Origin of the sequence: Microbacterium sp. Bi121, from assembly GCF_918698005.1 — a bacterium.
Taxonomy (GTDB): domain Bacteria; phylum Actinomycetota; class Actinomycetes; order Actinomycetales; family Microbacteriaceae; genus Microbacterium.
Genome location: NZ_CAKKLJ010000002.1, coordinates 172,000 through 227,396 on the forward strand (window position 1 = coordinate 172,000; position 55,397 = coordinate 227,396).

The following is a 55,397-nucleotide window of genomic DNA, read 5'->3' on the forward strand; positions in this document are numbered from 1 at the left end:
CTCCGACATGGGCGGATGGCGTGCGTCACAGCATCCCCACAGCGCCGCAACTAGACTTGGCCCATGACGGACGAGCAGCGCCCCCGCAAGCGCGATCTTCTGTGGGGTCGCATGCCGACGGACCGCACGGTGTCCACCGAGGCGGACAACACCGTTCCGCTCTCGCTGCGTGTCGGGGCGGCCTACGCCTGGCGGCTGCTCCTGATCGCCGCCGCTGCCGGCGTCATCATCTGGATCGTCATCCAGCTCAAGCTCCTGGTCATCCCGCTGCTCATCGGCATCCTCATCACCGCGCTGCTCTGGCCCGCGTTCGAGTGGATGCTCCGGCACCGGTTCCCGCGCTGGCTCGCCATCGTCATCGCTCTGCTCGGTACGGTCGCGATCGTCACCGGGCTCATGTGGCTGGTCGGCTGGCAGGTCGCCCGCGAATGGTCCGAGGTCCAATCGCGCACGGTCGCCGCGGTCGAGGAGTTCCGGAAGTACCTCATCGACGGCCCGCTCCACCTCACCGAGACGCAGATCCAGGACTACCTCGATCAGGGCTGGGCCCTCATCCAGCAGCAGGCCGAGCTCCTCTGGTCGGGTGCCCTGGCGATCGGCAGTACCGCAGGGCACGTCGTGGTCGGCGCTCTGCTGACCCTGTTCGTCCTCATCTGCCTGCTCGCCGACGGCGGCGGCATCTGGAGATGGACCACCAAGCTCTTCCCGCGTGACGCGCGCCCCGCGGTCGACGCGTCGGCCCGCAGCGGCTGGCGAACAGTCGTCAACTACGCCAAGACGCAGCTGCTCGTGGCGACGATCGATTCGATCGGCATCGGCCTCGGAGCGTTCCTGCTCGGGGTTCCGCTCGCCATCCCCGTCGCGGTGCTCGTCTTCCTCGGTGCGTTCATCCCGATCGTCGGAGCCGTCGCCACCGGTACGGTCGCCGTCTTCCTCGCGCTGGTCTACAACGACCCGTGGAACGCGTTCTGGATGCTGGTCGTCGTCATCGGCGTTCAGCAAATCGAGGGCCACATCCTGCAGCCGATCCTGATGGGGTCGGCCGTGAAGGTGCATCCGCTGGCCGTCGTCCTCGTCGTCGCCGGCGGGTCGATGATCGCAGGCATCCCCGGTGCGCTGTTCGCCGTCCCGCTGGCCGCATTCGTGAACGTCGTCGCGGTGACGCTGAGCACCGGCTCGTGGCGCACCGGCAGACAACCAGCCGGTGATCTCATCTGGAGTACAGTGCCGCGCGAGCGGCGACGGAGGAATACATGAGCGCAGTCCCCACCCTGGCAGAGTTCGAAGAGGCCGCACGGGGGCTGGAGCGCGTGATCTCCCACACGCCCACGCTGCCGTCCAGGGCGCTGTCCGACATCCTCGGGTCTCCCGTCGTCCTCAAGATGGAGAACCTCCAGCGCACCGGATCGTTCAAGATCCGCGGCGCGGGGCACCGCCTCGCGCAGCTCACCGAGGAGGAGCGCTCGCACGGCGTGGTCGCGGCATCCGCCGGCAACCACGCGCAGGGCGTCGCGCTCGCGGCTCAAGCCCTCGGCATCCCCGCGACGATCTTCATGCCGCTTGGCGTCCCGGTTCCGAAGCTTCTCGCGACGCGCGGCTATGGCGCGGAAGTCGTCCTCGAGGGCGAGACCGTCGCGACGTCCCTGCGCCTCGCCGCGGAGTTCGCCGAGCGCACCGGCGCGATCATGATCCATCCGTTCGACCACCGGGACATCGTGATCGGGCAGGGAACGCTCGGGATCGAACTGATCGAGGACGCTCCTGATGTCGACACGATCCTCGTCGGCATCGGCGGGGGCGGTCTCATCGCCGGAGTCGCCACCGCAGCCAAGGCCGCAGCGGCCCGGCTCGGTCGCACGATCCGCGTGATCGGTGTGCAGGCCGAGAACGCCGCCGCCGTCGCCCCGTCGCTGGAGGCCGGGCATCCGGTCGAGATCGTCACGCACCCGACGATCGCCGACGGCATCCTCGTCGCGAAGCCCGGCGACGTGCCGTTCGAGATCATCCAGGACCTCGTCGACGAGGTCGTGACGGTCAGCGACGACGACATCGCGCGTGCCATCCTCGTGCTCCTCGAGCAGGCGAAGGTCGTGGTCGAGCCCGCTGGGGCTGTCGGCGTCGCAGCGATCCTCGCGGGCAAGGTGAAGGACACCGGCAACACCCTCGCGGTTCTCACCGGCGGCAACATCGACCCGCTGCTGCTGCAGCGCGTGGTCTCGCACGGTCTTGCGGCATCCGGTCGCTATCTGACCGTCCGCATCCCGCTGCCTGATCGTCCTGGCCAGCTCGCTCGCGTGTCAGAACTCGTCGCCCAGGCTGGCGCGAACGTCATGGAGGTCATGCACACCCGCCACGGTCAGGGGCTGCAGATCAGCGAGGTCAGCCTGCAGCTGAGCATCGAGACGCGCGGCGCTGAGCACACGGAGCTCACGCTCGACACGCTCCGCCAAGCCGGCTACGACCCCATCGTCGTCCCCGACTGACCCGCGCCGTACGCGAATGGCCCCTCCGCACGGAGGGGCCATTCGGAGTTTCGGAGCCCGTCAGCCGGAGTACGTCTCGACGCCGGTGACCTCGACCGAGATCGACTTGCCGCTGGGCGCCTCGTACGACGTCTTCTCGCCGATCTTGAGCCCGAGAATGGCCTGGCCGAGCGGACTCGCCTCGCTGTAGACGTCGAGGTCGGTGCCGCCGGCGATCTCGCGGCTGCCGAGCAGGAACTGCTCCTCGCCGCCTGCGACGAGCGCGGTGACGACGGTTCCCGGTTCGACGATGCCGCGACTGGCCGGAGCCTCTCCGACCTTGGCGGTCTTCAGGAGCTGCTCGAGCGTGCGGATGCGCGCCTCCTGCTTGCCCTGCTCGTCCTTCGCGGCGTGATAGCCGCCGTTCTCCTTGAGGTCGCCTTCTTCACGGGCCGCTTCGATGCGCTTGGCGATCTCATCGCGACCGACGGTGGAGAGGTGCTCGAGCTCGGCGACGAGCCGATCGTAGGCTTCCTGCGTGAGGAACGGGACCTGAGCGTCTGTGGACACAGCGTGCTCCTTCATCGAACGCCCTTCAGGGCGAGTGTGCTGACCGCCGTCTCCGGCGGAGGGGATATGCCAAGACGCCCCGGCGAATGGGCCAGGGCGTCGTCTCAGAGGATTCTATGCGACCCAGCAGGCGTTCACCAAACCTGTGGTGGCCTCCGAGACGGTGGGGACCGTCGTGCTCAGTTGCTGCAGATGGCCCTCGGATGCCGGGATCTCGACGATCTTCCAGCCGACGATGCCGAACTCCTCATCGAGCGCCTCGACCGCGCATGCGACGTCCTTGCCCTGTCCGCCGGTGACCTGGAACCGCACTGTGACGCTGTGCTCATCGGTGACTTCGAATCCGAGGTCGTCGGTGTCCACGGAGTTCATCGACTGGGCGAGCGTCATCCATGCGAAGGCTCCGACGATGGCGATGACGACGATGATGCCGATCACCCAGGGGAGCCGCCCGCGGCGAGTGCGCCCGTATCGCTCGTCGAGCTCGAGTGCGGTCGTCACGGCGCGGGCCTTTCGGTCGTTAGGCTTGAGATTCCAGGTTACGCGACCTGAGATCGAGAGGCTGACAGATGATGGTGGACTTCGGAGCGGTGCTCGCTGGTGCCGTGTTCTCCCAGACAGGGACCCCGATGCCGACGCCGTCGATGACGGTCGACCCGAACTCGGTCACCCCTGGCCCCGCGGGCTTCGCGGTCATCGTGATCGTCGTGATCGCCGTCGCGCTGCTGATCTGGGACATGAACCGCCGAGTCCGCCGGGTCCGCTACCGCGCCGAGGTGCGCGAGGAGCTGGACGCTGAGGAGGCCGCGGCGAAGGAGGAGGACGAGCAGAACCCGCCGTCCTGATCGGGCCGCGGACTTCGGCGACTCAGGGCGTCAGACGCCGATGCGCTCGAACGGATCCGAGCTGATGCCCTGCTCGAGAATGCGCTTCGACCACTCGCGCGCGCTGTGCAGGCTGTGGTCGCGGTAGTTCCCGCATTCGACCGCGCTGACCGCGGGAACCTGGTCCCACGTGATCTCTTCCGCAATGGCGGTGAGACTGCCGGTGACGGCATCCACGATCTGAGGAACCTGCGGCTCGCCCCAGGTGATCAAGTGGAAGCCGGTGCGGCATCCGAACGGCGAGATGTCGATGATGCCGTCCATGCGGTCGCGCATGAGGCTCGCGAGCAGATGCTCGATCGTGTGCAGGCCCGCCGTGGGGATCTCGCCCTCGTTCGGCTGGACGAAGCGGACGTCGAAGTTGGAGATCGCGTCGCCCTTCGGCCCGTGTTCGACGCCGATCAGACGCACGTACGGGGCGAGGACAGCGGTGTGGTCGAGCGTGAAGCTCTCGACGTCGGCCATTTCTTCTCCTTGGGGCTTGGATGGTGCGAGTCCGGATGCTCAGCCGGGAAGGCCGAGCGAGGGGGAGTACGGGGCGAGGGAGATCAGCAGGCAGGCCGTCCAGTGGCACAGGAACGCCAGCACGGTGCACAGGTGGAAGATCTCGTGGAAGCCGAAGTGCCCGGGCCAGGGGTTGGGCTTCTTCAGCGCGTAGGCGACCGCGCCCACCGTGTAGAGGACGCCGCCGACGCACACCAGCACCATCATGGCGAGGTTGGCCTGTGCGAGGTCGACCATGTACATCACGGCCGCCCAGCCGAGCGCGAGGTAGAGCGCGACGTACAGCCAGCGCGGCGCGCCTATCCAGAACACCCGGAACAGGATGCCGAGCACGGCGCCGGCCCACACCACGCAGAGCAGCAGCACGCCCTTCTCGGGGATCAGTGCGTTGACCGCCAGCGGCGTGTAGGTGCCCGCGATCAGCAGCAGGATGTTCGCGTGATCTATCCGCTTGAGGATCAGTTTGGTCTTCGGCTTCCAGTCGATCCGGTGATAGAGCGCCGAGTTGCCGAACAGCAGCAGAGAACTCACCATGAACACGGCGGCCGCCCACTTCGCCGGGGCGCCTTGTGCGAGAACGATGAGCACGATGCCCGCCGCGATCGCGACCGGGAAGGTACCGGCGTGCAGCCAGCCGCGCCAGGTGGGCTTGATCTCGGCGTCGACCGCCGCCACTTTCAGCAGTGGAAGCTCGGGCACCGGAACGGCGTCAGTCTCGGGAGTACTCACGTGCTCACTCTAAATCGCCGCTCATGCCTCGAACCACACATATCGGCGATCCACAGCACCATCACACGGGCCGCAGGAGTCCTCGCGATAGCGTAGGCACGTGAATCCACGTACGAGCGAGGGCAGGGGCCCGCTGTACCGGCTCTACAGCAGCCGTCTGCGGCGTCAGCTCGACAGGGCGTCCGTACCGCACCACGTTGCGATGATGATCGACGGCAATCGGCGCTGGGCCAGGCAGCTGGGCTTCGACTCGGCAGCCGACGGGCATCGCGCCGGAGCGGCGAAGATGCGCGAATTCCTCGGCTGGTGCGATGAGATCGGCGTCCGCGTGGTCTCGCTCTACCTGCTCTCCAGCGACAATCTCCGAAAGCGCGACTCGAAGGAGATCGAGGACCTCATCGAGATTATCGCCGAGCTCGCCGAGTCCCTCTCGCAGCAGGCAGGCTGGCGCGTGAAGCACGTCGGTCGCTCGGACATCCTCCCCGATGAGCTCGCCAGAGTGCTGCACGACGCAGAGGAGCGCACCCGCGAGAACGCCGGGCTGCACGTGAACCTCGCCGTCGGATACGGCGGACGCAACGAGATCGTGGATGCCGTGCGCTCGATCATCGCCGAGCACGAGGCCTCAGGAGGCACCCTCGAGGACCTCGCAGCCCACCTCACGCCGGAGATGATCGGCGAGCACCTCTACACCGGCGGACAGCCCGATCCCGATCTCGTCATCCGCACGAGCGGCGAGCAGCGGCTGAGCGATTTCCTGCTCTGGCAGAGCGCGCACAGCGAGTTCTACTTCGTGGAGGCGCTCGGACCGGATCTGCGCGAGGTCGACTTCCTGCGCGCCATCCGGGACTTCGCCGACCGCGATCGCCGATTCGGGCGCTGACCCCGGGAAGGACCGGGCCCCACTACCCATACCTGCCGGAGAGCTCCCATGGGAGACTCATCGAGTGAGCACATTCGACGACTATCTCGCCACGTTCGACGGCGACCCCGGCTACCTCGACTGGGCAGCCTTCGGGCCGATCTCGCCGACCGTGCGCGCCGAGGTGTTCGCCGACGCCGATCTGCTCGGCAGCGGACGACCGTCATCGCGCTCACTGGTCGCCGAGCGTCTCGATGAGGCGCGTGTCCTCGCGGCCGAACTGCTCGGTGTCGATTCCGAGACGGTGACGCTGCAGCCGTCGTCGTCGCACGGCCTCATGCACGCCCTGTTCGGCCTCTCCGGAACCGTGATCGCCTCGACCGCGGAGTTTCCGAGCGTCACGATGACGCTCGAGCGTGCTGCGCAGCTGTCGGCCGGTGGCCTCGTGCCGCGCTGGATCATGCCGGAGGACGGATTCGTCACGGTGGATGCCGTCGCCGAAGCGCTCGATGACGACGTCACAGCCCTCGTGGTGAGCCACGTGGACTTCCGAACCGGCTACCGGACCGATCTCGCCGGGCTGCGTGACGTCCTCGGGCCCGATCGGCTCCTGATCGTCGACGCCGTGCAGTCGTTCGGCGTCGTGGACGACGACTACGCAGCTGCGGACGTCGTGGTCGGCCATGGCTACAAGTGGCTGCGCGCCGCGCGGGGAACCGGCTTCGCATCCTTCTCGGCTCAGGCGCGCGAGCGCATCGAACCCGTGCTGTCCGGGCTCGCCGGGGTGGATGGCGGGCTCCCCATCGACGAGCTGCCCGCGCCAGCGGCATCCGCTCGGGCGTTCATCGTCAACGGGCCGGACCAGCTCGCGGTCGCGCGCCTCGCGATCGGGCTCCGCGATGTGCGCGACGCCGGTGTGGCGGAGATCGAGGAGACCATCCGCGGGCGGATCGACACGATCTTCGAGATCGCCGACCGTCACGGCATCCCGGTTCTCACACCGCGGGACCGCGAGCGTCGCGCCGGCATCGTCACGCTCGCCCCGGAGGCTCCTGCCGCGGTCTCGGCGGCGCTGACGAACGAGGGGATCGTCGCGACGACGCGCGGCACGACGGTGCGCGTGGCCGCCCACGCCGGCACGAGCGACGACACTCTGCGCATGCTCGACGACGCGCTCCGGACCATCGTCGCGCCCGGCGTCTGACCCGCGCGCAGAGTTAATCTCGGCTTAACCGACGCTTCGGGCGTGTCGTATGTCGTGATCGGCGACCCGGTCGTACGTTCAAGGCATCGGACATGGTGTCCGGTCGAGTCGGCCTTCAGGTACGCGACTCGTGGCCCCAGGTCGACTCGTGGCATAGCCGGGAATCATCCCGGGTCGGGAGTGGGTCGTGACCACACGTACAGCACAGCAGTCCACCCGTCAGGCCTCGCGCCGGTCGTCCTCGGACAGGTCGTCTTCGGACGCCCAGGATCAGGACCTCCGCACATATGTGCTCGACACATCGGTGCTGCTGTCGGATCCCCAGGCGCTGTTCCGCTTCGCAGAGCATTCGATCGTCCTTCCGGTCGTGGTGATCACGGAGCTCGAGGGCAAGCGCCACGATCCGGAGATCGGCTATTTCGCCAGGCAGGCGCTGCGTCATCTCGACGAGCTGCGCATCGAGCACGGACGGCTCGACTTCCCTGTGCCGGTCGGCGAGGGGGGAACCCTCCGTGTCGAGTTGAACAACACGGACGCGAGTGCGCTGCCCAGCGGCATCCGCCTGGCCGACAACGACAGTCGCATCCTCGCCGTCGCCATGAATCTCGCGCAGGACGGGCAGGACGTCACGATCGTCTCGAAGGACCTGCCGATGCGTGTGAAGGCGGCGTCGCTGGGGCTCATCGCGGAGGAGTACCTCGCCGAGCAGGCCGTTGACTCCGGGTGGACCGGAATCGCCTCGCTCGACCTGTCGGGCGACGAGATCAGCGACCTGTACGAGAGCGAAATCGGAATCAGCGAAGACGCCAGAGGACTGCCGGTGAACACCGGTCTCATCATCCACTCCGAACGGGGTTCGGCGCTCGGCCGGATGACCGGCGAAGGCGAGTACCGACTGGTTCGCGGTGACCGCGAACTGTTCGGCATGCATGGCCGCTCGGCTGAGCAGCGCATCGCGATCGACCTGCTGCTGGATCCGGAGGTCGGAATCGTCTCACTCGGCGGCCGCGCCGGAACGGGCAAGTCGGCGCTCGCGCTGTGCGCCGGTCTCGAGGCGGTGCTGGAGCGGCAGCAGCAGAAGAAGATCATCGTCTTCCGCCCCCTGTTCGCCGTCGGCGGGCAGGAGCTCGGCTACCTGCCAGGAGACCAGAACGAGAAGATGGGTCCCTGGGGTCAGGCGGTGTTCGACACGCTCGGCTCTGTGGTCTCCGGCAACGTGATGGACGAGGTCGTCGAACGGGGGCTGCTCGAGGTGCTGCCGCTCACGCACATCCGCGGACGCTCGCTGCACGACGCCTTCGTGATCGTCGACGAGGCGCAGTCGCTGGAGCGCAACGTGCTGCTGACGGTGCTCAGCCGCATGGGGCAGAACTCGCGCGTCGTGCTCACCCACGACGTCGGACAGCGCGACAACCTGCGTGTCGGCCGCCACGACGGCATCGCCTCGGTGATCGAGACGCTGAAGGGGCACGAGCTGTTCGGGCACGTGACCCTGATGCGCTCCGAGCGCTCCGCGATCGCAGCGCTCGTCACGGACCTGCTGGAGGGCGGCGAGCTCAGCTGAGCCCGCCACCCCGACAGTTCGGGGGTCGAGAACACGGATGTCGGACTGATCGGGGGAGATCGTCCGACATCCGTCGTTTGCACCCCCGAAGTGTCAGTCACGCGTGCTCGCGGAGGCGCGCAAGCGCCCCGACCACGGCCTGTTGCACGCTCGGCCAGTCGTGGATGACCTGGGCATAGTCGAAGTGGAGAGTCTCGTAACCGAGTGCGGATGCCGCGGCATCGCGTGTCAGATCCTTGTGGCGCATCGATTGCCCCTCATGGTTCTCCCGCCCATCGACCTCGATGATCAGCCGGCCACCCACGACGAAGTCCACCCGGCCGACGCGATCGATGTGTACCTGACATGCGAGCACGATTCCCATCAGATGAAGCCGCAAGCGGAGGAGGGATTCGAGACCGCTGCCGGCATCTGGCCGTGCTAAATCGACCAGCCATCGAGCGGATGCCGGCAGAGCCGACCGTACGCGTGATCGAGCCGATCTCGAGAGACGACCGAGCTGCCAGGCTGATTCGAACGAAGCGAAGAACGACTCGGCTCCCTCGCAGCGATAAAGATGCACGAGAGCGTCTTCCACTGCGGCGAGGCCGAGGGGAGGGGTTCCTCGGAAGAAGTGACTCACACAGACGCACTGAGGATGAACGTGCACGCGGCCGCGCTGACCGACCCACACGTGTGGTGCTCCTGCTGCGGACAAGACCCACACTCCGTGATGGCGCAGCGCTGCGGAGCAGGTCAAGGCTCCGCCGTGCCATACGGCCGTCACGAGCGCAGGCCTCGCGTCCCAAGATGCGAAAGTTCCTGGGCGGACTCGCTGTATTTCGCCGTTGCCGACAGCGGCCGCAAGCTGATGTCGTGTCACGCCGAACTTCTGAAGTGTGACTCCACGGCTGATGCCGCCCAGGCGCGAGAGCAGTGTCGCTGGATCGAACATGCTGCCACCTTGACGGGTGCCGGCCCGGCCTGATGGCGTGGGATCCACTATCGGTGGACGACTCCTCTGCCCGGCATCCTGTGCAGGGCAAGTCGCGGGCGACAGAACGGGGCCGAAACGACGAATGTCGGACCGATTCCGAAGAATCGTCCGACATCCGTGCAAGTGGCCCCCAACGTGTCGCGGGGGGGGCGTTGGCCAGCCGGGTCAGCCCGGGTGCGTCATGCTGAGCAGGTCGAGCTTCTCGTCGAGGAGCTCAAGCGTGATCTCGCCGCGCTCGACGTAGCCGAGGTCGATGACGGCGTCGCGCACCGTGATGCCCTTGGCGACCGAGTGCTTCGCGATCTTCGCCGCTGCCTCGTAGCCGATGACCTTGTTCAGCGGGGTGACGATCGACGGGCTCATACCCGCGAACGCGGCGGCGCGCTCGGTGTTCGCCTCGAGTCCGTCGACGGTCTTGTCGGCCAGCACGCGCGAGGCGTTGGCCAGCAGGCGGATCGACTCGAGCAGCGCGGTGCCCATGACAGGGATCGCGACATTCAGCTCGAAGGAACCGGATGCTCCGGCCCATGCCACGGTCGCATCGTTGCCGATGACCCGTGCGCAGACCATGAGCACGGCCTCGGGCACGACGGGGTTCACCTTGCCGGGCATGATCGACGAACCGGGCTGCAGGTCGGGGATGTGCAGCTCACCGAGGCCGGTGTTCGGGCCGGAGCCCATCCAGCGAAGGTCGTTGTTGATCTTCGTCAGCGAGACGGCGATCGTGCGCAGCGCCCCAGAGGTCTCGACCAGGCCGTCGCGGTTGGCCTGCGCCTCGAAGTGATCCTTCGCCTCGGTGATCGGCAGCTCTGTCTCGGCGGCGAGCAGCTCGATGACCTTCTGCGGGAAGCCGAGCGGGGTGTTGATGCCGGTGCCGACGGCCGTGCCGCCGAGCGGAACCTCGGCCACGCGGGGGAGCGCGGACTGCACGCGCTCGATGCCCAGGCGCACCTGGCGGGCGTAGCCGCCGAACTCCTGGCCGAGAGTGACGGGCGTGGCATCCATCAGGTGGGTGCGACCGGACTTGACCGAGTCCTTCCACAGCTCGGCTTTCGCCTCGAGGGCGACGGCGAGGTGGTCGAGCGATGGGATCAGCGTGTCGATCAGCGCCTGCGTGACGGCGATGTGCACGGACGTCGGGAACACGTCGTTCGACGACTGCGATGCGTTCACGTGGTCGTTCGGATGCACGGCGGAGCCGAGGATGCCGGTGGCCAGAGTCGCCAGCACCTCGTTCATGTTCATGTTCGACGAGGTGCCGGAGCCGGTCTGATAGGTGTCGACGGGGAACTCGCCGTCGTGGCGACCGGCAGCGACCTCATCGGCGGCCTGAGCGATCGCGTCGGCGATGGCGCCGTCGAGCGTGCCGAGATCCTTGTTGGCGAGGGCAGCGGCCTTCTTGATGCGCGCGAGCGCGGCGATCTGAGCGGACTCCAGTCCCTTGCCCGAGATCGGGAAGTTCTCCACGGCGCGCTGCGTCTGCGCGCCGTACAGCGCGTTCACGGGCACTCGCACTTCGCCCATCGTGTCGTGTTCGATGCGGTACTCGTATTCGGTCACTTCGATCCCTCCTGGTTTTCGAGGTCGCCGGTTGACCCCGTGTCGATTCCAACAGTGATGACGGGCACGGCCGTGCCCTCGGCAAGACGGTAGTTCGCGCCCACGATGCCCAGGCGTCCTTCGGCGACGGCCTCGCTGATCAGTTCGGACGACTGCAGCAGGTTCGCGACGGTGTTGCGCAGATGCTCGCGCCCGACCTGCTCGGCGTCGATCTCGGCGGGGGTCGACCCGCCGTTCGCCGCCAGGACCTTGCGAGCGGCGGGGATGATCGGGGCGATCAGCTTCCAGATGTGCGGGGGGAGCGGAGCGGCGTCGATCGCGGTCCCGTCGATCGCGGCGCGTACGGCGCCGCAGGAGTCGTGCGCGAGGACCACGATGAGCGGCACCTGGAGGATCTCGACGGCGTACTCGAGACTGCCGACGATCGACTCGCCGATGACCTGTCCGGCGTTGCGCACGACGAAGAGGTCGCCGAGGCCCTTGTCGAAGATGATCTCGGCTGCGAGGCGCGAGTCCGAGCATCCGAACAGGGTCGCCACTGGGTGCTGCTCGTTCGCGAGGTCGTGACGTCGCTCGACGTTCTGATTCGGATGCCGCGGCTCACCGGCCACGAATCGGCGGTTGCCGTCCAGCATCTCCTGCCAGGCGGCGGTCGGGGTGAGCGTTGTCATTCTGCCTCCGAAACGGTGCGGATCTGCGGGACGAGGGATTCGGCGAACTCCGCGGTCGAGTCAGCCGAACGGGCCCCGTACAGCAGCACGTAGTCGTCGCCGGCCTGGGTGCCGACGGCGTAACTGACGTTGTTCTCGGTCTTGCCGGCGAGGGAGTAGACGTCCCACTCGAGCCCGCCGATCCGGGTCGTGTCGGTGGGAGCCGAACCGTTCAGGACCTGCGGCGCCCACGAGGCGTCGGCGTCGAACGCCTGAGCGACCGTGATGAAGCCGCGCTCGTTCTCCGCGGCCGGGGCCAGGGTGACCTTCCAGACGTTGATCGCCCCACCCTCGAGGCTGGCGGCGTTCACACGCCAGAAGTCACCCTGATCCGGGATGATGACCGGGCGCTGCATGGTCGACTCGACATCGGCCGCGATGCGGTCGACGTCGATCTCGTGCTCCGTCGCCGGCTGGCCGCGCGGCACGCCGAAGATGATGATGGCGACCACGGCGAGCGTGATGATGAGGGCCGCGATGAGATTGCGGAACGACTGGCTCGCCCGGTAGTTCCTGCTGAACTCCGCCTTGCGCGCAGCGGTTTCGGCCGGAGTCTCCGGACGTCCGAGCTCCGCGACGATCGGAGGCTGCTTGCTCACGACTCGTCCTCGGCTGATGCGGAGTCGGCGCCGGATGCCTCTGGCCGCGTCGCTTCGAGGCGGCGCTTCGCGCCCAGCAGCCACTCCTCGCAGCGCGCAGCGAGGGCCTCGCCGCGTTCCCACAGGGCGAGCGAGTGCTCGAGGGTCGGCGCGCCCTGTTCGAGCTCGGCGACGACACGGACGAGCTCATCACGGGCGGCCTCGAACGACAGGGTCTCCACGGGGGTGGCGTTCGGCGCAGTCACGCCTTCCATCCTACGACGGGGCCGCCGCCGCGCTTTCGCCACTGAGAATCGCCCTGCGCGCCGAGAATGCTGCTGGCAGCGGCCGTTTCGGCATGCAAAGCAATTCTCGGGCGGCCGGTCGGATGCCGCGTCAGTCGGCTTCGGCGATCTCGCCGTCCGACCGCGCGGCGAGCGAGCCTCGATCGACCGTGATCGTCAGCGCAGTGCCGGCCGGAGCGTCCGCCGCATCCCGCAGGATCACCCCGCCGTCGAGGTGGGCGATCGCGTAGCCGCGGGCGAGCGTCGCCGCCGGCGACAGCGCGCGCAGCGAGGCGCGCAGCTCGGATGTCTTGCGGGCGGCCGAGTCGAGCTGACGGGAGACGCTGTCGCGGCCGCGTGACAGCAGCAGCCACAGTTCCTGCGCCCGGTCTTCGATGATCGGGTCGGGCGAACGCAGCACGGGTCTCGACCGCAGCTGCTCGAGCTGCGCGATGTCGTGACCCACCCGCTGCGTGAGGCGCGAGGTGGCGCGAGCACGCAGCTGGCCGATCAGTGCGCGCTGCTCTCCGACGTCGGGGACGACGCGTTTGGCGGCATCCGTCGGCGTCGACGCGCGCAGGTCGGCGACATCGTCGAGGATCGGATGGTCGTTCTCGTGTCCGATGGCCGAGACGATCGGCGTGGATGCCGCGGCCACCGCTCGCACGAGGCGTTCATCGCTGAACCCCAGCAGCGTCTGCGGATCGCCGCCGCCTCGCGCGATGATGATGACGTCGACGTCGGGATCGGCGTCCAGCGCAGCCAGCGCTGCGAGGGTCTCCGGCACGCAGCGGTCGCCCTGCACCGCGGCGTACCGCGTGCGGAAGCGAACCTGCGGCCATCGGAGCTCGGCATTGCGGTGAACGTCCTTCTCGGCATCCGATCGCTCGCCGGTGATCAGGCCGATGACATGGGGCAGGAACGGCAGCTGCTTCTTGCGCGCCGCATCGAACAGCCCCTCCTGGCGCAGCTGGGCTCGAAGCTTCTCGAGCCGTTCGAGCTGATCGCCGAGGCCGACGTGCTTCAAGCTTGAGACGGTGAAGCTGAAGTCACCCGCCTTGACGAAGTAGTCCGCCTTCACCGCCGCGACGACGTGGTCGCCGACGCCGATGTCCGCCGGAATGCGACCGCGAACGCTCGACCATACGCGGATCGAGATCTGCGCGTCGGACTGGGTGTCCTTGAGCCGCCCGAACACGTTCCCGCCGCGGATGTTCCAGGAGGTGATCTCACCCTCGACCCAGACGGTGTTCCATCGCGCGATGAAGTCGCGGATGGTGCCGTTCAGACGTGCCACGGAGGTGGGGGCATCCGCCGTCGAATCACGCGGCGCGACGGCGTCGGCCGGCGGCGTCTGACCGTTCACGTGAGATGCCTCGAAGACCGTCATCAGGTCCTTTCCGTCTGCTCGCACCTGAATCGTCGTCCAGGCCCCTCCATGGCGTCCCTCGGTAGACTCGAGGTGTGAGCCAGGCCACCGTACATCTTCCCGTTCCCCGCATCCCTCGGTCGCGGGCGACGCGGCTTCAGAATAACCCGGTCGACGGACACAAGCGCGTCCTGCTCGCAGCCCCGCGAGGCTACTGCGCCGGTGTGGACCGTGCCGTAGTCGCCGTCGAGAAGGCTCTGGAGCGCTACGGCGCACCGGTGTACGTGCGCAAGCAGATCGTGCACAACATCCATGTCGTCACCGAGCTCGAGGCGCAGGGTGCGATCTTCGTCGAAGAGGTCGACGAGGTGCCGGAGGGCGCCCACGTCGTGTTCAGCGCGCACGGCGTCTCGCCCGCCGTCGTGAACGCGGCATCCGACCGAGGGCTGCACGCGATCGACGCGACCTGCCCTCTGGTCACGAAGGTGCACCGCGAGGCTGTGCGATTCGCCCGCGATGACTTCGAGATCCTGCTTATCGGCCACGACGGCCACGAAGAGGTCGAAGGAACCGCCGGCCACGCGCCCGAGCGGGTCACGATCGTGAACTCGCCGGAAGAGGCCGACACCGTGCAGGTGAAGGATCCGTCGAAGGTCGTCTGGCTTTCGCAGACCACCCTGTCGGTCGACGAGACCATGGAGACGGTCAACCGCCTGCGCACTCGCTTCCCCGAGCTGCACAATCCGCCGTCCGACGACATCTGCTACGCCACCCAGAACCGCCAGGTCGCGATCAAGAAGGTCGCGAGGGATGCCGACCTCGTCATCGTCGTCGGATCGGCGAACTCGTCGAACTCGGTCCGCCTGGTCGAGGTCGCGCTCGAGTACGGCGCCAAGGCCGCCTATCGCGTCGACTACGCCGAGGAGGTCAAGCAAGAGTGGCTCGACGGCGTCGAGACGGTCGGTGTGACCAGTGGCGCCTCTGTGCCGGAGGTGCTCGTCAAGGAAGTGCTCGAGACGCTCAGCACCGCCGGATACGCGGATGTCGAAGAGGTCCGCACGGCGGAGGAGGACCTGATGTTCTCCCTGCCCAAGGAGCTGCGCCAGGATCTCGCGGGTCAGCGGGACGCACGCGGGCCGGGCGGACGCACGAAGACCGCCACGTCATGACCGATCGCCCGCAGTACGGCGAGTACGCGACACCGGAGGAGCAGCGGCGGCTCGCCGGCCTGCCGCCGGTGGATGCTGCGCCGGAGGATGCTGCGCCGGAGGCGGCTGTGGCCACGGCGTCCGGACCCGCCGACGCCGTTCCCACAGGGGCCGCATCAGCGGCCAAGCCGGCGGCGCGTCCGTGGGATCGTGTCATCACGATCGCGCTCCTCGCCTACGGCATCGTGAACGTCTTCATGACGGGGATGTCGTACCTCGACCTCCCGACGGTCATGAACCAGAGCATGAACATCCTCGGGATCGATGGGGAGTTCACGAACTTCGACCAGGCCAAGATCTGGGGCACGACCGCGGCGATCGTGCTCGTCATCGGCTGGGTCATCACGGCGTGGCTGTCGATGCGGCGTCTTCGGCGGGGCAGGCTCACCTGGTGGATTCCGCTGGTCGGCGCGGCCGTGACCATGATCGTGGCGTCGATCTGCATCAGCGTTCCGATGATGAGCGACCCGGCCTTCATCGCCTACCTGGACGGGTCGACGCGCTAGTTGAGCGCGCCATCCGGCTTCGAAACGACAAAACCACGCCGGGACCACGTCGAATCGACGTGGTCCCGGCGTGGTTTTGCGGGTTCGCGGTGCGTGCGTCAGCTCTGGGACTGGCCGTGCGAGCCGAGCTGGCGCGTCGACTCCGCGACGCGGGCCGCCATCGCCGACTCGGCGACCTTGCCCCAGGCGCGCGGGTCGTACTGCTTCTTGTTGCCGACCTCGCCGTCGACCTTCAGGACGCCGTCGTAGTTCTTGAACATGTAGTCGGCGATCGCACGCGTGTAGGCGTACTGGGTGTCGGTGTCGATGTTCATCTTGATGACGCCGTTGGCGACCGCGGTCGCGATCTCCTCGTCGGTCGAGCCCGAGCCGCCGTGGAAGACGAGGTCGAGGGGCTTGGGACCGGTGCCGTACTTCGCGGCGACCTGCTCCTGGATGTCGCCGAGCAGCTCGGGGCGCAGCTTCACGCCACCCGGCTTGTACACGCCGTGCACGTTGCCGAAGGTGAGGGCTGCGATGTAGCGGCCCTGCTCACCAAGACCCAGCGCCTGAACGGCCTGGTCGACGTCGGCGAAGGTCGTGTAGAGCGCGTCGTTCGAACCCTCGTGCTGGACGCCGTCCTCTTCGCCACCGACGACGCCGATCTCGACCTCGAGGATGGCGTTGATCGCCTTGATGCGGGGGAGCAGGTCCTTCGCGATCTCGATGTTCTCGTTCAGCGGCACGGCCGAGCCGTCCCACATGTGCGACTGGAAGATCGGGTTGCGTCCGGCCTTGACCTCTTCCTCGGATGCCGCGATGAGCGGCTCGACGAAGCCGGCGAGGGCCTCCTTCGGGCAGTGGTCGGTGTGCAGCGCGACGGTGACCGGATAGTTCTTGGCGACCTCGGTGGCGTAGCGGGCGAAGGCGAGGGCGCCGGTCGCGCGTGCCTTGACCGTGTGGCCGGCGAAGTAGTCGGCACCGCCGGTGGTCACCTGGATGATGCCGTCGGAGCCGGCTTCGGTGAGGCCCTGCAGGACGGCATTGATGGTCTGTGAGCTGGAGACGTTGAACGCGGGATACGCGAAGCCACCGGCCTTCGCGCGGTCGAGCATCTCTGCGTACTGTTCCGGAGTGGCGACGGGCATGAAAATCTCCTGCGATAGATGAGACCGGGACAGTGCTCACTCTATCGCTGGCGATCGATGGCTGCCGTCGGCGATCGCTCTCGAGAGTGCTGGTCTTCCCGTATGTTAAGAATGACGATTCCTTCATCGGTTTCGGCCCGAAACTGCCCGTTCTCTCGCCATCGTGATGGCTAGGCTGGCCCCATGGTGAGTCTGACGGCCGATATGAGCCCCCTGCGTCCCGACCGCAACCTCGCGCTGGAGCTCGTGCGCGCAACCGAGGCAGCGTCGATCCGCGCCGTGCCGTTCATCGGCCGGGGGAACAAGGAAGCGGCAGACGGCGCGGCCGTCGACGCCATGCGCGCGTTCCTCGGCACCGTGAACTTCCAGGGCAGAGTCGTCATCGGCGAGGGCGAGAAGGACAACGCCCCGATGCTGTTCAACGGCGAGGTCGTCGGCTCAGGGCGTGGCCCCGAGTGCGACATCGCCGTCGACCCGATCGACGGCACCTCGCTCACCGCCGCCGGACGGCAGAACGCGCTGTCCGTGATCGCGGTGTCGGATCGTGGAACGATGCTCGACGCCTCCAGCGTCTTCTACATGGACAAGCTCGTCACCGGGCCGGCCGGAGTCGGCGTGGTCGACATCCGCCTGCCGATCGGTGAGAACATCCGTCTGCTCTCGAAGGCGCTCGACAAGCCCATCGACGAGATCGTCGTATCGGTGCTGAACCGTCCCCGCCACGAGAGGCTCATCGAAGAGATCCGCGAGGCCGGAGCCGGCACGCGCCTCATGAGCGACGGCGACGTCGCCGGAGGCATCAACGCGGCGCGCCACGGGGCGCGCACCGACATGTGCGTCGGCGTCGGCGGAAGCCCGGAGGGCATCGTGACCGCCTGCGCGATCAAGGCGCTCGGCGGTCATATCCAGGGGCGCCTCTGGCCGCGCGATGACGAGGAACGCCAGCGCGGCGTCGACGCCGGGCTCCAGATGGACTACGTGTACGAAGCCGATGAACTGGTCAAGGGCGACAACACGCTGTTCGTCGCCACCGGTGTCACGGACGGACAGCTCGTCGCCGGTGTGCGCCGCGAGGGAAACTACGTCTACACCGAGTCCGTCGTGCTTCGCGGGGCATCTGGGACGCTCCGCCGCATCTCGTCGGAGCACCTCGTCTCGAAGTGGCTCTGACGTCGGAGCCGGTCGCTGCACGCGGCTCCTGAGAGCGGCTCCCGCGCTTCTCAGGCTTACCTGGCAGAATGGGAGTCGTCGTCGAGCTCAACGGCGACGGCCTCCAGGAGGGTGAGAGATGACCACGGGAACGACGGGAAGCGGCGACAAGCCGGCACCGGTGAAGATGGTCACCACCAACACAGGTCGCATCCTTCGGATCTCGCCAGAGGACGAGGCCGCCCGCGCAGCCGCTGCGGCAGCCGCCACGACCGCGCCCCCGAACATGGATCCCGCACGCCGCACCGACGTGCTGTTCCGCGTCCGCCGTGCCGAAGGGCATGAACTCAGCCCGTGGTGGATGGTCGGCGCATTCGTCGTGAGCTCGGGCCTTGTGATCGCCCTGCTCAGCTGGGTTCCCTACAGCGCCTGATCCCTGCTTACATCCTCGTCAGCCAGTCGGTGCCGCACCGGCCCGAGATCCGCCTCGATCTCGACGATCGGTTGATCTGCTGCCGGCCCGCCGCCGTCGCGTGCGTCGCCGGTCAGTTCAGGGGCGGTGAACTTGCGCGGGCTGCTGGTGATGACCGGTGGCGCAGCCTCCAGCGATGATGCATCGATGCCGGGGAACTGCCGCGCCGTCACGAGCACCCGCGTCTCCAGCGAACCGGCGAAGCGGTTGTAGCTGTCCACCGTGCGCTCGAGCGCCCGCCGGAGGTCGTCGGCGTGGCCGGCGAGTGTTCCGAGCCGGTCGAACAGCTGCGTGCCGAGCGCGAGCAGGGTGCGGGCCTCGGTCGACACCTCCTGCTGGGTCCAGGTGTAGGCGACGGTCTTCAGCACCGCCCAGAGGTTGACCGGTGACGCCAGAGCCACGCGCTTGCCGAAAGCGTAGTCGAGCAGCGCAGGGTCCTCATCGATGGCCGCGGCCAGCAGTGACTCGCTCGGGAGGAAGCAGATGACGAACTCGGGGCTCGCGTCGAGCCCTGACCAGTACGCCTTCTTCGCCAGCGCGTCCACGTGCGCCCGGACGGCCTTCACATGCTTCTGCATGTGCGCACGGCGCTGCGCCTCGTGCCCGTCGCCGCCCGGCAGCGCCGTCGCCTCGAGATACGCGTCGAGGGGGACCTTGGCATCCACGGCGATCGAGGTGCCGCCCGGGAGACGCACGACCATGTCTGGTCGCCCCTGCCCTCGGTCGGACGAGATCGTCGACTGCAGATCGAAGTCGACGTGCCTGGTGAGGCCCGCGGCCTCGACGACGCGCCGCAGCTGGGTCTCACCCCACACGCCCCTCGTCGATGTCGAACGCAGTGCTCCCGCGAGCGACTCGGTCGTGGCCCGCAGCGCCTCATCCGACTCCTGAGCCCTGCGCAGCTGCTCGGCCAGCGAGCCGAATTGCGCATGCCGCTCCTGTTCGAGTGAGGCGACCTTGCTCTGCATCTGCTGCAGCGACTCTCGCACAGGGGCGAGTGCCGTGAGCACGGCGTTCTGCTGCTGCACCCGGTCTGCCTCGGCCCGCTGCTGCGTGCGGGCGTGCTCGACGGCATCCCGGTACAGGTCGTACTGCCGGTCGCGGTCATCCCGAGCGGCGGAGAGCTCTGCCTGAGCACGCGCGAGGTCGGTTGCAGCCGACGACAGCTGCGTCGACGACCGAGCTGCGCGCGCGTACCACCCGATGGCGGCGCCGGCGGCGAGAGCCGCGACGGCCAGGAGAACGATCAGCGGAGCATCCATACCGCCATGATGCCGACGGCCACCGACATTACGGCGCCGACGCCCCGAGCGGCGTTCAGCGTGCGGCGTGCTCCTCGAGGATCGCGCGCATGTCGGACAGCCCGAACTGGTCGGCGATCGCAAGCGCGGAGAGGGCCCCTGCGGTCTGATCCGCGCCGGCGTCCAGCAGCATCCGAAGGAGCGTCTCGTTCTTGCGGAACACAGCGCACGAGATCGCGGTCTGGCCGTTGTCGTTCACGGCATCCAGGGCTGCGCCCCGTCGGATCAGGTCCGCGACCGTGTGCGCCTCTTCGGCATAGGTCGCGACGATGAGGAACGTGTCGCCGCGCGGATTCCGCAGATCGATCGGCACACCCGCGTCGATCATCTCGCCGAGCGGTCCGGTGCGGCCCTGGCGCGCGAGGTCGAAGGTGCCCTCGATGACCTCGAGGCTGACGGGGGAGTCTCCGGAAGGATTCGTCATGCACTCATTCTGGCGTGACGGGCGTGCGAATGCGCTCAGGCCGCGCGATCCTGAGCGACGGGCGCCGGAGCATCCGTCACCCGCAGGCTCAGCGCCTTCGCGAGCGCGTGCACGTCAGCGGCGCCGACTCGTCGCGCGGAGTCGATGACGATCTCGGCGCATGCGCGGGCATCCGCGAGGGCGTCGTGATGCGAGAAATCGGCGAACCCGGCTGCGGCAGCGGCCTTCGGCAGCCGGTACGAATCGAGGTCGTACACCTTGCGTGCGACCTGCAGACTGCACAGCGAACGGTACGGAGGGCAGTCGAGTGCGGTGACCTCGGAGGCGGTGCGCAGCACCTTCAGGTCGAACCCGGCGTTGTGCGCCACGAGCACGTCGGCGCCGGCGAAGCCGCACAGCCGATCGAACTGCTCGGGCCAGGTCGCGGCGTCCTCGACATCCTGCGGACGGATGCCGTGGATCTTGACGTTCCACTCCTGGAACTCGTCGTGTCCCACCGGTGGGCGGATCAGCCATCCGGCTGTGGCGACCACCCGGCCGTCGCGCACCCGCACGAGACCGACGGAGCAGGCGGATGCGGAACTGGAGTTGGCGGTCTCGAAGTCGATCGCGGTGAAGTCCAGGGGCACCTGTTCACCTTCTCTCCGCTCGCGACGCGGACGACGCAGGCTCGCCGTAGGCTGGCGACATGAGCGATGAGCGGGCGACCTCATTCGGTGCTGCAGCAGGCGACTACGAGGCCTCGCGGCCGGACTATCCGTTCGAGGCCGTGGCCTGGATGCTCGAGAGGCTGCCATTGGAGTCGCGTCGCGTCGCCGATGTCGGTGCCGGCACGGGCAAGCTGACCCGTGTGCTCGCGGATGCTCCGGGTTCCGAGGTGATCGCGATCGATCCGGATGCCGCGATGCTCGCGAAACTGCGCGAGAGCGTCCCCGGTGTCCCGACGTTTCTCGGTACGGCGGAGAAACTGTCCCTCCCGGACGCCAGCCTGGACGCCGTGGTGCTCGGCCAGGCGTGGCACTGGGTGGATCCGGTCGCAGCTTCTGCGGAGATCGGCCGTGTCGTACGCTCCGGTGGCACCCTCGGGCTGATCTGGAATCTGCGCGACGACAGCGTGGAGTGGGTGATGCGGCTGACCGAGATCATGCGCACGTCGCCGGCGGCGGGCATGTTCGAGGGCGACGGCCCGACCGTCGCGGCACCCTTCGCCGAGCTCGAGGCGAACGACTGGCGGTGGGTGCGCCCGATGACACGTGCTCGATTGCACCGGATGGCGGACTCCCGGAGCTTCTTCATTACGGCATCCGAATCGGTCCGGCGCAGCATCCACGACGACATGGACGCGCTCTTCGACGAGCTGGGCGTGCACGGCGACGCAACCGTCGACCTCCCATACGTGACGCGGGCGTTCCGCGCAGTGCGGGACTGACACCCCCTCGGCTCAGTGCGGTCGTACCCTGACGGAATGAGACTTCTGCTCACGTCAGGCGGGGTGACGAACCCCAGCATCCGTACGGCTCTGGTCGAGATGCTCGGCAAGCCCATCGAAGCGTCATCGGCCCTCTATGTTCCGACGGCCCAGTATGGGCATCCGATGTGCACGCCGGACATCACCTTCCGCGCGCTCGCCGGTCCGCAGTCGATGACGGCGCTCGGTTGGGAATCGGTCGGTGTGCTCGAGCTCACGGCGCTGCCGTCCATGGAGGGGGAGAGGTGGATCCCCTGGGTGGAGTCGGCCGACGCCCTGCTCGTCGACGGCGGCGATGCGACCTATCTCGCGCATTGGATCCGCCGATCGGGACTTCTGAAGCTGTTCCCGCGCCTCGAGCGAACCGTGTGGGTCGGAGTCAGCGCCGGGAGCATGGTGATGACGCCGCGCATCGGCGAGGAGTTCGAGCAGTGGACGTCGCCCGACGAGGGCGAGGGGGCACTCGGCCTCGTGGACTTCTCGATCTTCCCGCACCTGGACTACCCGACGTTCCCCGAGAACACATTGGCGCACGCCGAGAAGTGGGCGGAGCACATCGACGGGCCCGCATACGCGATCGACGACCAGACGGCGATCCGTGTCGTCGGCAGCGACGTCGACCTGATCTCCGAGGGGCACTGGAAGCGGTTGGAGTAGCGGCCAACGGTAGACTGGACCCCCGTGGCCCTAACTATCGGAATCGTCGGCCTGCCCAACGTCGGCAAGTCCACCCTCTTCAACGCGCTGACCAAGAACGACGTGCTCGCGGCGAACTATCCGTTCGCGACGATCGAGCCCAACGTCGGCGTCGTGAACCTTCCTGACTCGCGACTCGACACGCTCGCCGGGATCTTCGGCAGCGAGCGGATTCTGCCTGCGACCGTGTCCTTCGTCGACATCGCCGGCATCGTGCGCGGAGCGAGTGAGGGCGAGGGGCTCGGCAACCAGTTCCTCGCGAACATCCGTGAAGCGGATGCCATCGCCCAGGTCGTGCGCGGCTTCGATGATGACGACGTGGTGCACGTGGACGGCGCGATCAACCCGAAGGGCGACCTCGAGACGATCAACGCCGAGCTCATGCTCGCCGACCTGCAGACCGTCGAGAAGGCCATCCCCCGGTTCGAGAAGGAAGTCCGCGGCAAGAAGCTCGACCCGTCGGTCCTCGAGGCAGCGAACGCCGCGAAGGATGCACTGGAGCGCGGCCAGCTGCTCTCGGTCAGCGGCATCGACCTCGCACCGATCAAGGAGCTGGGCCTGCTCACCTCGAAGCCGGTCATCTTCGTCTTCAACGTCGATGAGAGCGTGCTGACGGATGCTGCGCGCAAGGCCGAGCTCGAAGCCCTGGTCGCGCCGGCGAAGGCGATCTTCCTCGACGCGAAGATCGAGTCCGAGCTCATCGACCTCGACCCCGAGGACGCGGCCGAGCTGCTGGCATCCACCGGTCAGGACGAGTCGGGACTCGACCAGCTGGCCCGCATCGGCTTCGACACCCTGGGCCTGCAGACCTATTTGACCGCCGGTCCGAAGGAATCACGCGCCTGGACGATCCCGCGCGGCGCGAAGGCTCCGCAGGCCGCCGGTGTCATCCACACCGACTTCGAGAAGGGCTTCATCAAGGCCGAGGTCATCTCGTTCGATGACCTCGTCGAGACGGGTTCGGTCGTCGAGGCACGCGCCAAGGGCAAGGCACGCCTGGAGGGCAAGGACTACGTGATGCAGGACGGCGACGTGGTGGAGTTCCGCTTCAACGTCTAGCGTCGTTCCTGTTGCCGGTCACTCCTCATCCCACGGCAGCCTCACCTGCGGCAGGATGTAGATGCGGCCGAGGGTCGCGACGGGATGCCTCGTCATGTACTCGGCGGCTTCGTCGATCGAATCGGCGGTGATGAGGTCGTAGCCGGCGAACCACTCCTTGAACTCTGGGAACGGGCCGTCGGTGATCAGGGGTCGGCCGTCACGGACGACGACGGACTTCGCCTGCTCGGGACCCGCGACGGGTGCCCCCTCGCCGAGACGTCCCGCCGCTTCGCCCTCGGCAGCCCAGCGTTCGAGCATCGCCTGGTCCTCGGCCCGGGTCAGATCGGTGCCGGTGGGGTCGGACATGTGGATGACGAGGTACTTGCCGCTCATGAGAGTTCTCCATTCGATGGTGCGAGCTGATTTCGTCGGCGGATGAGGTGAGCAGTCTCGGCGGTGTTCCCGGCCAGATCGATTGCGCGGTCATAGGCCGCTCGGGCGTCAGCGGAGCGGCCGGTCGCGCGCAGCAGTTCCGCACGGGTGACGTGGAAGGCGTGGTGACCGTCGAGCTTGTCGGCGAGTCGATCGATGATTGCGAGAGCGAGGTCGGGTGAGTCGTGCTCGGAGAGCGCGATGGCCTTGTTGAGGGTGACGAGTGGACTCGGGTCGATCTCCTCGAGCCGGGAGTAGAGGCTCGCGATGCGCGCCCAGTCGGTGTCACGCGGATGCGGGGCGATGACGTGGGCGGCATTGATCTCCGCGAGCAGCCGGTACCTGCCGAAGGGCTCATCAGCATCCCGTGATCCGAGCAATTGCAGCCCCTCAGCGATCAGCTCTCGGTCCCAGGACCCACGATCCTGCTCATCGAGCCGCACCAGCTCACCGTCGGCCGAGACGCGGGCCTGAGAGCGGGCGTCGGTGAGCAGCATCAACGCGAGCAGACCGGCCACCTCGGCATCGTCAGGCCGGAGTCCATGTGCGAGCCGGGTGAGGCGGATCCCCTCGGCGGTCAGCTCGCGCCGGATCGCGGGCGTGTCGGGACCGGAAGCGAGGTATCCCTCGTTGAAGACGAGGTACAGCACCACGAGGACGGCCTCGATGCGCGCGGGGAGGTCCTCCGCCGCCGGGATCGCGAAGGGGATGCCGGCCGCCTTGATCTTCGCCTTCGCCCGGCTGATCCGCTGACCCATGGTCGCGTCCTGCACGAGGAATGCGTGGGCGATCTCGGCGACGGTGAGCCCGCCGACGATCCTCAAGGTGAGCGCGACGCGCGCGTCGAGCGAGAGCGCCGGATGGCAGCAGATGAACAGCAGCCGAAGTCGATCATCCTCGATGGCGCCGGTCGGGGCGGAGGGTTCCGGATCATGCAGCCGCAGCGCCTCCCAATGCTTCTCGTCTCGACGCGCCTCCCGTCGCAGCCGATCGATCGCCCTGCGATTCGCTGTCGTGGTCACCCACCCGGCAGGGTTCGGCGGTATGCCGTGTGCCGGCCAATGCTCGACGGCGGTCGCGAACGCCTCCGCGGTCATCTCCTCGGCCAGGTCGAGATCTCCGAACCGCCGCGTGAGTCCCGCGACGATCCGCGCCCACTCCTCGCGATGCGTGCGCGTGATCACCGTCGCGACATCCCGAGTGTCGTCCCGGGGCTCCGGCATGGTCATCATCTCCTCGCTGCATCTGCTCTCCGAGCGGGCCGTTCAGCTTGCGACAGTCTTCCGGAAAATCCTTCGGATCGGTGTGCGATCGGAAGACTTTCGCAGCGGCCCCTCGGCCTTGGCGGCTGCCTTGCGTTCAGCGGCAACGCGACGCCGCTCCGCCTCGACCACGGCCCGCTGGATCTCGGCCTGGAGGTAGGTGATCGTCAACATCGGATCGATATACATGGAGGAGGCCCTTCCTGATCGGGCCGAAATCGTTGCATCCCGGCTATCAGGACCACGAACGGGCGCGGCTCATTTCGACACCGGCTTGACGGGTTGTGCCGCGCGGCGGCGCACACCCCTAACGCACAGATGGCCGGTGTCGCTCACGCTTGCGACAGCCCACTCGCCAAACGGGCGGGACTGGAGTTCGAATGCGTGCGTGACGGCGATGAGCAGCCGTCGGCCGATGACGTCCAGACGCCCGGCGCTTAGAATCACCGCATGAGTGCTCTGACTTTCAGCATGAACGTCACCCTGGACGGCTGCGTCGATCACCGCGAGGGGATCGCCGACGACGAGACGCACGCCTACTTCACGCGTCTCATGGATGAGTCCGGCGCGATGCTGTGGGGCCGCACCACCTACGAGATGATGGAGAGCTCCTGGCCGCAGATCGCCCGCGGCGAGGTCGATGCACCGTTGGCGTTGCGCGAGTGGGCGCTCAAGCTCGAGGCCAAGCCGAAGTACGTCGTGTCGACGACTCGAAGTGACTTCCCCTGGACCAACAGCCACCACCTTGCCGGCGAGCTGAGCGCGACGGTGCGAGGACTCAAGGAACGAACGCCTGAAGGAGTGCTCGTCGGCAGCGGCAGGCTGGCGGCGGAGCTCGACCGGTTGGACCTCATCGACGAGTACAAGTTCCTCGTGCACCCGATGATCGCAGGTCACGGCCCGAGGCTTCACGAGGGCGGGCTGCCGGCGACGCGCCGTCTCGCTCTGGTCTCAGCCGAGCCGCTCAGCAACGGTGCCGTCGCAATGCACTACCGACGGGCTGCTTGACGCCAAGACCGCAGAGAACAACGCGAGTCAGTCGGACGAACCAGGTCGCTTGCGCCCCGCCTTCGTCTCCGCGCGGCGCCGTTTGCCCTCGAGCCGCCGTCGTCGGGATCCGCCGGTCGGCCTCGTCGATCGTCGTGCGACGGCGGGTGCGACGGCCTCACGAAGAAGATCCGAGAGTCGCTCTCTCGCAGCCAGGCGGTTCTGGCGCTGCGAACGGTGCTCGGCGGCGGTGATCGTGAGCACTGTTCCCACGAGGCGTCCTCCGAGCCGGGAGATGACGCGCGTCCGCTGGATGTCGTCCAATGCCGTCGTGCTGCCCAGATCGATGCTCAGCTGCACGCGCGAATCGGTCGTGTTGACTCCCTGACCTCCAGGGCCGGACGCACGGGTGAACTGTTCGATCAGTTCGACATCCGGAATGCGGAGACCGTGCGGCGCGCCCGGGCCCGGCGGCACGCGCAGATCATCCATGGAACTAGTCTGCCGCACAGGTCTGATCGATACAGGCCCGATCCGCACAGGCCCGATCCGCACAGGCCCGATCCGCGCTCGTCGGCGACCGCACACCGACATCTAGACTGGTGGCGGAAGAACCGTCGTACTCAGGAGGCCCGACCACCGTGACTCAGCAGAGCATCTTCGAGCCGGAAGGCCGTGCCGTGCCGTTCGTCGTCGAGGGGGAGGGGCCCGTCTCCCTCGTCCTCGTGACGGTGCGCGACCTCGAAAGCGATGGTCTCGGCGTCGTCGCGCACTATCTCGCCGAGGAGGCCGGGTTCCACGTCGTCCGCGTCGGCCTGCAGGCCGAAGGTGCGGAACCCGCTGCCGCCGCCGAGCAGATCGATGACGTCCTCGCGCTGATCGACGATCTCGGCCTGGACGACACGTGGATCGGTGGCCATGGCTTCGGCGGCACCGTCGCACGCGCGTTCGCCGCCACGCACACCGACCGCGTCAACGGGTTGCTGCTGCTCGGCGCTGAAGACGACGACGCCCCGCTCGCCCCCGCCATCCCCGTCCTCATCGTGCAGGGATCGGAAGACACCGTCACTCCGCCGACGAACGGCGAGCGACTCCAGGCGACCGCCCCTGAGCGGGCCAGTGTGAAGAACCTCGAGGGCGCGGATCACTTCTTCCCGGTGACGCACCCGATCGAGACGGCCGTCATCATCGAGGAGTATCTCGACTGGGACTGACCCGGCCCCCGGCGCCTACTGCAGCCGCAGGTCGATGAGCGGGTGATCGGCGAACACCTCGAGCACGATCTCGAAGTAGGTCTTGCCCTTTCCAGCGCGCAGCGCGTCCAGGTCTGCCATGAGCCGGGCCTCGTTGAACGTTCCCGGCTGGGCGAGCTTGCCGAGTAGCCATCTCTGCGTCTCGTCGAACCCGAGCACCTCCCGGCTGCGCGAATGGTCGCGCCATACGACGACCACGGGCTCCCCGTCGCGCGACTCGGCATCCAGGCGGTACAGGATGTCGTTCAGCGCGTCCAGGCTCGCGCCCATCCGCCAATCCTCATCGCGCATGAACTCGCGGTTGAACTGTTCGTAGAGGTCGGAGATCCCGTTGATCCCTGACCCGTCCAGGCGATATTCGGTCATCAGGGGTGCTGACCGGCGTGCGACCCTTCGCCGATCTCCTCGATCGTCTTGGAGTTGAACGCCGGCAGATCATCGGGGGTGCGGCTGGACACGAGTCCGCTGTCGACCGCCACCTGCCGATCGACCCAGGTGGCCCCAGCGTTGCGCAGGTCGGTTCGCAGGCTCGGGTAACTGGTCAGCGTGCGCCCGCGGACGACATCGGCCTCGATGAGGATCCAGGCGCCATGGCAGATCACCGACACCGGCTTGTGCGCCTCGAAGAACGCTTTGGCGAACGCCACGGCATCCCGATCCATCCGAAGATGATCGGCATTCACGACGCCACCGGGCAGCACGAGGGCGTCGAAGTCGGACGCATCTGCATCCGCGACGTCCTGGTCGACCTTCTGCTCGTGTCCGTTCTTGCCGGTCACGGTCTGGTCGGCGGGTGAGATCAGTCGAGCGCGTGCTCCTGCGTCCATCACCGCACCCCAGGGGCTGGTCAGTTCACTGTCTTCGAATCCGTCGGTGAGCAGGAACGCCACCGTCTTGCCATCAAGCTCTGCCATGATCTCTCCTCGTTCGTGATGGTCTCGCGGACGGTTCGGCGTCACAGGCGCCGAGGCGGCGGGTTCTGCGAATCCTTTGGGTCGGGGACGGCCGGGGTTCCCGTCCGCACGCCGTCGGGGGTGATGGGCTCGAAACCGTCACTGTCGTCTCGAGTGTTCTCTGCGGGCGCGTCGGTGACTTGCTCGTCTTCCGGGTCCTTCGGATCGGACATGATGTCTCCCTTCCGTTCGATGGCCCCATACTGGTGCAGATCGCGCGGATCCCACGAGGGGCTTGACGTGCGAGGACAAAGAAGGTGGGATGCCGGAGCACCCCACCTTCTCGTACTTCTCACATCGTCACGCCGGCTGCGGCAGGATCGTGAAGCTCACTGCGCCTTGGTCGTCCACCCCGGCGTCGAGCACCTTGTCCGAGAGGGCCTCGGCGGCGGTGTCCTCCAGGAAGACTCGGCTCGCCGGTCCTTCGACGACGACATCGGCGGGCTCGGGAGTGGGCACGACGTGAACGGCGAAACGTGCTTCGCCGTTCGGTCCCTGCCCCTCCGCGGTCTGGATGCGCAGTCCCGCCTCTGCACCGGCATCCTCTCGGCCGACGATCGTGGTGACGACGGCATCTGCATTCTCGGTCAGGGTGAGCACAGCGCTCTCCTTCCGTTTTGCGGACATGCTCCGGTCAGAACATGTCCGGGCCACGATTCCGCACCCTGCCGTCGTCTTCAAGCTCAGCTCAGGATTCGGAGGAACCTCTCATGTCCAGGTGCATCGGGCTTCTCGATCGTGTCAACCCCCTGTGCCATGGACAGTCGGCCGGGCTGACTGGCATCGATACCGAGAACACCGAGACAGAGGAGCAGAACATGGTGCAGATCATCGAGACCGTGGACGTCGAGGTTCCCGTTCGCGCGGCGTACGACCAGTGGACCCAGTTCGAGAGCTTTCCGGAGTTCCTCGAAGAGGTCGTCTCCCTGACGCAGGTCGACGACACGAACACGCACTGGAAGGTGAAGGTCGGCGGCACGGAGCGGGAGTTCGACGCCGTCATCACCGAGCAGCACCCGGACGAGCGCGTCGCCTGGACGAGCACGGGTGGCGAGACCGAACACGCCGGCGCAGTCACGTTCCACAAGCTCGACGACGCGTCCACGCGCGTGACCGTCCAGATCGACTGGGAGCCCGAAGGCTTCGTCGAGAAGGCCGGGTCGATGCTCGGCGTCGGATCTCACGCAGTGAAGAAGGATCTTCAGAACTTCAAGGAGTTCATCGAAGCGCGCGGGTCGGAGACCGGCGCATGGCGCGGTGACGTCGAAGCCTGAGAGAGCCCGCGAGAGCTTCGGGGGATCCCCACCCTCGGGGCTCTTGCGACTTCGCGGTCAGCTGCGCAGCCGCTTGCGCAGGAACACCTGCTCGATTCCGTCACCCTGAGGAACACGGTGCGTCTCGACGTAGCCGCACGATTCGTACAGACGGATGTTCGCTTCGCTCAGACTGCCGGTGAACAGCTCGGCCTCGTTCGCCGAGCTGGCCTTCTCAGTCGCCTCGAGCAGGGCGCGGCCGATGCCCTCGCCCTGCATGTCCGGCGCGATCGCTATGCGCCCGATGAGCAGCAGATCACCGTCCTGCACTGCGCGGATGACCCCGACGAGTCGGGAGTCCACACGAGCGACCCAGCCGGAGTTCTCGGCGATCTCCGCGCGCACCTGTTCGAGCGTCTGCGTCAGCGGCGGCATGTCAGCGTCGCCGTAGATGAGGGCTTCCGACACGAAAGCCGCGCGTTGCACGGTCATGATCTCACCGGCGTCATCCGGTGAGATGGGGTCGATCGTGAGGTTCACGGACGCGGCTCCTCTTCGCGCAGACGGGGTTCGCTGCGCCGCTCGGGTCGAAACCCGGACTTATCCGCATAGAACGCGCGGATCCGGTCCATGTCGGCACGCACATCGCCGGTCAGCTCGAACGTCGGGCCGAGTCCTGTCGTCATCGTCGTGCGATCAACGAAGCACAGCGTCACCGGCATCCCGGCGTCGCGCGCGATGCGGTAGAAACCCGATTTCCAGTAGTCGTTGCTGCCGCGCGTGCCGTCAGGAGTGATCACGAGACCGAAGACCTCCCCGGCGCGAGCGAGCGCGACGACATCGTCGACCACCCTGCTCGCGTCCGCCCGATCGACCGGGATCCCCCCGAGTCTGCGCATCAGCGGTGCGCGCCAGCCGGCGAACAGGCTCTTCTTGCCGAGCCAGCGGATGTCGACGCCGAGCCGCCAGGCGATCGCGAGCATGAGGATGAAATCCCAGTTCGACGTGTGCGGAGCACCCACGAACACGGTCGGGCGGTCAGGGGCCGATTCGCCGACGAGCTTCCAACGGCTGACAGCCCAGAAAGCGCGGGCGATGAGTCGTCGCAGCATCCTCCCACCGTAGGACACGCGGTATGCGTGATCGGGCATGGGGAGCTCAGGACTGCTGCCGTCCGCGCCCGATCAACAGCGGCAGAACGAGCCACAGGCTCAGCACCACGACGGCGCCGACGATGAGGACGACGACCGAGACCGTGCGGTCGAGCGCGAAATCGACGACCAGCACCGTCACCCCGACGCTCAGGATGCCGACGACCACGAGATTCGCCTTGACGAGTCGTGCTGCGATTCGCACGAGCTCGGGCTTGCGTCGCCTGCCGAACAGCGAGCGGTGCATCCCCACAGGGGCGAGCGCGAGAATAGTGGCCAGCGCGGCGAGACCCACCAGAACCAGGTACAACCCCACCTGCAGCGGATCCAGCTCCGTGAATCTCGGCTGAAACGCCACGGCCAGCAGGAACCCCGAAAGCACCTGAGTGCCGGTCTGCATGACCCGCAGCTCTTGCATGAGCTCATCCCAGTTGCGGTCGGCGCGCTCGTTCGCCGTCTCATCGCGGCCGTCTTCGCTCAGGGCGTCCTCGGTGGGGGCGTCGTGGTCCATGTGCCGAGTCTGGTCAGACGAGGACGGTCCTGTCCAGACCCTTGACGGCGTCGGGCAGCGCGTCCGCGACTGCCCAGGATGACGGGGCCGGTTCCGGCATTCCGGCGTAGCATGGAGGCATGACTTCATCGCAGACCACGCAGGCGGCCGCCACGCAGGACGCGCAGCCGCTCGCCGCGCCCGCCGGCCTCAACCTTCTGGGTGAGACGAACGCGGGTGGATGCTGCGGCGCCGACGGGTGCTGCTCGCTCTGACGCAGAACCCGTCGACCCCGTCAGCGGTCAGTGCCCGCCGACGAACTCACCGTCGACGTCGTCTGCAGGCTTGCGGACGAAAGCACTGAGAACGACCGCGCCGAGCGAGATGATCGCGGCGATCAGGAACGCCATACGCGCGCCCGGTGCGCCGGCGACCGCGGTGTCGAGACCCTCGTGCTCGCCTGCATGCAGGATCGACGAGTACGTCACCGTCAGCAGGGCGACACCGGCAGCGCCGGCGACCTGCTGAATCGTGTTCAGCGCGGCAGAACCGTGCGAGTACAGGTGTCGACGCAGCGAACCAAGCGACGACGAGAACAGCGGGGTGAACGACATCGCGAGTCCGACCGACATCACGGTCTGCGCGATCACGAGCATCCACCACTCGGTGTGCTCTCCGACGGTCGAGTAGAAGAACAGCGCGGCCGAGACCATGATCGTTCCTGGTACGAGAAGCGTCCGCGTACCGCGTGCGTCGTAGATGCGGCCCATGAGCGGTCCGAGCAGGCCCATCAGCACGGAGCCGGGCAGCAGGATCAGACCGGCCTGGAGCGGATCGAGGCCGGCGACGTTCTGCAGGTACTGCGGCAGCAGGGTGAGCGTGCCGAACATCGACAGCGCGAGGATCGCCATGACGATCACCGCGACCGTGTAGTTGCCGGTGCGGAACACGCGCAGATCCAGCAGGGCGTCATCGACACGCTGCAGCACGAGCTGCCGCCACACGAACAGGGCGAGGGCGATGGCGCCGACGGCGAGTGAGACGATGCCGATCGTCGCACCGCCTGATGCGCTCTCGCCGCCGAACTGGCTCAGGCCGTAGACGACGCCGCCGAAGCCGAAGGCGGACAGCACGATCGAGAGGACATCGATCGGGGCGTTGCGGGTCTCGCCGAGGTTCGTCATCCACTTGGCACCCATCGCCAGGGCGATGATCGCGATCGGGAGGACGATGGCGAACAGCACGCGCCAGTTGAACGCGTCGAGGACGGCGCCGGCGAGCGTCGGGCCGATCGCGGGCGCGAGCGAGATGACGAGGCCGACCCGGCCCATCATCCGACCTCGCGACTGCGGTGGGACGACGTTCATCATGGTCGTCATGAGCAGCGGCATCATGATGCCCGTACCGCCGGCCTGGATGACGCGTCCGACGAGGAGCACCGTGAATCCGGGTGCGAGCAGGCAGACGAGGGTGCCGAGTGTGAACGCGCTCATCGCGGCGATGAAGATCTGACGCGTCGTGAAGCGCTGCAGCAGGAAGCCGGTCGTGGGGATGACGACGGCCATCGTGAGCATGAACGCGCTCGTGAGCCACTGACCGAGCTCGGGCGGGATGCCGAGGTCGGTGTTCAAGTGCGGGATCGCGATCCCCATCGTCGTCTCGTTGAGGATCGCGACGAACGCGGCGACGAGCAGCAGCCAGATGACGCGCATGTCGGAGGGCGCGATGACGGGCGCGGCCTTGACGACAGGAACAGAACCGGTGGAAGTGGTGGCCAAAACGTCTCCTCAACGGCATGGGGTGGGCGGGAAGGCCGGGCGCGGAGCCGACAGATCTGGCATCCGCTCGTGCGCGACGTTCCAGGATAACCCCCTGAGGATGCTCCGCATTCCCGTCGCCGCCACATTTTTTCGGCGGTTTAGGCTGAGCGCATGAGCATGGGTGGAATGGGCGGCGGACGCGGCGGCGGTGGCGGCGGATTCCGGGGTGTCGACGAGGCCGCGCAGAAGAAGCTGAACGCGCAGGCGCCCAGGATCGACGGCCTCGGCAGGCGAGTCGTGGCGCTGTTCCGGCCCTACCTCGGCCGCATCATCGTCACCGGCATCCTCGTGATCGCCGGTGCCGCCATCGCGGTGATCCCGCCGCTCATCGTGCAGCGCATCTTCGATGACGCTCTCTTCCCGACAGACGGCGGCAACCCCGAGATCGGACTGCTCATCCGCCTCGTCCTCGCCATGGTCGGGCTGTTCCTCTTCTCCGCCGTGCTCGGCGTCGCGCAGACGTGGCTGACCTCGACGGTCGGCAACAGCGTCACCGGAGACCTGCGTGTTCGGCTGTTCGAGCACCTGCAGGCCATGGAGCTCGGATTCTTCACCCGGACCAAGACCGGCGTGATCCAGTCGCGTCTGCAGAACGACGTCGGCGGGGTATCCGGAGTGCTGACGAACACGGTCACAAGCATCCTGGGCAATGTCGTGACGGTGATCGCGTCGCTCGTCGCGATGATCCTCATCGATTGGAGGCTGACGCTGATCGCGGTCGTGCTGATGCCGTTCCTCATCGTCGTGCAGCGCAAGGTCGGACAGGTGCGCGCTCGGATCGCGGGGGAGACGCAGGAGTCGCTGTCAGAGCTCACCTCGATCACGCAGGAGACCCTGAGCGTCTCGGGGATGCTGCTGTCGAAGTCGTTCAACAGACAGCGGACGGAGTCCGACCGGTACCAGTCGGAGAACCGCAACCAGGTGACGCTGCAGGTACGGCGGGCCATGAGCGGTCAGGGCTTCTTCGCCGTCGTGCAGGTGCTGATGGCATCCGTCCCCGCCGTCATCTATCTCGTGGCCGGATACCTCATCGCGGGCGGCGAGGGCGCCATCACCGCCGGAACCGTCGTCGCGTTCACCACGGTGCAGGCGCGACTGCTGATGCCGCTGATGGGTCTCATGCGCGTATCGCTCGATCTGCAGACGTCGTCCGCACTGTTCGCGCGCATCTTCGAGTACCTCGACCTGGTGCCCGAGATCGAGGACGCCCCGGATGCCATCGCGGTGTCGCAGGCGACAGGGCCTCGTGGACGCCTCGAGTTCCAGGACGTCGTCTTCCGATACCCGGATGCCGCACCCGACACCCGGCCGACGCTGCAGGGAGTCTCGTTCACAGCCGACCCCGGTCAGCACGTCGCGTTCGTCGGACCGTCCGGTGCCGGCAAGACGACGGTGCTGTACCTCGCGCCCCGGCTCTACGAGGCCCACGGCGGCTCGGTGCTGTTCGCCGGCGCCGATGTGCGAACGCTGACGCAGGAGTCGATCATCGATGACGTCGGCATCGTGTCGCAGGAGACGTACCTGTTCCATGCGACGATCCGCGAGAACCTGCTCTACGCCAAGCCCGGCGCCACGGAGGATGAGCTGATCGCGGCCTGCCAGGCGGCCAACATCCACCACATCATCGCCGGATTCGAGCGCGGCTACGACACGATCGTCGGCGAACGCGGCTACCGGCTCTCCGGAGGAGAGAAGCAGCGCATCGCGATCGCCAGGGTGCTCCTGAAGGACCCGCCTGTGCTGCTGCTCGACGAGGCCACGAGCGCCCTGGACACCGTGTCCGAGCGGGTCGTGCAGGAGGCCCTGGACGAGGCCGCCAGGGGACGGACGGTGCTGTCGATCGCGCATCGCCTGTCGACGGTGATGGGTGCGGATGTCATCCACGTCCTCGAAGCCGGGAGGATCGTCGAGTCGGGCACACACGCGGAGCTGCTCGCGGCCGGGGGGCTGTACGCCGAGCTCGCGGCTCAGCAGGTCGCCGCATCCCAGATTCTGAACACCGAGGCGGAGATCGAGCAGGGCGCCTCCGGTGGTCTCATGGCGGCGTTCGCCGATCGGCGGGCGGATCGCGCGCCCGACGGCTCAGTCGCAGAGGATGCCGTGAACACGCTCACCGCGTCGGTACCGCTGCTGGACGGACAGGGCACGGACCAGCGCGTCTACCCGGCCGAGGGGTGAGTCGCGGCCGGCTCATGCGGGCGGCTCTCAGTGCGCCGACATGCCGCCGTCGACGAACAGGGAATGGCCGGTGACATAGGCCGAACCCGCCCCGGCCAGGAAGACCGCTGCTGAGGCGAAATCGTCCGGCAGGCCGTTGCGGCCGATCATCGTCCGGTCGGCGAGCTCGGCGACCTTCGCCTGGTCGTCCTGCAGCCGCGCATTCAGCGGCGTGAGCACGAAGCCGGGCACGAGCGTGTTGCTGGTGACGCCGCGATGGCCCCAGGCCTCGGCCTCCGACCGCATCAGGGACTCCACTGCGCCCTTCGATGCGCCGTACACGCCGCTGCCGACGAAAGCGCGGTGTGCCTGCTGAGAACTGATGTGGATGAGCCGCCCGTACCCGCGCTCGGCCATGCCCCGTGCGTACCGCTGCCCGAGCAGGAACGGTGCCAGCGCATTCACGGTCATGGTGGCGTCCCAGTCGGACTCGGTGATCTCCGCGAACGGCGGGCGGATGTTGATGCCGGCCGAGTTCACGAGGATGTCCGGCTCGCCGAACGGCGTCGTCGCGTCCTCCGCGGCGGCGTGGATGCCGTCGCGGGTGCTGAGGTCGCCCACGACTCCGGCAGTCCGCGCGCCGAACGCCGACAGCTCGGTGACGGTCTCGTCGATGCGTTCGCGCCCGCGCGCGACGATGACGACGGATGCTCCTGCACGCGCGAGCGCGGTGGCGATGCCGCGCCCGATGCCGGAGCTTCCGCCGGTGACCACCGCCGTGCGGCCCTCGAGCGAGAACAGCTCGGCCAGGTATGGATTCATCGGACTCCCTTCGCGCAGACTGCGCGCCTCGTCGGATTCACCATGCCAGCGCGGCCGCGATGCTCGGATCGGGTCGCGCTTCAGCGTACTCGGGCAGGGACGTCAGATCGTCGAGGAACTCCGTGAGCGCGGCCCTGTATCCCGGGTCGTCGTGAGTGGCCGCGATGGCCTGGAGAGGAGGGACGTCCATCGCGAGGATGAGGTCGAGCCGCGCGATGACGGCAGCGATCGCACCCGCTTCGTGAAGCACGCGGATGCCGCCGCGGAGAGCCTCGAGGTAGTCGCGCAGCACGGGCAGCCGCGACCTGCTCTGCGTGATCGAGGTGCCATCGGCGCGGAGGCGCCAGTTGACGACGACATCCGGGATGACATCGAACGCCGTCGCCCGCGTGTACATCCGCTGGGCGACGACCTGGTCCTCATAGGCGACGTCCTCGGGGAATCGCAGATCGGCCCAGAAGTCCGTACGACTGATCTTCGACCAGGCGACGATGTTCGCCGAAGCAGCCGGGTGCTCGAAGATGCTCGTGCGCCGGCGCTCGGGGGCTGTGGCTGCGACGGTCCAGGGCTGCACGCGTCCTGGCGAGTATGAACCACCGCGAAGACGGGAGCGCACATAGGCGCCGGCGACGAAATCGCTGCCGGTCTCGAGCAGCGTCCCCGTCAGACGCGCGAGTGCGGTCGGGGTGAGCTCGTCGTCGCCGTCCAGGAATCCGAGCAGGGGAGTGTCGACGAGGTCGAGTCCGACGTTGCGAGCAGCGCCGAGGCCGCGGGACGCCTCGTGGCGCAGAACCGTGAACCGGGAGTCGGATGCCGCGGCATCCGCGAACACGTCGCCCGTGGCATCCACCGACCCGTCGTCGATGAGGACGGCGCGCCAGCGGGGTTCGGTCTGAGCCTGCAGCGAGGCGATCGCCGCCGGCGCGAACGACTCGATGTCGCGGCCGGGGACGATGAGCGTGACGATCGGGTCTGGCACTCGTCGAGCCTATTCGGTCGAGGTCGGCCTCGGCCCGCCCCGGGTCGAAGCCTCATCCCTCACCCGCAGACCGCCCCGACGGCATCCGCCACGAGGGCGGCGAGGCGCTCGGGCGCGTCCTCCGGCAGCGGTTCTCTACCGAACGTGAACCGCACCGAGGTCTGCGCGACCTCCGGGGCGACTCCGCACGCCAGCAGCACGTGCGAGGGCTCATCGCTGCCCGCAGCGCATGCCGAGCCGCTCGACGAGATCACGCCGCGCCGCTCCAGTTCCAGCAGCACTGCTTCGCCGCTGGTGCCGGCGAACGTGAAGCTCGCGGTGCCCGGCAGCCGATGGTCTGCATCGCCGGTCAGTGCAGCCTGCGGTACGTTCGCGAGTACACCGGCGATGAACAGCGCGGTCTGCGCGCCGACGGAAGCGGCACGCGAAGCACGCTCGGTCTCGGCGAGCTCCAGCGCCGCCGCGAGTCCCACTGCGCCCGCGACGTTCTCCGTCCCAGAGCGGCGGCCCCGCTCCTGTCCGCCGCCGTGCAGCAGCGGCTCGAGCGGCACCCGGCCGCGCACCGCCAGAGCACCGATGCCCTTGGGGGCGCCGAGCTTGTGCCCCGCGATCGAGACGGCATCGGCGCCGAGCTCACCCAGCGGCAGCCACCCGGCGGACTGCACGGCATCCAGGTGGAACGGGACGCCGGCATCCTTCGCGATCCGGGCGAGGGACACGGCGTCCTGCACCGTGCCGATCTCGTTGTTCGCATGGCCGAGCGAGACCAGTGAGGTGTCATCGCGCATCGCCGCAGCGAGCGAGTCGGGAGAGACGCGGCCCGTGCCGTCGACGTCGACCATGGTCACTGTGACGCGATGGAACCGTTTCAGGTACGCCGCCGATTCGAGGATCGACTCGTGCTCGATCGGCGAGGTGATCAGGTGCGCACGACCGCGGTCGAGAGCTGCCAGCACGATGCCTTTCACTGCGAGGTTGTTCGCCTCGGTGCCGCCCGCCGTGAAGATCACATCGCCGGCCCGCATGCCCAGCACTCGGGCGACGCGCGCCCTGGCGTCCTCGAGCGCGCTCGCCGCCGCCTCACCGGCCGTGTGGTGACTGGACGGGTTGCCGAACACTCCGGTGAGGTACGGGCGCATCGCCTCGAGAACGTCCGGTCGGACCGGGGAAGTCGCCGCGTGGTCGAGATAGAGCATGCTCAGCCGATCCGCACGTCCAAGCCGAGATCGAGCGCGCGGGCCGAGTGCGTGAGTGCGCCGACCGAGATGATGCCGACACCGGTCTCGGCGATCGCCCGCACCGTGTCGAGATTCACGCCTCCGGATGCCTCGACCGTCGCGCGGTCACCGATCAGAGCCACGCCGGCGCGCAGGTCGTCGAGCGAGAAGTTGTCCAGCAGAACCGTGTTCGCGCCCCCGGCGAGCACGGTCTCGATCTGATCGAGCCGGTCGACCTCGATCACGACGTGCGTGGTGTGCGGAAGCTTCGACAGCGCCGCGCGCAGAGCCGGGGCGAGGTCACCGCCTGCTGAGGTCAGCACGGCGAGGTGGTTGTCCTTGGCCATCACGGCATCCGACAGGGAGAAACGGTGGTTGCTTCCGCCGCCCGAGACGACCGCGTGCCGCTCGAAGGCGCGGAGCCCCGGCGTGGTCTTGCGGGTGTCTGCGATGCGCGCACCGGTGCCGTGGACGGCGCGCACGTACTGCGCGGTCAGCGTGGCGATGCCGCTCATCCGCTGCGTGAAGTTCAGCGCGACTCGCTCGGCCGTCAGGATGCTGCGCGCCGGTCCTGATACGGATGCCAGCACGTCGCCAGGGGCGAAGTCGTCGCCCTCGCCGACGTGCACGTCAACGGCGAGCGACGGGTCGGTGAGGGCGAACGCCGCCGAGAAGACGTCGCCGCCGCTGAACACGCCCGGCTCACGCGCCGTGAGGTCGGCGGTCGCCGTGAGATCAGCCGGCAGCAGCGTCGTGCTCGTGAGATCGCCCCACGGCGAATCCTCTTCGAGAGCGGCACCGACGACGCGGGTGAGGGTGGCGGTGGTGAGCATCAGGCTCCGATCAGGGCGGGTTCGAGTTCGAGATGGTGCGCGCCGACGGACTCGGTGCGCGCGAGGGCAGCGGATGCCATCGCCTCGGCGACCAGGAGCAGGTCGGCGTCTTCGTGCTCGGTGCGGGTGGTCGGGGCCGGGGCGGCGGCGCGCCACGCGCGGATCGTCTCGAGAGCCTCGGCGATTCCGGTGCGGGTGCGGAGGAGCCCGACGTGGTCCCACATCAGGTCCTGGAGTGCGCTTCGTGAGAAACCAACGACGTTCAGGTCGCGAATTCCGCCGCTCAGAACCGCGGATACCGGCATGATTCGCGATCTGAACAGGCTGCTCGTCACAGCATCCGCGGCTCGCGCTCCGAAGACCGCGGCCTCGAGCAGCGAGTTCGACGCCAGGCGGTTCGCTCCGTGCACCCCGGTGCGGGCGACCTCCCCGGCGGCGAACAGCCCCGGCACCGATGTGCGTCCGTCGAGGTCCGTGACCACCCCGCCCATCAGGTAGTGCGCGGCCGGCGTCACCGGAATGGGCTCCCGCGACCAGTCGAACCCCCGCTCCCGTGTGACGCGGTCGATCGTCGGGAACCGCTCGGCGAGACGCGAGGCGCCGATCATCGTCGCATCCAACCGCACCGGCGATCCCTGAGACGCAGCCTGTCGCGCCACCGCACGGGCGACGACGTCCCGCGGGGCGAGTTCGCCGTCAGGATGCGCGTCGAAGACGAACCGCCTGCCCTCGTCGTCGATGAGCGTCGCGTCCTCGCCCCGAACGGCCTCCGAGATCAGGAACGGCTCACCGGCATCCAGAACCGTCGGGTGGAACTGGACGAACTCGAGATCCGCAACGGCGGCCCCGGCCCGCAACGCTGCAGCGATGCCGTCGCCTGTCGCTCCGACCGGGTTGGTCGTGTGCGCGAAGAGCTGACCTGCGCCGCCGGTCGCGAGGATCACGGCATCCGCATGGATCTCGGTGCAGGCATCGCCCCGCAGGATGCTGACGCCGCGCACGGCACCGTCGTGCGCGAGAAGATCCACGAGCATCGCGCGTTCGATCACCTCGATGCTCGACGACCGTACGTGCGAGACCAAGGCGCGGGAGATCGCCGCACCCGTCGCATCTCCGCCCGCGTGGACGATGCGTGCGTGCGTGTGGGCGGCCTCGCGGCCCAGCAGCAGCATCCCGTCGGCATCGCGATCGAACGCGACACCATGAGCGATCAGCTCGGCGATGCGCGCCGATCCGTCCTGCACGAGAACGTCGACAGCTGCGGCATCAGACAGCCCAGCGCCGGCCGCGAGCGTGTCCGACGCGTGCAGCGCGGGGGAGTCGCCGTCGCCGTAGACACCCGCCACTCCGCCCTGCGCGAGCGCCGTGCATCCGCTTCCGAGAGCATCCTTGGTGATCAGAGTCGTCCGGTGCCCCGCATCGATCGCGTGCAGCGCGGCGGTGAGCCCGGCAAGACCGGAGCCGACCACGATGACGTTCATGCGCGCGGCTTCGCTGCCAGCATCCGCTCGAGGGCGACACGGGCGGGATCTGCGACGTCCGCCGTCACGGAGATCCGGTTGACGACGCGACCGGCGACGAGCTCCTCGAGCACCCAGGCGAGATAACCCGGGTGGATGCGGTACATCGTCGAGCACGGGCAGACGACCGGGTCGAGGCAGAAGATCTCGTGCTGCGGGAACTGCGCCGCGAGCCGCCGCACGAGATTGATCTCGGTGCCGATCGCGAAGGCCGCCGGCGTCGTCGCTGCGCCGATCGCGCGACGGATGTAGTCGGTCGAGCCCGCCTCGTCGGCGGCATCCACGACCTCCATCGGGCACTCGGGGTGCACGATCACGCGGACATCAGGATGCTCGGCGCGCGCCTGGTCGATCTGCGCGACGGTGAACCGGCGGTGCACCGAGCAGAAGCCGTGCCACAGGATGACCTTCGAATCCTCCAGGTCGGCGGCCGACGACCCGCCGAGGGATCGTCGAGGGTTCCACATCGGCATCCGCTCGAGCGGCACGCCCATTGCCTTGGCGGTGTTCCTGCCGAGGTGCTGATCGGGGAAGAACAGAACACGCCGGCCGCGCTCGAACGCCCATTCCAGCACCGTCTCGGCGTTCGACGAGGTGCAGACGATGCCGCCGTGGCGGCCGACGAAGCCCTTGATCGCGGCGGACGAGTTCATGTACGTCACCGGGATGACGGGCACACGGCCGTCGGCGTCGACGCGGTCGAGTGGGCCGAGGACATCGGCGAGCTGCTCCCAGCAGTCCTCGACCTGGTCGATGTCGGCCATGTCGGCCATCGAGCAGCCGGCGGCGAGGTTCGGAAGGATCACGGCCTGGTCGGGGGTCGAGAGGAGGTCAGCGGTCTCGGCCATGAAGTGCACGCCGCAGAAGACGATCGCCTCCGCATCGGGATGCTCGAGTGCGGCGTTCGCGAGCTGGAACGAGTCGCCCACGTAGTCGGCGTGCTGCATGACTTCTTCGCGCTGGTAGAAGTGCCCGAGCACGACGACGCGGTCGCCGAGCGTGGCCTTGGCGGCGCGGATGCGGGAGTCGAGCTCGTCCTCGCCGGCCTCACGGTACTCGGCGGGGAGCTCGCCCTGCCTGGGAGCGCCGGTGGGGATGACGTCGCCCATCGACGATCCGGGACCGTAGCCGGGCACGGTGTCGAATATCCAAGGACCCGCCGCCAGATCGGTGCTGCACGAGTCAGCCGGCGCCGCCTGGATCAGGTGGTCGACTGAGGGGTCTGTGATGCGAATGGTCGAGGTTGGCATCGGGGCGCCGCCTTATGGTCGAATCGACACTTACTGTGCAGGATTAGATTATGTCGACCTGACCATAAGTGCAATTCGCGGTGCGTCAGGTTCCCGTCGCAAGGCGGAACAGGCGGGCGGGGCGGTGCTTGCCGGTGCGGAACGACTCCGTCGGCACGAGCTCGTCCGATCCTTCGAGCAGACGCCGGAAGTTCGACGGATCCAGCCTGCGGCCGAGCACCGTCTCGTAGACCTCGCGCAGCTCGGTGAGTGTGAACTCGTCGGGCAGCAGCCCCGCGCCGATCCAGCTGTAGCCGACTTTGTTCCGCAGCCGCCACAGCGCGTATTCGACGATGCGGTTGTGATCGAACGCCAGCGTCGGCAGGTCGTCCACGTCGAACCACTCGACGTTCTCGGGCGCCCCGGCGGCACCGCGCTGAGCATCCACGAGGTCCGAGCGCAGCAGCGCCCAGTAGACGATCGAGACGGCGCGCGCGGGAGAGCGATCGACGTCGCCGAACGTATAGAGCTGCTCGAGATGGCTGGGCCCCAATGCTGTCGTCTCAGCGAGGGTGCGGGATGCTGCGGCATCCAGGTCTTCCGCCGGATCGAGCCAGCCGCCTGGCAGCGCCCACATGCTCAGGTGCGGCTCGCGCGTGCGCCGGACCAGAGGCAGCATGAGCCGGTCGCCCTCGTCGCCCGCCCGCAGCGAGAAGATGACGGTCGAGACGGCGACGCGGATCGCGTCGGAACTGGCAGGGGATGCGTCCACATGATCGAGCGTAGATGAGCGGTGCGGCTATGCTGGGAGCGCTAAGTGAACACAGGCCGCATGACCTGCGCGGGAGAGCCCGATGAACGCGATCGGGCACCGAAGGAGCAAGCCTCCCCGCCAATCTCTCAGGTATCCATACCGCGCACGTCCGGCCGCTCTGAAAAGCGATCTCACGATCCGCCGACGGTGAAAGCCCCCGTGCGCAACGGGCGGCGAAACTCTCAGGCCCATGACAGAGGGGGAGTTCTCGGATACCGTGCATTCCGTACGGCATCCTTCCGATCGATACGGGAGAACTCCATGACCGAGGCCCGCTACACCCCGCTTCGCGAGCGACATGAGTCGCTCGGCGCGTCCTTCACGGACTTCGGCGGCTGGCAGATGCCGGTTCGCTACACCTCCGACCTCGCCGAGCACCACGCCGTGCGTCAGGCGGCAGGGCTCTTCGACATCTCGCACATGGCTGAGTTCACGATCGAGGGGCCGGATGCCGCGGCCTACCTGGACTACGCACTCGCGGGCCGCCTGTCGACCATGGCGGTCGGCAAGGCGAAGTATTCGCTGCTGCTCGCCGAGGACGGCGGCATCATCGATGATGTCATCGTCTATCGACTCGGGGGCGACAGCTTCCTGATCATCTCTAACGCGGGCAACCGGGACGCCGTCGCCGCGGCGCTTCCGGAACGCACCGGCGGGTTCGACGTCATCGTCGCCGACGTGTCTGACGGCTACGCGCTCATCGCCGTCCAGGGTCCTGCATCCGAAGCGATCGTCTCGCAGATCGCCGGCGTCACCGAGCTCGGCGCACCATGGAGCGACCAGAAGTACTACGCGTGGTCCGACGCCCTCTTCCTCGGGCATCCGCTGTTGATCGCACGCACCGGCTACACGGGCGAGGACGGCTTCGAGCTGCTCGTCCGCGCCGAGGACGCCGCAGACCTATGGGACGCGGCGCTCGCCGCCGGCAGTCCGCACGGACTCGTCCCCGCAGGGCTCGCAGCCCGCGACACCCTTCGCCTCGAGGCGGGCATGCCGCTGTACGGCCACGAGCTCTCGCTCGACACGAAGCCCGCGCAGGCGGGCCTCGGCCGCGTCGTGGCATCCGACAAGGAGGACTTCGTCGGAAAGTCGTCCACCCGCGCAGACGGCGCCCGCGTGCTCGTCGGCCTCGAGGCCGAGGGCAAGCGCGCCGGCCGCGCCGGCTACGCCGTCGTCGCCGAGGACGGCACCGTGCTCGGCGAGGTCACGTCCGGCGCGCTCAGTCCGACGCTCGGCCACCCGATCGCGATGGCTTACATCGACCCCGCGTCCGCCGATGCGGGAACCACCGTCTACCTGGATGTGCGGGGCACCAAGATCCCCGCGACCGTCACCGCCCTGCCTTTCTACCGGAGGAAGAAATGACCGATCTCACCGCTCTCAAGTACACCGACGAGCACGAGTGGCTCGCCATCGAAGGCACCACGGCGACTGTCGGCATCACCGACTACGCCGCTGACAAGCTCGGCGACGTCGTCTTCGTCGAACTCCCTGCCGTCGGCACCGAGATCACCGCCGGCGCGGTGGTCGGCGAGATCGAGTCGACCAAGTCGGTGGGCGAGCTCTACGCGCCCTTGGCGGGCACGGTCACCGAGATCAACGACGCCGTCGTCGACGACCCGTCGCTGGTGAACGCCGAGCCGTTCGAGGGCGGCTGGCTCATCAAGGTGACGATCGCGGACGGCGCGGCCGAGGGTCTGCTCGACCGCGACGCCTACGTCGCCCTGACGGAGGGTTGACCCCACTCGTGACAGGCTTCGCCGATCGCCACATCGGAACCACCGCTCAGACGCAGTACACGATGCTCGAGACACTCGGGCTCACGGCAGCGACCGACGACATCAGCCCGGTCGAGGCGCTGATGCGTCAGGCGGTTCCCGGTGCCATATACACCGACGTCAAGACCGCGCTCGGAGAGACACGCATCCCCCACGCCGCCACCGAGGCCGAGGCGCTCGCGGAGCTCCGCGGTTTCGCATCGCGCAACACGGTGAACACCCCGATGATCGGGCTCGGCTACTACGGCACGATCACCCCGAGTGTCATCCAGCGGAACGTGCTCGAGAACCCGTCCTGGTACACCGCCTATACGCCGTACCAGCCCGAGATCTCGCAGGGGCGCCTCGAGGCGCTCATCAACTTCCAGACGATGGTCGCCGACCTGACCGGCCTCACGACCGCGAACGCGTCGATGCTCGACGAGTCGACGGCGGTCGCCGAGGGGATGCTGCTGGCCAGGCGCGCGTCCAAGGCGAAGTCGAACGTGTTCGTCGTCGACGCCGATGCGTTCCCGCAGACGAAGGCACTGCTCGCGACGCGGGCCAAGGCGCTGGGCATCGAGCTCGTCGAGCGCGACCTGTCCGGCGGCGAGGCTCTGCCGGAGGAGCTGTTCGGCGTCTTCGTGCAGTACCCCGCGGCATCCGGTCTCATCTGGGACCCGTCGGCCGTGATCGACGCCGCGCACCTCGCCGACGGTCTCGCGGTCGTGGCGGCCGATCTGCTCGCCCTCACCCTGATCTCCTCGCCCGGCTCGCTCGGCGCCGACGTCGCGGTGGGCACGACCCAGCGCTTCGGGGTGCCGATGGCCTTCGGCGGTCCGCACGCCGGGTACATGGCCGTCCGTCAGGGACTCGAGCGTCAGCTGCCAGGACGCCTGGTCGGGGTCTCTGTGGATGCCGACGGCAAGCCCGCGTACCGCCTGTCGCTGCAGACCCGCGAGCAGCACATCCGCCGTGAGAAGGCGACTTCGAACATCTGCACCGCACAGGTGCTGCTCGCCGTCATGGCGTCGATGTACGCGGTCTACCACGGCCCGGACGGGCTGGCGAACATCGCACGCAACGTCGCGCTCCGCGCATCGATGTTCCGCGACTGGCTGGTCGAGGCGGGCGCAGAGGTCGTCCACGACGCGTTCTTCGACACGGTCGAGGTGCGCACTTCTGATGCCGCGGCGGTCGTGGCCCGTGCACACGACGAGCTCGGCATCCTGCTCCGCCTCGTCGACGAGAACACGATCGGCATCTCGGTCGACGAGACGACGGACTTCGGCGCGTTGCACCAGGTGGCGATCATGTTCGGCGGCAAGGAGCAGCGCTCGTTCGGCTTCTTCGGAAGCGGGTCGCACGGCGCTCTGCCGGAGCAACTCCACCGCAAGGACGAGTTCCTCACCCACCCCGTCTTCCACGTGCACCGCTCCGAGACCGCCATGATGCGGTACCTGAAGAGCCTCGCCGACCGCGACTACGCGCTCGACCGCGGGATGATCCCGCTCGGCTCGTGCACGATGAAGCTCAATGCGGCGACCGAGATGGCGTCGATCACGTGGCCGGAGTTCGCGCAGATCCACCCGTTCGCGCCGGAGTCCGACGTCGAGGGCTACCTCGAGATGATCGATCAGCTCGAGGGCTGGCTCGCCGAGGTGACCGGCTACGACGCGGTCTCGCTGCAGCCGAACGCCGGCTCGCAGGGCGAACTCGCCGGGCTCCTCGCGATCCGCGGCTACCATCTGGCGAACGGCGACGAGCACCGCACCGTGTGCCTGATCCCGTCGTCCGCGCACGGCACGAACGCGGCATCCGCCGTGCTCGCCGGCATGAAGGTCGTCGTGGTGGCCTGCGATGAGCTCGGCAACGTCGATCTCGACGACCTGCGGGCGAAGATCTCGGCGCACGCCGACGAGATCGCGGCGCTCATGATCACGTATCCGTCGACGCACGGCGTCTACGAGCAGGATGTCGTCGACATCACGACCGCGGTGCACGACGCCGGCGGCCAGGTGTACGTCGACGGCGCCAACCTCAACGCGCTGCTCGGCTTCGCCCGCTTCGGCGACCTGGGCGGCGACGTCTCGCACCTGAACCTGCACAAGACGTTCGCGATCCCGCACGGCGGTGGGGGACCCGGCGTGGGACCGGTGGCCGCCAAGGCGCACCTCGCCGAGCACCTGCCGTCGCACCCGCTCGCGCAGCGCGCGGCACACGCGGGCGGATTCGAATTCGCGGGCGGCCCGGTGTCGGCCGCACCGTACGGCTCTGCCGGCATCCTGCCGATCTCGTGGTCGTACGTGCGCATGATGGGCGCCGAAGGACTGCGGGATGCCACGGCCGCGGCCGTCCTCTCGGCGAATTACATCGCCGCACGCCTGCGCGACCACTATCCGGTGCTGTACACCGGCGAGCACGACCGCGTCGCCCACGAGTGCATCCTGGATCTGCGTCCGCTCAAGGAGGCCACCGGCATCACGGTCGACGACGTCGCGAAGCGCTTGATCGACTACGGCTTCCACGCGCCGACCATGTCGTTCCCCGTGCCGGGGACGCTCATGGTCGAGCCGACGGAGTCGGAGGACATCGGCGAGATCGACCGGTTCATCGAGGCGATGATCATGATCAAGCAGGAGGCGGAAGCGGTGGCGGCCGGTCGCTGGCCGACCGACGACAACCCGCTCGTGAACGCACCGCACACCGCCGTCTCGCTGATCTCGGGGGAGTGGAACCACGCCTACACCCGCGAGGATGCTGCCTACCCCGTGCACTCCCTCGTCGCGGGCAAGTACTGGCCGCCGGTGCGCCGGATCGACCAGGCGTACGGCGACCGCAACCTGGTGTGCGCCTGCCCGCCTGTGGAGGCCTTCGCGTAGGTCCCTCTTCCCGATCGACAAAACCACGCCGAGACGACGTCGTAACGACGTCGTCTCGGCGTGGTTTTGCGGTATCGGGAAGCGTGGTTGGTAATTCCTGTCCGATCGTTCAGTAACGGTTGATTAACGGAGGGACACGGATGCGAGTTGCGGGCACCACGTCGGGTTATTCTCGACTATCTGCCTCTCGAAGACGAGGGGGTGCACTTCTACATGTCCACAGGAGGACAACGTGAAGAGAAAAAGGATTCTGCTGGCGACCGTCGGCCTGCTTGCTGCAGGCGCGATCGCCCTCTCCGGATGCTCATCGAGCACTGGCGGCGGTGACAGCGACGGCGGAGGCGGCGGAGCCTCGACCGGCATCGTCACGGTTCAGAGTAATGAGCCCCAGAACCCGCTGATTCCGGCTGTGACTAACGAGGTCGGTGGCGGTCTTGCGCTGCAGAACCTCTTCGCGGGCCTGGTGTACTACGAAGCCGACGGCGCGATGGCGATGGACGTCGCCGAGTCGATCGAGTCCGAGGACAACCAGCTCTGGACTATCAAGATCAAGGAAGGCACGAAGTTCAGCGATGACACTCCTGTCACCGCCGAGTCGTTCGTGAAGGCCTGGCAGTACGCGGCATCCGACGCGGCCTTCGAGAACCAGTGGTGGTTCGCGAACTTCGAGGGATACTCCGCCGAAGGCGGCGAAGACACTCTCTCGCTCGAGGTCGTCGACGACACCACCTTCACCGTCCAGCTCGCCGCACCGCAGTCGGACTTCCCGATCAGTCTCGGCTACCAGGTGTTCTCTCCGCTGCCCGACTCGTTCTTCGACGACCCGGAGGCTTTCGGTCAGGCTCCGGTCGGCAACGGCCCCTACAAGCTCGACAACTGGGAGCACGACCAGGTCATCTCCCTCGTCCCGAACGAAGGCTACGACGGACCCCGCACGCCGCAGAACGGCGGCGTCGACCTCGTCTTCTACGGAACAGGTGAGGCCGCATACGCCGACCTGCTCTCCGACAACCTCGACGTGATCAACCCCGGTGTCCCGCCGTCCGCTCTGGCGACGTACAAGGACGACCTCGGCGACCGCGCCGTCGATCAGCCCGCTGCTATCTGGGAGGGTCTGACCATCCCGGCTCGCCTCGACCACTTCGGCAACGACGAAGAGGGAAACCTGCGTCGCCAGGCGATCTCTTACGCGATCGACCGCGACGAGATCACCGACGTCATCTTCGAGGGCACCCGCACGCCCGCCGTCGACTACACGTCACCGGTCATCGACGGATGGAAGGATGACATCGCCGGTTCAGAGGTCACCCACGCGGACGCCGACAAGGCGAAGGATCTGTGGGCGCAGGCCGACGCCATCTCCCCGTGGAGCGGCACGTTCACCATTGCGTACAACACCGACGGCGGACACCAGCCGTGGGTCGACGCTGTGTCGAACCAGCTGAAGAACACTCTCGGCATCGACGCGCAGGGTCAGGCGTTCCCCGACCTCGCGACGCTGCGTGAGGAGATCAAGAACCGCACGCTGAACGCCGCCACCCGTTCGGGCTGGCAGTTCGACTACCCGGGTGCGTACAACATCCTGGGCGCGCTGTTCATCACCGGCGCCGGTTCCAACGACGGCGACTACTCGAACCCCGAGTACGACAAGCTCGTGCAGGAGGGCGCCACGGCACCGTCCGTCGAAGAGGGCAACGCCAAGTTCGAGCAGGCTCAGGAGGTTCTGTTCAAGGATCTGCCCGTGCTGCCGCTCTGGTACCGGTCGACGAACGCCGGCTATTCCACCGCCGTCGACAACGTCGAGTACGGCTGGGACAGTTGGCCGATCGTCTACCAGATCACGAAGGCGGAGTAAGACACAGGCTCTGTCCGGAGCGTGCGGTGCGGGGCGATGAGGTTCTGTCGCCCCGCACCGCACGGTTCTGGTACTCGCTATGACTGGATACATTCTTCGACGCCTCCTGCAGGCGATACCCGTTTTCCTCGGGGCGACCTTCCTGATCTTCTCGATGGTCTTCCTTCTACCGGGCGACCCGATCCTCGCGCTGTTCGGTGACAAGACACCGACGGACGCGCAGTACGCCGCGCTGCAGGCCGAATACCACCTCGACCAGCCGTTCTTGACCCGTTACCTGATCTACCTCGGCGACCTGTTCCAGGGCGACCTGGGTACGACCTTCCGCGGCCAGAGTGTGAACGACATCCTCGCGCGCACCTTCCCGGTGACCTTGCGACTCGCCCTTCTCGCGATCATCATCCAGCTCGTCTTCGGCGTGCTCGTCGGCCTGGTCGCCGGACTCCGCAAGAACAGCGTTTTCGACCATGTGTCGATGCTCATCAGTCTGTTCCTGATCTCGCTGCCGGTCTTCGTCCTCGCCTTCGTGGCGCAGTTCTTTCTCGGCATCCAATTGGGGATATTCAGACCCACGGTGAGCAGAGGCGTGCCATGGGAAGACCTGCTGCTTCCCGCGATTGTGCTCGCCGCCCTGAACTTCGCGTACGTCGTCCGCCTCACCCGTGCGTCCGTGATCGAGACGCGCCAGCAGGACTTCGTGCGGATGGCCTTCGGAAAGGGCCTGCCAACGCGTCGCGTCATACCGGTGCACGTGCTGCGCAACTCGATGATCCCCGTCACGACGAATCTGGCGGCCGACTTCGGCATCCTGATCGTCGGTGCCACCGTCACGGAGGGGATCTTCAACGTGCCAGGCGTCGGCAACGAGCTGTTCGGCGCAATTCGAAGACACGATGCCCCGGAGATCGTCTCCATCGTCACCGTGCTCGTGGTCATCTATGTTCTCGTGAACCTGGTGATCGACCTGTTGTACGGCGTGCTCGACCCGAGGATCCGCTATGTCAAATGACTCCACGCGGCGGATGCCGCACTATGTCGCCGAACTCGACGAGGGCGGACTCGGAGCCGTCGACGCCGTGCGCGTCAGCGAGCGCAAGAGCAATCTCTGGCTGGATGCCTGGCGCGATCTGCGCGGACGCTGGATGTTCTGGGTGTCGGGGGTGTTCGTCCTGATCCTCGTCGTCGTGGCGGTGTTCCCCGGACTGTTCGTGCAGGTGGGCCCGAACGACTGTGCCCTGTCCAACTCCAACGCGGGACCTGAGTCGGGGCATCCGCTCGGCTTCGACTTCCAGGGCTGCGACGTCTACTCCCGCGTGATCCACGGCACGAGCACCTCGCTCTCCGTCGGACTCCTGGTGACGCTCATCATCGCCGTGATGGGGATCGTCATCGGAGCGTTCGCCGGGTTCTTCGGCGGATGGGTCGACGCGGTGCTGATGCGCATCGGCGACATGTTCTTCGCGATCCCTTACGTCCTCGCGGCCGTCGTCATCATGTCTATGTTCCTCGCGAACCGGAACATCCTCGTGATCTCGCTCGCGATCGGCTTCTTCGGATGGCCTGCGCTTGCCCGTATCCTGCGCTCGGAGATTCTGCGAGTGCGGTCTGCGGACTACGTCATGGCATCCGAGGCGCTCGGCGTCTCGAAGGTCAGGACCATGTTCACCCACGTGCTGCCGAACTCGATCGCTCCGGTGATCGTCGTCAGCACGATCGGTCTGGCCGCGGCGATCACGGCCGAGGCGACGCTGTCGTTCCTCGGCGTGGGGCTTCCCGGCGACGTCGTCTCGTGGGGCAAGGATATCGCCGATGCGCAGATCCGCCTCCGCACCGACCCGATGCCGCTCATCTATCCATCGATCGCGCTGTCGCTGACTGTGCTGTCGTTCATCATGTTGGGAGAGACAGTGCGCGATGCGCTCGACCCGAAGGCGAGGGCGCTGCGATGATGCCTTTTGCTGACGCGAACGTTCCGCTGCTGTCGGTGCAGGATCTGGAGGTCGCCTTCCGCACCCAGGACGGCGTCGTGCCGGCCGTGCGCGGCGTAAGCTTCGACATCTATCCCGGCGAGACCATGGCGATCGTGGGGGAATCCGGTTCCGGCAAGTCGACGACCGCCCACGCGATCATCAACCTGCTCCCCGGGAGCGGGCAGGTCACCGGAGGAAAGGTGCTGTTCCAGGGGCGGGATCTCACGACGCTGAGCAAGTCCCAGATCGAAGAGGTCAGAGGCAAGCTCATTGGCCTCGTCCCGCAGGACCCGATGAACAGCCTCAATCCGGTGCATCGCATCGGGTTCCAGGTCGAGGAGACCATCCGGGCCAACGGGCTCGCAGACAGCAAGAGGGCCGCTCGCAAGCGCGCCGTCGAGGTTCTCCAGCAGGCGGGGCTGGCGGATGCTGAGTCCAGACTGCGCCAGTTCCCGCACGAGTTCTCCGGCGGGATGCGGCAGCGCGTCCTGATCGGGATCGGCCTGTCGTCGCATCCCGAGCTGCTGATCGCCGACGAGCCGACCAGTGCGCTGGATGTCACGGTGCAGAAGAAGATCCTCGATCACCTCGAGAGTCTCGCCGCTGAGCGGAACACCGCCGTGCTGTTCATCACGCATGACCTCGGGCTCGCAGCCGAGCGCGCCGAGAACCTGGTCGTAATGCACCGTGGACGCATCGTGGAGTCGGGGCCGGCGCTGGAAATCCTCCAGAATCCGCAGCATCCGTACACGCAGCGACTCGTCGCGGCTGCGCCGAGCCTGGCGTCCAAGCGCATCCAGTCCGCTTCAAGCCATGATGAGTCCGTCGACTCGATCGAGGTCGAGGGGCTGGATGACCTCGCCGTCATCCCCACCGTCGTCGATCGCGATGCCATCGAGTCGGCAGAGCCGGTGATCGAGTTCCGGGACGTGACGAAGGTGTTCAAGATCCGGGGAACCGGGTTCACATCGACGCGTTTCACGGCTGTGGATGACATCTCGTTCCAGGTGCCTAAGGGGTCGACGATGGCGATCGTCGGCGAATCCGGGTCGGGCAAGTCGACTGCGGCCAAGATGCTGCTGCGCCTGGAGCACAAGACGTCCGGCTCGATCCTCGTGAACGGCCGCGACACCGACACGATGAACAGGTCGGAGCTGCTGGCGATGCGTCGCCAGATGCAGCCGGTCTTCCAGGACCCGTACGGTTCGCTCGACCCGTTGCACAACATCGGCAACACGGTCGCCGAGCCGCTTCGGGTTCACGGAGTGGGCGATACGGATTCGCGTCGTGCTCGTGTGCTCGAGGTGCTCGACCAGGTCGCACTGCCGTCGAGCATCGTCGACCGGTATCCGAACGAGCTCTCCGGTGGGCAGCGGCAGCGCGTCGCCGTCGCGCGCGCGCTGGCACTCAAGCCCGAGATCGTTGTTCTGGACGAGGCGGTATCGGCGCTCGACGTCCTGGTGCAGGCCCAGGTGCTGAGCCTGCTCGCGAACCTGCAGGCCGAGCTGAACCTGACGTACCTGTTCATCACCCATGATCTGGCGGTGGTCCGCGTCATCGCCGACCGCGTCTGCGTCATGGAGAAGGGCCGGATCGTCGAGCAGGGCACCGTGGACGATATCTTCGCTAACCCGCAGCAGGAGTACACCGAGCGTCTGCTCAGCGCGATCCCCGGCGCGTCGATCTCGCTCGGTGCCCACTGATCCCTCGAATCAACAAAACCACGCCGAGACACGCGCGAAGCGATGTGGTCTCGGCGTGGTTTTGCAGTTTCGGAATTAGTCTCGGCCGAGCGGACGAAATCCGGTCAGGCGCATCGTGTCGCGAGGGCGCACAGGATGCAGACCAGCTGCACGTAGTGCCGCATCAAGCGGCTCGATCTCGTGAAGCTCCGTCCATCCCCATCGCGCAAGCCCTGCGGTGTTTCGACGTAAACGGTTCTCTCGACGTTTCTCGTCGATGATCGTCTGAGCAGGGTCTCCCAGATCGCCCAAGTACTTGAAATCCCCATCAGATTCGCCGACGACATCGACATCTTCCCAGTAGAAGTCCCCGCGGTCGACATGCCCCTCGAAGAAGAACTCCTGCTGCACGGTGGGCGCCTCGTAGCCGAGCCACTCGATCACGGCGAGGCTGGCCGATTCGAGGATGCTCTCGGGACGGCCCGTCGCACGTTCGAGAGCCCAGCGCGCTTGACGCCGTCCTCGCCCGGATGCGAGCGCATCGTTCAATGCGATGAGGGACGCTCGCGAGATCGTGGGATCCGCTCGCATCAGTGCGTCCGCGTATGCCAGACCCTCGGCCGGTGGGCGAGAACGTGCGATGTCGACTGCAGTGGCGGCGGGCGACGTGAGACGGATGCCGTCGACGACGATGATCTCGCGCGCATCGACGGAGGAGTGTGTACGGACGCCGCGATACTCGCGTGAGGCTCCCGTTTCCGTGAGCAGATGCACAGGTCGGGACGGGTGAGCGACGAGCACGCCGAGGAGGGCGGCCGCTGATTCGCCGCAGATCACTCGTCGCGGATCGACTGCCAACACGGCATGCACGCGTACCAACTGCTTCTCCCACGGCGGGAGAAGTCGCCAACCGTCAGTGTTCACGTAGACGCCGCGTGCGAGGCGTGTGAGTGCTCCGGAGCGCCAGCCTCGTTCGGTGTGGCTCACGCCTTCGTCGTGGGAGAGGAGCAGAGACAACGGGCTGGGGAGAAGCTGCATCACCCCACAATGGACGTTATGTGTCCACTGGCACCGCGTTTCCACAGGTAGGGCCCGTGGCGCTTGATGTGCAGAGAGAGATGTCACTACCGAGACTGCAAAACCACGCCGAGACGCACGCGAAGCGATGCGGTCTCGGCGTGGTTTTGCAGTCTCGCTAAGGGAGGAGGGGAGCGACGAAGGGGTAGCCGACGAACGCGATCCCGTCGATGAGGAAGTGCGCGACGAGGAACGGGAGCAGGCGGCCTGTTCGGGCGAACAGCCACCCGAACAGCAGGCCCATCGCGAGGTTGCCGACGAACGCGCCAGGGCCCTGGTACAGGTGATAGCTGGCACGCAGCACCGAGGTGGCGATGATGATCGGCCACAGGCCCCAGCCGAGCGTGCGGAGGCGGGAGAACAGGTATCCGAGCACCACGAACTCCTCGATGATCGAGGCGCGAGCGGCCGACAGCAGCAGAACAGGTACCGTCCACCAGTGCGTGTCGAGCCCGGCAGGATCCACGGCGACGAACAGCCCGAGCATCCGGCCGCCGACGTAGAGCGCGAGGCCGGGGATCCCGATGGCGAGCACGAGCAGGATGCCGCGACCGGCATCCCTGCCGACTCGCGTGCCGTCCAGTCCGAGTCGCCCGAGATGAGGACGAGCGCTCTGCCACATCACGAAGCACACGAGCAGCACGGGAACGATCGAGAATCCGATCCCCAGCACCTGGTAGATCAGGTCGAACACCTCGCGGTCGCTGCGCGAGGGGTTGAGCGTGGTGGTCTGGTCGGCGAGAGGCGTGGCATCCGTGAGCCGGTACGCGAGCTGCACGATCGCGTAGATCGCCGATTCGCCCAGTCCGAGGCCCAGCACGATGGCGATCTCCCACCACGTGCGAGCACGTGAGACAGAGGCGGATTCCGACGACACAGCCCGATGTTACGGGAGCGTTCATATGGGTGCTCGGTGAGCGGTCAGCGAGCGTGCGATATCCTGTACCGTCACTTCGTCTCGCTGACGCTCGCTCAGTACAAGCGGCACCTCCATCACATACCAATCCCTTTAGGAAACCTGCATGGCGCACGCCCTTCGCTCTGACCTCCGCAATGTCGCTATCGTCGCGCACGTCGACCACGGCAAGACGACCCTCGTGGACGCGATGCTTCGTCAGACGGGCTCCTTCGGTGAGCACGCTCACGTCGACGAGCGCGCCATGGACTCGAACGACCTCGAGCGCGAGAAGGGCATCACGATCCTCGCCAAGAACACCGCGATCACCTACAAGGGTGAGCACGCCAAGGGCGAGGAGATCACGATCAACGTGATCGACACCCCCGGCCACGCCGACTTCGGCGGCGAGGTCGAGCGCGGCCTGTCCATGGTCGACGGTGTGGTGCTGCTGGTCGA

At 67.4% G+C, this 55,397-nt stretch carries 61 protein-coding genes and 1 riboswitch (1 of these 62 running past the window's edge); of the genes, 26 read left to right on the top strand and 35 right to left on the bottom strand.

The window, feature by feature from the left end; genetic code table 11:
* The first annotated feature begins 63 nt into the window (after positions 1-63).
* Both LQZ87_RS03480 and ilvA read left to right on the top strand, forming a co-directional pair.
* Positions 64-1,257, top strand: coding sequence for an AI-2E family transporter (locus tag LQZ87_RS03480; protein ID WP_230102070.1), 1,194 nt, complete (start codon positions 64-66; stop codon positions 1,255-1,257).
* Positions 1,254-2,483 carry a threonine ammonia-lyase gene (ilvA, locus tag LQZ87_RS03485; RefSeq protein WP_230102071.1) on the top strand — a complete coding sequence of 410 codons (1,230 nt, stop codon included), beginning with the start codon at positions 1,254-1,256 and terminating at the stop codon, positions 2,481-2,483. Before LQZ87_RS03480 ends, ilvA begins: the two co-directional genes overlap by 4 nt.
* A gap of 60 nt (positions 2,484-2,543) precedes the next feature.
* Here the strand turns inward: ilvA and greA are convergent, their stop codons facing one another.
* Complete coding sequence (gene greA / locus LQZ87_RS03490) at positions 2,544-3,032, bottom strand: transcription elongation factor GreA (RefSeq protein ID WP_230102072.1); 489 nt, start codon at positions 3,030-3,032, stop codon at positions 2,544-2,546.
* Positions 3,033-3,146: 114 nt separating this feature from the next.
* Entirely contained in the window at positions 3,147-3,533 is a 387-nt protein-coding gene (locus tag LQZ87_RS03495) for a DUF4307 domain-containing protein (RefSeq protein ID WP_230102073.1), read from the bottom strand.
* A 68-nt stretch (positions 3,534-3,601) separates the two neighbouring features.
* Between LQZ87_RS03495 and LQZ87_RS03500 the strand changes: the two genes are divergently transcribed.
* Positions 3,602-3,877 (top strand): hypothetical protein, encoded by a 276-nt coding sequence (locus tag LQZ87_RS03500; RefSeq protein ID WP_230102074.1) that lies wholly within the window; start codon positions 3,602-3,604, stop codon positions 3,875-3,877.
* A gap of 30 nt (positions 3,878-3,907) precedes the next feature.
* On the opposite strand, the gene LQZ87_RS03505 is transcribed toward LQZ87_RS03500, so the two are convergent.
* Positions 3,908-4,381: an S-ribosylhomocysteine lyase gene (locus tag LQZ87_RS03505; RefSeq protein ID WP_230102075.1), complete on the bottom strand. Its 474-nt coding sequence runs from the start codon at positions 4,379-4,381 to the stop codon at positions 3,908-3,910.
* 39 nt (positions 4,382-4,420) lie between these two features.
* The gene (locus LQZ87_RS03510; protein WP_230102331.1) at positions 4,421-5,119 is read right to left on the bottom strand and encodes a hemolysin III family protein; all 699 of its coding nucleotides are present in this window, start codon (positions 5,117-5,119) and stop codon (positions 4,421-4,423) included.
* A gap of 130 nt (positions 5,120-5,249) precedes the next feature.
* On the opposite strand from LQZ87_RS03510, the gene LQZ87_RS03515 reads away from it, so the two are divergent.
* The 3 genes from LQZ87_RS03515 (at position 5,250) to LQZ87_RS03525 (ending at position 8,779) form a co-directional block, all read left to right on the top strand.
* The gene (locus LQZ87_RS03515) at positions 5,250-6,032 is read left to right on the top strand and encodes an isoprenyl transferase (protein ID WP_230102076.1); all 783 of its coding nucleotides are present in this window, start codon (positions 5,250-5,252) and stop codon (positions 6,030-6,032) included.
* A 64-nt stretch (positions 6,033-6,096) separates the two neighbouring features.
* Positions 6,097-7,215, top strand: a complete 1,119-nt coding sequence (locus LQZ87_RS03520; protein ID WP_230102077.1) for an aminotransferase class V-fold PLP-dependent enzyme — start codon at positions 6,097-6,099, stop codon at positions 7,213-7,215.
* Positions 7,216-7,504: 289 nt separating this feature from the next.
* Positions 7,505-8,779, top strand: coding sequence for a PhoH family protein (locus tag LQZ87_RS03525; RefSeq protein WP_230102332.1), 1,275 nt, complete (start codon positions 7,505-7,507; stop codon positions 8,777-8,779).
* A gap of 97 nt (positions 8,780-8,876) precedes the next feature.
* Here the strand turns inward: LQZ87_RS03525 and LQZ87_RS03530 are convergent, their stop codons facing one another.
* From LQZ87_RS03530 to xseA, 6 genes are all read right to left on the bottom strand, one after another.
* Complete coding sequence (locus LQZ87_RS03530; protein WP_230102078.1) at positions 8,877-9,143, bottom strand: DUF559 domain-containing protein; 267 nt, start codon at positions 9,141-9,143, stop codon at positions 8,877-8,879.
* A gap of 777 nt (positions 9,144-9,920) precedes the next feature.
* Positions 9,921-11,315: a class II fumarate hydratase gene (locus LQZ87_RS03535; protein WP_230102079.1), complete on the bottom strand. Its 1,395-nt coding sequence runs from the start codon at positions 11,313-11,315 to the stop codon at positions 9,921-9,923.
* Positions 11,312-11,986 (bottom strand): carbonic anhydrase, encoded by a 675-nt coding sequence (locus tag LQZ87_RS03540; RefSeq protein ID WP_230102080.1) that lies wholly within the window; start codon positions 11,984-11,986, stop codon positions 11,312-11,314. Before LQZ87_RS03540 ends, LQZ87_RS03535 begins: the two co-directional genes overlap by 4 nt.
* The gene (locus tag LQZ87_RS03545) at positions 11,983-12,624 is read right to left on the bottom strand and encodes a DUF4245 family protein (RefSeq protein WP_230102081.1); all 642 of its coding nucleotides are present in this window, start codon (positions 12,622-12,624) and stop codon (positions 11,983-11,985) included. The genes LQZ87_RS03540 and LQZ87_RS03545 overlap by 4 nt, the downstream gene beginning before the upstream one ends.
* Positions 12,621-12,869 (bottom strand): exodeoxyribonuclease VII small subunit, encoded by a 249-nt coding sequence (locus LQZ87_RS03550; protein WP_349255500.1) that lies wholly within the window; start codon positions 12,867-12,869, stop codon positions 12,621-12,623. The genes LQZ87_RS03545 and LQZ87_RS03550 overlap by 4 nt, the downstream gene beginning before the upstream one ends.
* 130 nt (positions 12,870-12,999) lie before the next feature.
* Complete coding sequence (gene xseA, locus LQZ87_RS03555) at positions 13,000-14,277, bottom strand: exodeoxyribonuclease VII large subunit (protein ID WP_230102083.1); 1,278 nt, start codon at positions 14,275-14,277, stop codon at positions 13,000-13,002.
* 110 nt (positions 14,278-14,387) lie between these two features.
* On the opposite strand from xseA, the gene LQZ87_RS03560 reads away from it, so the two are divergent.
* Entirely contained in the window at positions 14,388-15,425 is a 1,038-nt protein-coding gene (locus LQZ87_RS03560; RefSeq protein ID WP_325471540.1) for a 4-hydroxy-3-methylbut-2-enyl diphosphate reductase, read from the top strand.
* A complete protein-coding gene (locus LQZ87_RS03565; protein WP_230102085.1) occupies positions 15,422-15,970 on the top strand; it encodes a DUF6264 family protein in 549 nt (182 codons plus the stop codon). Before LQZ87_RS03560 ends, LQZ87_RS03565 begins: the two co-directional genes overlap by 4 nt.
* Positions 15,971-16,068: 98 nt before the next feature.
* Here LQZ87_RS03565 and fbaA read toward each other — a convergent pair whose 3' ends face one another.
* Positions 16,069-17,103 carry a class II fructose-bisphosphate aldolase gene (fbaA, locus tag LQZ87_RS03570; protein WP_290368244.1) on the bottom strand — a complete coding sequence of 345 codons (1,035 nt, stop codon included), beginning with the start codon at positions 17,101-17,103 and terminating at the stop codon, positions 16,069-16,071.
* A 177-nt stretch (positions 17,104-17,280) separates the two neighbouring features.
* Between fbaA and glpX the strand changes: the two genes are divergently transcribed.
* Positions 17,281-18,267 (top strand): class II fructose-bisphosphatase, encoded by a 987-nt coding sequence (gene glpX, locus LQZ87_RS03575; RefSeq protein ID WP_230102087.1) that lies wholly within the window; start codon positions 17,281-17,283, stop codon positions 18,265-18,267.
* A 118-nt stretch (positions 18,268-18,385) separates the two neighbouring features.
* Complete coding sequence (locus LQZ87_RS03580) at positions 18,386-18,679, top strand: hypothetical protein (RefSeq protein WP_230102088.1); 294 nt, start codon at positions 18,386-18,388, stop codon at positions 18,677-18,679.
* Here LQZ87_RS03580 and rmuC read toward each other — a convergent pair.
* Genes rmuC through LQZ87_RS03595 form a run of 3 tightly spaced genes read right to left on the bottom strand, consistent with a single transcriptional unit; the run spans position 18,667 to position 21,072 of the window.
* Positions 18,667-19,980: a DNA recombination protein RmuC gene (rmuC, locus tag LQZ87_RS03585; protein ID WP_230102089.1), complete on the bottom strand. Its 1,314-nt coding sequence runs from the start codon at positions 19,978-19,980 to the stop codon at positions 18,667-18,669. The genes LQZ87_RS03580 and rmuC overlap by 13 nt on opposite strands.
* A gap of 55 nt (positions 19,981-20,035) precedes the next feature.
* Positions 20,036-20,443 carry an ankyrin repeat domain-containing protein gene (locus LQZ87_RS03590; protein WP_230102090.1) on the bottom strand — a complete coding sequence of 136 codons (408 nt, stop codon included), beginning with the start codon at positions 20,441-20,443 and terminating at the stop codon, positions 20,036-20,038.
* Positions 20,444-20,478: 35 nt separating this feature from the next.
* Entirely contained in the window at positions 20,479-21,072 is a 594-nt protein-coding gene (locus LQZ87_RS03595) for an exonuclease domain-containing protein (RefSeq protein WP_230102091.1), read from the bottom strand.
* A 59-nt stretch (positions 21,073-21,131) separates the two neighbouring features.
* On the opposite strand from LQZ87_RS03595, the gene LQZ87_RS03600 reads away from it, so the two are divergent.
* From LQZ87_RS03600 to ychF, 3 genes are read left to right on the top strand one after another with little or no spacing between them, the layout of a single operon-like run.
* Positions 21,132-21,872, top strand: a complete 741-nt coding sequence (locus tag LQZ87_RS03600) for a class I SAM-dependent methyltransferase (protein WP_230102092.1) — start codon at positions 21,132-21,134, stop codon at positions 21,870-21,872.
* A gap of 36 nt (positions 21,873-21,908) precedes the next feature.
* Positions 21,909-22,568: a Type 1 glutamine amidotransferase-like domain-containing protein gene (locus LQZ87_RS03605; protein ID WP_230102093.1), complete on the top strand. Its 660-nt coding sequence runs from the start codon at positions 21,909-21,911 to the stop codon at positions 22,566-22,568.
* Positions 22,569-22,592: 24 nt separating this feature from the next.
* The gene (ychF, locus tag LQZ87_RS03610; RefSeq protein WP_230102094.1) at positions 22,593-23,666 is read left to right on the top strand and encodes a redox-regulated ATPase YchF; all 1,074 of its coding nucleotides are present in this window, start codon (positions 22,593-22,595) and stop codon (positions 23,664-23,666) included.
* Between the two features lie 18 nt (positions 23,667-23,684).
* Here ychF and LQZ87_RS03615 read toward each other — a convergent pair whose 3' ends face one another.
* From LQZ87_RS03615 to LQZ87_RS03625, 3 genes are read right to left on the bottom strand one after another with little or no spacing between them, the layout of a single operon-like run.
* Positions 23,685-24,041 carry a YciI family protein gene (locus LQZ87_RS03615; RefSeq protein ID WP_230102095.1) on the bottom strand — a complete coding sequence of 119 codons (357 nt, stop codon included), beginning with the start codon at positions 24,039-24,041 and terminating at the stop codon, positions 23,685-23,687.
* Positions 24,038-25,303, bottom strand: coding sequence for a DUF6596 domain-containing protein (locus tag LQZ87_RS03620; protein ID WP_230102096.1), 1,266 nt, complete (start codon positions 25,301-25,303; stop codon positions 24,038-24,040). Before LQZ87_RS03620 ends, LQZ87_RS03615 begins: the two co-directional genes overlap by 4 nt.
* A 42-nt stretch (positions 25,304-25,345) precedes the next feature.
* Positions 25,346-25,531, bottom strand: coding sequence for a hypothetical protein (locus tag LQZ87_RS03625; RefSeq protein ID WP_230102097.1), 186 nt, complete (start codon positions 25,529-25,531; stop codon positions 25,346-25,348).
* Positions 25,532-25,792: 261 nt separating this feature from the next.
* Between LQZ87_RS03625 and LQZ87_RS03630 the strand changes: the two genes are divergently transcribed.
* Complete coding sequence (locus tag LQZ87_RS03630; RefSeq protein ID WP_230102098.1) at positions 25,793-26,350, top strand: dihydrofolate reductase family protein; 558 nt, start codon at positions 25,793-25,795, stop codon at positions 26,348-26,350.
* Between the two features lie 27 nt (positions 26,351-26,377).
* Here the strand turns inward: LQZ87_RS03630 and arfB are convergent, their stop codons facing one another.
* Positions 26,378-26,821 carry an alternative ribosome rescue aminoacyl-tRNA hydrolase ArfB gene (arfB, locus tag LQZ87_RS03635; RefSeq protein WP_230102099.1) on the bottom strand — a complete coding sequence of 148 codons (444 nt, stop codon included), beginning with the start codon at positions 26,819-26,821 and terminating at the stop codon, positions 26,378-26,380.
* A gap of 149 nt (positions 26,822-26,970) precedes the next feature.
* Between arfB and LQZ87_RS03640 the strand changes: the two genes are divergently transcribed.
* Complete coding sequence (locus LQZ87_RS03640) at positions 26,971-27,543, top strand: alpha/beta fold hydrolase (protein WP_230102100.1); 573 nt, start codon at positions 26,971-26,973, stop codon at positions 27,541-27,543.
* Positions 27,544-27,558: 15 nt separating this feature from the next.
* Here LQZ87_RS03640 and LQZ87_RS03645 read toward each other — a convergent pair whose 3' ends face one another.
* The 4 genes from LQZ87_RS03645 to LQZ87_RS03660 form a co-directional block, all read right to left on the bottom strand.
* Positions 27,559-27,948 (bottom strand): ribonuclease inhibitor, encoded by a 390-nt coding sequence (locus tag LQZ87_RS03645; RefSeq protein ID WP_230102101.1) that lies wholly within the window; start codon positions 27,946-27,948, stop codon positions 27,559-27,561.
* Positions 27,948-28,496, bottom strand: coding sequence for a type 1 glutamine amidotransferase domain-containing protein (locus LQZ87_RS03650; protein ID WP_290368239.1), 549 nt, complete (start codon positions 28,494-28,496; stop codon positions 27,948-27,950). Before LQZ87_RS03650 ends, LQZ87_RS03645 begins: the two co-directional genes overlap by 1 nt.
* Before the next feature lie 41 nt (positions 28,497-28,537).
* Entirely contained in the window at positions 28,538-28,708 is a 171-nt protein-coding gene (locus LQZ87_RS03655; RefSeq protein WP_230102102.1) for a hypothetical protein, read from the bottom strand.
* 127 nt (positions 28,709-28,835) lie between these two features.
* Positions 28,836-29,135, bottom strand: a complete 300-nt coding sequence (locus LQZ87_RS03660; protein ID WP_230102103.1) for a Fe-S cluster assembly protein HesB — start codon at positions 29,133-29,135, stop codon at positions 28,836-28,838.
* Between the two features lie 218 nt (positions 29,136-29,353).
* Here LQZ87_RS03660 and LQZ87_RS03665 point away from each other — a divergent pair, with 218 nt between their 5' ends.
* A complete protein-coding gene (locus LQZ87_RS03665; RefSeq protein WP_230102334.1) occupies positions 29,354-29,809 on the top strand; it encodes an SRPBCC family protein in 456 nt (151 codons plus the stop codon).
* A 57-nt stretch (positions 29,810-29,866) separates the two neighbouring features.
* On the opposite strand, the gene LQZ87_RS03670 is transcribed toward LQZ87_RS03665, so the two are convergent.
* From LQZ87_RS03670 to LQZ87_RS03680, 3 genes are read right to left on the bottom strand one after another with little or no spacing between them, the layout of a single operon-like run.
* The gene (locus LQZ87_RS03670) at positions 29,867-30,280 is read right to left on the bottom strand and encodes a GNAT family N-acetyltransferase (RefSeq protein WP_230102335.1); all 414 of its coding nucleotides are present in this window, start codon (positions 30,278-30,280) and stop codon (positions 29,867-29,869) included.
* A gap of 44 nt (positions 30,281-30,324) precedes the next feature.
* Entirely contained in the window at positions 30,325-30,900 is a 576-nt protein-coding gene (locus LQZ87_RS03675) for a 1-acyl-sn-glycerol-3-phosphate acyltransferase (RefSeq protein WP_230102104.1), read from the bottom strand.
* A 46-nt stretch (positions 30,901-30,946) separates the two neighbouring features.
* Positions 30,947-31,450: a DUF6328 family protein gene (locus LQZ87_RS03680; RefSeq protein WP_230102105.1), complete on the bottom strand. Its 504-nt coding sequence runs from the start codon at positions 31,448-31,450 to the stop codon at positions 30,947-30,949.
* 119 nt (positions 31,451-31,569) lie between these two features.
* Between LQZ87_RS03680 and LQZ87_RS15215 the strand changes: the two genes are divergently transcribed.
* The gene (locus tag LQZ87_RS15215) at positions 31,570-31,704 is read left to right on the top strand and encodes a hypothetical protein (RefSeq protein WP_290368240.1); all 135 of its coding nucleotides are present in this window, start codon (positions 31,570-31,572) and stop codon (positions 31,702-31,704) included.
* 27 nt (positions 31,705-31,731) lie between these two features.
* On the opposite strand, the gene LQZ87_RS03685 is transcribed toward LQZ87_RS15215, so the two are convergent.
* The gene (locus LQZ87_RS03685; RefSeq protein WP_230102336.1) at positions 31,732-33,141 is read right to left on the bottom strand and encodes an MDR family MFS transporter; all 1,410 of its coding nucleotides are present in this window, start codon (positions 33,139-33,141) and stop codon (positions 31,732-31,734) included.
* Between the two features lie 225 nt (positions 33,142-33,366).
* Between LQZ87_RS03685 and LQZ87_RS03690 the strand changes: the two genes are divergently transcribed.
* Positions 33,367-35,427, top strand: coding sequence for an ABC transporter ATP-binding protein (locus LQZ87_RS03690; protein ID WP_230102337.1), 2,061 nt, complete (start codon positions 33,367-33,369; stop codon positions 35,425-35,427).
* A gap of 27 nt (positions 35,428-35,454) precedes the next feature.
* On the opposite strand, the gene LQZ87_RS03695 is transcribed toward LQZ87_RS03690, so the two are convergent.
* From LQZ87_RS03695 to LQZ87_RS03725, 7 genes are all read right to left on the bottom strand, one after another.
* Complete coding sequence (locus LQZ87_RS03695; RefSeq protein WP_230102106.1) at positions 35,455-36,228, bottom strand: SDR family oxidoreductase; 774 nt, start codon at positions 36,226-36,228, stop codon at positions 35,455-35,457.
* 37 nt (positions 36,229-36,265) lie between these two features.
* Positions 36,266-37,207 (bottom strand): glycosyltransferase family 2 protein, encoded by a 942-nt coding sequence (locus tag LQZ87_RS03700; RefSeq protein WP_230102107.1) that lies wholly within the window; start codon positions 37,205-37,207, stop codon positions 36,266-36,268.
* Positions 37,208-37,266: 59 nt separating this feature from the next.
* Positions 37,267-38,403, bottom strand: coding sequence for a cysteine desulfurase family protein (locus LQZ87_RS03705; protein ID WP_230102108.1), 1,137 nt, complete (start codon positions 38,401-38,403; stop codon positions 37,267-37,269).
* Between the two features lie 2 nt (positions 38,404-38,405).
* Positions 38,406-39,257 (bottom strand): carboxylating nicotinate-nucleotide diphosphorylase, encoded by an 852-nt coding sequence (gene nadC / locus LQZ87_RS03710; RefSeq protein ID WP_230102109.1) that lies wholly within the window; start codon positions 39,255-39,257, stop codon positions 38,406-38,408.
* Positions 39,257-40,738, bottom strand: coding sequence for an L-aspartate oxidase (gene nadB / locus LQZ87_RS03715; protein ID WP_230102110.1), 1,482 nt, complete (start codon positions 40,736-40,738; stop codon positions 39,257-39,259). The genes nadC and nadB overlap by 1 nt, the downstream gene beginning before the upstream one ends.
* On the bottom strand, positions 40,735-42,027 hold the full coding sequence (gene nadA / locus LQZ87_RS03720) for a quinolinate synthase NadA (RefSeq protein WP_230102111.1): 1,293 nt from the start codon (positions 42,025-42,027) through the stop codon (positions 40,735-40,737). The genes nadB and nadA overlap by 4 nt, the downstream gene beginning before the upstream one ends.
* Before the next feature lie 85 nt (positions 42,028-42,112).
* Positions 42,113-42,778, bottom strand: a complete 666-nt coding sequence (locus tag LQZ87_RS03725; protein ID WP_230102112.1) for an NUDIX domain-containing protein — start codon at positions 42,776-42,778, stop codon at positions 42,113-42,115.
* Between the two features lie 60 nt (positions 42,779-42,838).
* A riboswitch (glycine riboswitch) is annotated at positions 42,839-42,932 on the top strand.
* Positions 42,933-43,081: 149 nt separating this feature from the next.
* On the opposite strand from LQZ87_RS03725, the gene gcvT reads away from it, so the two are divergent.
* The 7 genes from gcvT to LQZ87_RS03760 all read left to right on the top strand — a co-directional run bounded on the left by gcvT (position 43,082) and on the right by LQZ87_RS03760 (position 52,987).
* On the top strand, positions 43,082-44,185 hold the full coding sequence (gene gcvT, locus LQZ87_RS03730; protein ID WP_230102113.1) for a glycine cleavage system aminomethyltransferase GcvT: 1,104 nt from the start codon (positions 43,082-43,084) through the stop codon (positions 44,183-44,185).
* Positions 44,182-44,559: a glycine cleavage system protein GcvH gene (gene gcvH, locus LQZ87_RS03735; RefSeq protein WP_230102114.1), complete on the top strand. Its 378-nt coding sequence runs from the start codon at positions 44,182-44,184 to the stop codon at positions 44,557-44,559. Before gcvT ends, gcvH begins: the two co-directional genes overlap by 4 nt.
* On the top strand, positions 44,556-47,459 hold the full coding sequence (gene gcvP, locus LQZ87_RS03740; RefSeq protein ID WP_290368241.1) for an aminomethyl-transferring glycine dehydrogenase: 2,904 nt from the start codon (positions 44,556-44,558) through the stop codon (positions 47,457-47,459). The genes gcvH and gcvP overlap by 4 nt, the downstream gene beginning before the upstream one ends.
* 232 nt (positions 47,460-47,691) lie before the next feature.
* Positions 47,692-49,314: an ABC transporter substrate-binding protein gene (locus tag LQZ87_RS03745; protein WP_230102115.1), complete on the top strand. Its 1,623-nt coding sequence runs from the start codon at positions 47,692-47,694 to the stop codon at positions 49,312-49,314.
* 79 nt (positions 49,315-49,393) lie between these two features.
* Positions 49,394-50,323, top strand: a complete 930-nt coding sequence (locus tag LQZ87_RS03750; protein WP_230102116.1) for an ABC transporter permease — start codon at positions 49,394-49,396, stop codon at positions 50,321-50,323.
* Positions 50,313-51,263, top strand: a complete 951-nt coding sequence (locus LQZ87_RS03755; protein ID WP_230102117.1) for an ABC transporter permease — start codon at positions 50,313-50,315, stop codon at positions 51,261-51,263. Before LQZ87_RS03750 ends, LQZ87_RS03755 begins: the two co-directional genes overlap by 11 nt.
* Positions 51,260-52,987, top strand: coding sequence for an ABC transporter ATP-binding protein (locus tag LQZ87_RS03760; RefSeq protein ID WP_230102118.1), 1,728 nt, complete (start codon positions 51,260-51,262; stop codon positions 52,985-52,987). The genes LQZ87_RS03755 and LQZ87_RS03760 overlap by 4 nt, the downstream gene beginning before the upstream one ends.
* 75 nt (positions 52,988-53,062) lie before the next feature.
* Here LQZ87_RS03760 and LQZ87_RS03765 read toward each other — a convergent pair whose 3' ends face one another.
* Together LQZ87_RS03765 and LQZ87_RS03770 are read right to left on the bottom strand one after the other, a co-directional pair.
* Positions 53,063-54,004, bottom strand: a complete 942-nt coding sequence (locus LQZ87_RS03765) for a hypothetical protein (RefSeq protein ID WP_230102119.1) — start codon at positions 54,002-54,004, stop codon at positions 53,063-53,065.
* A gap of 157 nt (positions 54,005-54,161) precedes the next feature.
* Positions 54,162-54,920, bottom strand: a complete 759-nt coding sequence (locus LQZ87_RS03770) for a CPBP family intramembrane glutamic endopeptidase (protein WP_230102120.1) — start codon at positions 54,918-54,920, stop codon at positions 54,162-54,164.
* 145 nt (positions 54,921-55,065) lie between these two features.
* On the opposite strand from LQZ87_RS03770, the gene typA reads away from it, so the two are divergent.
* On the top strand, positions 55,066-55,397 hold the 5' portion of the coding sequence (typA, locus tag LQZ87_RS03775) for a translational GTPase TypA (RefSeq protein ID WP_230102121.1). It continues 1,582 nt past the right edge of the window; 332 of the gene's 1,914 nt are visible here — the first part of the coding sequence; it begins with the start codon at positions 55,066-55,068; the stop codon falls past the right edge of the window.

Coding starts and splice junctions, on each gene's coding strand:
- LQZ87_RS03480 (WP_230102070.1), top strand. CDS start 64: ATGACGGACGAGCAGCGCCCCCGCAAGCGCGATCTTCTGTGGGGTCGC.
- ilvA (WP_230102071.1), top strand. CDS start 1,254: ATGAGCGCAGTCCCCACCCTGGCAGAGTTCGAAGAGGCCGCACGGGGG.
- LQZ87_RS03500 (WP_230102074.1), top strand. CDS start 3,602: ATGATGGTGGACTTCGGAGCGGTGCTCGCTGGTGCCGTGTTCTCCCAG.
- LQZ87_RS03505 (WP_230102075.1), bottom strand. CDS start 4,381: ATGGCCGACGTCGAGAGCTTCACGCTCGACCACACCGCTGTCCTCGCC.
- LQZ87_RS03530 (WP_230102078.1), bottom strand. CDS start 9,143: ATGGGAATCGTGCTCGCATGTCAGGTACACATCGATCGCGTCGGCCGG.
- LQZ87_RS03540 (WP_230102080.1), bottom strand. CDS start 11,986: ATGACAACGCTCACCCCGACCGCCGCCTGGCAGGAGATGCTGGACGGC.
- xseA (WP_230102083.1), bottom strand. CDS start 14,277: ATGACGGTCTTCGAGGCATCTCACGTGAACGGTCAGACGCCGCCGGCC.
- LQZ87_RS03565 (WP_230102085.1), top strand. CDS start 15,422: ATGACCGATCGCCCGCAGTACGGCGAGTACGCGACACCGGAGGAGCAG.
- glpX (WP_230102087.1), top strand. CDS start 17,281: ATGGTGAGTCTGACGGCCGATATGAGCCCCCTGCGTCCCGACCGCAAC.
- LQZ87_RS03580 (WP_230102088.1), top strand. CDS start 18,386: ATGACCACGGGAACGACGGGAAGCGGCGACAAGCCGGCACCGGTGAAG.
- rmuC (WP_230102089.1), bottom strand. CDS start 19,980: ATGGATGCTCCGCTGATCGTTCTCCTGGCCGTCGCGGCTCTCGCCGCC.
- LQZ87_RS03590 (WP_230102090.1), bottom strand. CDS start 20,443: ATGACGAATCCTTCCGGAGACTCCCCCGTCAGCCTCGAGGTCATCGAG.
- LQZ87_RS03600 (WP_230102092.1), top strand. CDS start 21,132: ATGAGCGATGAGCGGGCGACCTCATTCGGTGCTGCAGCAGGCGACTAC.
- LQZ87_RS03605 (WP_230102093.1), top strand. CDS start 21,909: ATGAGACTTCTGCTCACGTCAGGCGGGGTGACGAACCCCAGCATCCGT.
- LQZ87_RS03615 (WP_230102095.1), bottom strand. CDS start 24,041: ATGAGCGGCAAGTACCTCGTCATCCACATGTCCGACCCCACCGGCACC.
- LQZ87_RS03620 (WP_230102096.1), bottom strand. CDS start 25,303: ATGCCGGAGCCCCGGGACGACACTCGGGATGTCGCGACGGTGATCACG.
- LQZ87_RS03625 (WP_230102097.1), bottom strand. CDS start 25,531: ATGTATATCGATCCGATGTTGACGATCACCTACCTCCAGGCCGAGATC.
- LQZ87_RS03630 (WP_230102098.1), top strand. CDS start 25,793: ATGAGTGCTCTGACTTTCAGCATGAACGTCACCCTGGACGGCTGCGTC.
- arfB (WP_230102099.1), bottom strand. CDS start 26,821: ATGGATGATCTGCGCGTGCCGCCGGGCCCGGGCGCGCCGCACGGTCTC.
- LQZ87_RS03645 (WP_230102101.1), bottom strand. CDS start 27,948: ATGACCGAATATCGCCTGGACGGGTCAGGGATCAACGGGATCTCCGAC.
- LQZ87_RS03650 (WP_290368239.1), bottom strand. CDS start 28,496: ATGGCAGAGCTTGATGGCAAGACGGTGGCGTTCCTGCTCACCGACGGA.
- LQZ87_RS03655 (WP_230102102.1), bottom strand. CDS start 28,708: ATGTCCGATCCGAAGGACCCGGAAGACGAGCAAGTCACCGACGCGCCC.
- LQZ87_RS03665 (WP_230102334.1), top strand. CDS start 29,354: ATGGTGCAGATCATCGAGACCGTGGACGTCGAGGTTCCCGTTCGCGCG.
- LQZ87_RS03670 (WP_230102335.1), bottom strand. CDS start 30,280: ATGACCGTGCAACGCGCGGCTTTCGTGTCGGAAGCCCTCATCTACGGC.
- LQZ87_RS03675 (WP_230102104.1), bottom strand. CDS start 30,900: ATGCTGCGACGACTCATCGCCCGCGCTTTCTGGGCTGTCAGCCGTTGG.
- LQZ87_RS03680 (WP_230102105.1), bottom strand. CDS start 31,450: ATGGACCACGACGCCCCCACCGAGGACGCCCTGAGCGAAGACGGCCGC.
- LQZ87_RS15215 (WP_290368240.1), top strand. CDS start 31,570: ATGACTTCATCGCAGACCACGCAGGCGGCCGCCACGCAGGACGCGCAG.
- LQZ87_RS03685 (WP_230102336.1), bottom strand. CDS start 33,141: ATGCGCGTCATCTGGCTGCTGCTCGTCGCCGCGTTCGTCGCGATCCTC.
- LQZ87_RS03690 (WP_230102337.1), top strand. CDS start 33,367: ATGGGTGGAATGGGCGGCGGACGCGGCGGCGGTGGCGGCGGATTCCGG.
- LQZ87_RS03695 (WP_230102106.1), bottom strand. CDS start 36,228: ATGAATCCATACCTGGCCGAGCTGTTCTCGCTCGAGGGCCGCACGGCG.
- LQZ87_RS03705 (WP_230102108.1), bottom strand. CDS start 38,403: ATGCTCTATCTCGACCACGCGGCGACTTCCCCGGTCCGACCGGACGTT.
- nadC (WP_230102109.1), bottom strand. CDS start 39,257: ATGCTCACCACCGCCACCCTCACCCGCGTCGTCGGTGCCGCTCTCGAA.
- nadB (WP_230102110.1), bottom strand. CDS start 40,738: ATGAACGTCATCGTGGTCGGCTCCGGTCTTGCCGGGCTCACCGCCGCG.
- nadA (WP_230102111.1), bottom strand. CDS start 42,027: ATGCCAACCTCGACCATTCGCATCACAGACCCCTCAGTCGACCACCTG.
- gcvT (WP_230102113.1), top strand. CDS start 43,082: ATGACCGAGGCCCGCTACACCCCGCTTCGCGAGCGACATGAGTCGCTC.
- gcvH (WP_230102114.1), top strand. CDS start 44,182: ATGACCGATCTCACCGCTCTCAAGTACACCGACGAGCACGAGTGGCTC.
- LQZ87_RS03750 (WP_230102116.1), top strand. CDS start 49,394: ATGACTGGATACATTCTTCGACGCCTCCTGCAGGCGATACCCGTTTTC.
- LQZ87_RS03755 (WP_230102117.1), top strand. CDS start 50,313: ATGTCAAATGACTCCACGCGGCGGATGCCGCACTATGTCGCCGAACTC.
- LQZ87_RS03760 (WP_230102118.1), top strand. CDS start 51,260: ATGATGCCTTTTGCTGACGCGAACGTTCCGCTGCTGTCGGTGCAGGAT.
- LQZ87_RS03765 (WP_230102119.1), bottom strand. CDS start 54,004: ATGCAGCTTCTCCCCAGCCCGTTGTCTCTGCTCCTCTCCCACGACGAA.